The 57,197-nt window shown below is 47.9% G+C and carries 61 protein-coding genes and 1 pseudogene (2 of these 62 cut by a window edge); 48 read left to right on the top strand and 14 right to left on the bottom strand.

Annotated elements, in window-relative coordinates; all coding sequences use genetic code 11:
* Positions 1-1,393: the 5' portion of a MocR-like pyridoxine biosynthesis transcription factor PdxR gene (gene pdxR / locus ACZYR9_RS11150; protein WP_488978557.1), read on the bottom strand. It extends 50 nt beyond the left edge of the window; only the first 1,393 of its 1,443 coding nucleotides appear in the window; its start codon is at positions 1,391-1,393; its stop codon lies beyond the left edge, outside the window.
* 297 nt (positions 1,394-1,690) lie between these two features.
* On the opposite strand from pdxR, the gene ACZYR9_RS11145 reads away from it, so the two are divergent.
* The 11 genes from ACZYR9_RS11145 to ACZYR9_RS11095 are packed head-to-tail and all read left to right on the top strand — an operon-like array spanning position 1,691 to position 11,489.
* Positions 1,691-2,824 (top strand): MSMEG_0568 family radical SAM protein, encoded by a 1,134-nt coding sequence (locus ACZYR9_RS11145; protein ID WP_488978556.1) that lies wholly within the window; start codon positions 1,691-1,693, stop codon positions 2,822-2,824.
* 4 nt (positions 2,825-2,828) lie between these two features.
* Positions 2,829-3,320, top strand: coding sequence for an MSMEG_0567/Sll0786 family nitrogen starvation N-acetyltransferase (locus tag ACZYR9_RS11140; protein ID WP_488978555.1), 492 nt, complete (start codon positions 2,829-2,831; stop codon positions 3,318-3,320).
* A complete protein-coding gene (locus tag ACZYR9_RS11135; RefSeq protein ID WP_488978554.1) occupies positions 3,271-4,227 on the top strand; it encodes an amidohydrolase family protein in 957 nt (318 codons plus the stop codon). The genes ACZYR9_RS11140 and ACZYR9_RS11135 overlap by 50 nt, the downstream gene beginning before the upstream one ends.
* A 50-nt stretch (positions 4,228-4,277) precedes the next feature.
* The gene (locus ACZYR9_RS11130; RefSeq protein ID WP_488978553.1) at positions 4,278-4,793 is read left to right on the top strand and encodes an MSMEG_0572/Sll0783 family nitrogen starvation response protein; all 516 of its coding nucleotides are present in this window, start codon (positions 4,278-4,280) and stop codon (positions 4,791-4,793) included.
* A 33-nt stretch (positions 4,794-4,826) separates the two neighbouring features.
* Positions 4,827-5,750 carry a methylenetetrahydrofolate reductase gene (locus tag ACZYR9_RS11125; RefSeq protein ID WP_488978552.1) on the top strand — a complete coding sequence of 308 codons (924 nt, stop codon included), beginning with the start codon at positions 4,827-4,829 and terminating at the stop codon, positions 5,748-5,750.
* Positions 5,751-5,767: 17 nt separating this feature from the next.
* Positions 5,768-6,928: an MSMEG_0565 family glycosyltransferase gene (locus ACZYR9_RS11120; RefSeq protein WP_488978551.1), complete on the top strand. Its 1,161-nt coding sequence runs from the start codon at positions 5,768-5,770 to the stop codon at positions 6,926-6,928.
* Complete coding sequence (locus tag ACZYR9_RS11115; protein WP_488978550.1) at positions 6,921-7,880, top strand: sll0787 family AIR synthase-like protein; 960 nt, start codon at positions 6,921-6,923, stop codon at positions 7,878-7,880. Before ACZYR9_RS11120 ends, ACZYR9_RS11115 begins: the two co-directional genes overlap by 8 nt.
* The gene (locus ACZYR9_RS11110) at positions 7,873-9,552 is read left to right on the top strand and encodes a nitrilase-related carbon-nitrogen hydrolase (RefSeq protein WP_488978549.1); all 1,680 of its coding nucleotides are present in this window, start codon (positions 7,873-7,875) and stop codon (positions 9,550-9,552) included. The genes ACZYR9_RS11115 and ACZYR9_RS11110 overlap by 8 nt, the downstream gene beginning before the upstream one ends.
* Positions 9,482-10,036: an NADPH-dependent FMN reductase gene (locus ACZYR9_RS11105; RefSeq protein ID WP_488978548.1), complete on the top strand. Its 555-nt coding sequence runs from the start codon at positions 9,482-9,484 to the stop codon at positions 10,034-10,036. The genes ACZYR9_RS11110 and ACZYR9_RS11105 overlap by 71 nt, the downstream gene beginning before the upstream one ends.
* Positions 10,037-10,044: 8 nt before the next feature.
* Positions 10,045-11,019, top strand: a complete 975-nt coding sequence (locus ACZYR9_RS11100; RefSeq protein ID WP_488978547.1) for a beta-ketoacyl-ACP synthase III — start codon at positions 10,045-10,047, stop codon at positions 11,017-11,019.
* Between the two features lie 26 nt (positions 11,020-11,045).
* On the top strand, positions 11,046-11,489 hold the full coding sequence (locus ACZYR9_RS11095) for an OsmC family protein (RefSeq protein ID WP_488978546.1): 444 nt from the start codon (positions 11,046-11,048) through the stop codon (positions 11,487-11,489).
* A 45-nt stretch (positions 11,490-11,534) separates the two neighbouring features.
* Here the strand turns inward: ACZYR9_RS11095 and ACZYR9_RS11090 are convergent, their stop codons facing one another.
* A complete protein-coding gene (locus ACZYR9_RS11090) occupies positions 11,535-13,361 on the bottom strand; it encodes a tetratricopeptide repeat-containing diguanylate cyclase (RefSeq protein ID WP_488978545.1) in 1,827 nt (608 codons plus the stop codon).
* A gap of 394 nt (positions 13,362-13,755) precedes the next feature.
* Here ACZYR9_RS11090 and ACZYR9_RS11085 point away from each other — a divergent pair, with 394 nt between their 5' ends.
* The 8 genes from ACZYR9_RS11085 to ACZYR9_RS11050 all read left to right on the top strand — a co-directional run bounded on the left by ACZYR9_RS11085 (position 13,756) and on the right by ACZYR9_RS11050 (position 18,796).
* Entirely contained in the window at positions 13,756-14,151 is a 396-nt protein-coding gene (locus ACZYR9_RS11085; RefSeq protein WP_488978544.1) for a rhodanese-like domain-containing protein, read from the top strand.
* A gap of 86 nt (positions 14,152-14,237) precedes the next feature.
* Complete coding sequence (locus tag ACZYR9_RS11080; RefSeq protein WP_488978543.1) at positions 14,238-14,618, top strand: YidH family protein; 381 nt, start codon at positions 14,238-14,240, stop codon at positions 14,616-14,618.
* A gap of 520 nt (positions 14,619-15,138) precedes the next feature.
* Positions 15,139-15,927: a sulfite exporter TauE/SafE family protein gene (locus ACZYR9_RS11075; protein ID WP_488978542.1), complete on the top strand. Its 789-nt coding sequence runs from the start codon at positions 15,139-15,141 to the stop codon at positions 15,925-15,927.
* A 13-nt stretch (positions 15,928-15,940) separates the two neighbouring features.
* Positions 15,941-16,255, top strand: a complete 315-nt coding sequence (locus ACZYR9_RS11070; RefSeq protein ID WP_488978541.1) for a rhodanese-like domain-containing protein — start codon at positions 15,941-15,943, stop codon at positions 16,253-16,255.
* 121 nt (positions 16,256-16,376) lie between these two features.
* A complete protein-coding gene (locus ACZYR9_RS11065; protein WP_488978540.1) occupies positions 16,377-16,961 on the top strand; it encodes a sulfurtransferase TusA family protein in 585 nt (194 codons plus the stop codon).
* 26 nt (positions 16,962-16,987) lie between these two features.
* Positions 16,988-17,383 (top strand): DsrE/DsrF/DrsH-like family protein, encoded by a 396-nt coding sequence (locus ACZYR9_RS11060; RefSeq protein ID WP_488978539.1) that lies wholly within the window; start codon positions 16,988-16,990, stop codon positions 17,381-17,383.
* A gap of 19 nt (positions 17,384-17,402) precedes the next feature.
* Positions 17,403-18,554, top strand: a complete 1,152-nt coding sequence (locus ACZYR9_RS11055) for an MBL fold metallo-hydrolase (RefSeq protein ID WP_488978538.1) — start codon at positions 17,403-17,405, stop codon at positions 18,552-18,554.
* Positions 18,555-18,568: 14 nt separating this feature from the next.
* On the top strand, positions 18,569-18,796 hold the full coding sequence (locus ACZYR9_RS11050; protein WP_488978537.1) for a sulfurtransferase TusA family protein: 228 nt from the start codon (positions 18,569-18,571) through the stop codon (positions 18,794-18,796).
* A 45-nt stretch (positions 18,797-18,841) separates the two neighbouring features.
* On the opposite strand, the gene ACZYR9_RS11045 is transcribed toward ACZYR9_RS11050, so the two are convergent.
* Positions 18,842-19,012, bottom strand: a complete 171-nt coding sequence (locus ACZYR9_RS11045; protein WP_488978536.1) for a hypothetical protein — start codon at positions 19,010-19,012, stop codon at positions 18,842-18,844.
* Positions 19,013-19,209: 197 nt separating this feature from the next.
* Here ACZYR9_RS11045 and ACZYR9_RS11040 point away from each other — a divergent pair, with 197 nt between their 5' ends.
* The 8 genes from ACZYR9_RS11040 to ACZYR9_RS11005 all read left to right on the top strand — a co-directional run bounded on the left by ACZYR9_RS11040 (position 19,210) and on the right by ACZYR9_RS11005 (position 24,646).
* The gene (locus ACZYR9_RS11040; RefSeq protein ID WP_488978535.1) at positions 19,210-19,692 is read left to right on the top strand and encodes a DsrE/DsrF/DrsH-like family protein; all 483 of its coding nucleotides are present in this window, start codon (positions 19,210-19,212) and stop codon (positions 19,690-19,692) included.
* A gap of 104 nt (positions 19,693-19,796) precedes the next feature.
* Complete coding sequence (locus ACZYR9_RS11035) at positions 19,797-20,153, top strand: rhodanese-like domain-containing protein (RefSeq protein WP_488978534.1); 357 nt, start codon at positions 19,797-19,799, stop codon at positions 20,151-20,153.
* Between the two features lie 53 nt (positions 20,154-20,206).
* Entirely contained in the window at positions 20,207-20,470 is a 264-nt protein-coding gene (locus ACZYR9_RS11030; RefSeq protein WP_488978533.1) for a metal-sensitive transcriptional regulator, read from the top strand.
* A 20-nt stretch (positions 20,471-20,490) separates the two neighbouring features.
* A complete protein-coding gene (locus ACZYR9_RS11025) occupies positions 20,491-20,877 on the top strand; it encodes a rhodanese-like domain-containing protein (RefSeq protein WP_488978532.1) in 387 nt (128 codons plus the stop codon).
* A 52-nt stretch (positions 20,878-20,929) separates the two neighbouring features.
* A complete protein-coding gene (locus tag ACZYR9_RS11020; RefSeq protein WP_488978531.1) occupies positions 20,930-21,499 on the top strand; it encodes a class I SAM-dependent methyltransferase in 570 nt (189 codons plus the stop codon).
* A 173-nt stretch (positions 21,500-21,672) separates the two neighbouring features.
* Entirely contained in the window at positions 21,673-23,604 is a 1,932-nt protein-coding gene (locus tag ACZYR9_RS11015) for a PAS domain S-box protein (RefSeq protein WP_488978530.1), read from the top strand.
* Between the two features lie 19 nt (positions 23,605-23,623).
* Positions 23,624-24,205, top strand: coding sequence for a class I SAM-dependent methyltransferase (locus ACZYR9_RS11010; protein ID WP_488978529.1), 582 nt, complete (start codon positions 23,624-23,626; stop codon positions 24,203-24,205).
* Positions 24,206-24,226: 21 nt separating this feature from the next.
* Positions 24,227-24,646 carry a VanZ family protein gene (locus ACZYR9_RS11005; RefSeq protein WP_488978528.1) on the top strand — a complete coding sequence of 140 codons (420 nt, stop codon included), beginning with the start codon at positions 24,227-24,229 and terminating at the stop codon, positions 24,644-24,646.
* A gap of 73 nt (positions 24,647-24,719) precedes the next feature.
* Here ACZYR9_RS11005 and ACZYR9_RS11000 read toward each other — a convergent pair whose 3' ends face one another.
* Entirely contained in the window at positions 24,720-25,682 is a 963-nt protein-coding gene (locus ACZYR9_RS11000; protein ID WP_488978527.1) for a DMT family transporter, read from the bottom strand.
* 841 nt (positions 25,683-26,523) lie between these two features.
* On the bottom strand, positions 26,524-27,204 hold the full coding sequence (locus ACZYR9_RS10995; protein ID WP_488978526.1) for a hypothetical protein: 681 nt from the start codon (positions 27,202-27,204) through the stop codon (positions 26,524-26,526).
* Between the two features lie 270 nt (positions 27,205-27,474).
* On the opposite strand from ACZYR9_RS10995, the gene ACZYR9_RS10990 reads away from it, so the two are divergent.
* The 7 genes from ACZYR9_RS10990 (at position 27,475) to ACZYR9_RS10960 (ending at position 35,449) form a co-directional block, all read left to right on the top strand.
* The gene (locus tag ACZYR9_RS10990; protein WP_488978525.1) at positions 27,475-28,011 is read left to right on the top strand and encodes a glycerol-3-phosphate responsive antiterminator; all 537 of its coding nucleotides are present in this window, start codon (positions 27,475-27,477) and stop codon (positions 28,009-28,011) included.
* A gap of 235 nt (positions 28,012-28,246) precedes the next feature.
* A complete protein-coding gene (locus ACZYR9_RS10985; RefSeq protein WP_488978524.1) occupies positions 28,247-29,122 on the top strand; it encodes an HAD-IIA family hydrolase in 876 nt (291 codons plus the stop codon).
* 87 nt (positions 29,123-29,209) lie between these two features.
* Positions 29,210-30,541, top strand: coding sequence for an ABC transporter substrate-binding protein (locus ACZYR9_RS10980; RefSeq protein WP_488978523.1), 1,332 nt, complete (start codon positions 29,210-29,212; stop codon positions 30,539-30,541).
* 70 nt (positions 30,542-30,611) lie between these two features.
* Positions 30,612-31,475, top strand: coding sequence for a carbohydrate ABC transporter permease (locus ACZYR9_RS10975; RefSeq protein ID WP_488978575.1), 864 nt, complete (start codon positions 30,612-30,614; stop codon positions 31,473-31,475).
* A 23-nt stretch (positions 31,476-31,498) separates the two neighbouring features.
* Complete coding sequence (locus ACZYR9_RS10970; protein WP_488978522.1) at positions 31,499-32,311, top strand: carbohydrate ABC transporter permease; 813 nt, start codon at positions 31,499-31,501, stop codon at positions 32,309-32,311.
* Positions 32,312-32,347: 36 nt separating this feature from the next.
* The gene (locus ACZYR9_RS10965; protein ID WP_488978521.1) at positions 32,348-33,094 is read left to right on the top strand and encodes a glycerophosphodiester phosphodiesterase; all 747 of its coding nucleotides are present in this window, start codon (positions 32,348-32,350) and stop codon (positions 33,092-33,094) included.
* A gap of 138 nt (positions 33,095-33,232) precedes the next feature.
* A complete protein-coding gene (locus ACZYR9_RS10960) occupies positions 33,233-35,449 on the top strand; it encodes an ATP-dependent helicase (protein ID WP_488978520.1) in 2,217 nt (738 codons plus the stop codon).
* A 63-nt stretch (positions 35,450-35,512) separates the two neighbouring features.
* Here the strand turns inward: ACZYR9_RS10960 and ACZYR9_RS10955 are convergent.
* The 3 genes and pseudogenes from ACZYR9_RS10955 to ACZYR9_RS10945 all read right to left on the bottom strand — a co-directional run.
* A pseudogene (locus tag ACZYR9_RS10955) lies at positions 35,513-36,415 on the bottom strand (IS3 family transposase); the annotation flags it as partial.
* Positions 36,349-36,690: a transposase gene (locus ACZYR9_RS10950; RefSeq protein ID WP_488978519.1), complete on the bottom strand. Its 342-nt coding sequence runs from the start codon at positions 36,688-36,690 to the stop codon at positions 36,349-36,351. The pseudogene ACZYR9_RS10955 and the gene ACZYR9_RS10950, both read right to left, overlap by 67 nt.
* Positions 36,691-36,806: 116 nt before the next feature.
* Positions 36,807-37,745 carry a LysR family transcriptional regulator gene (locus ACZYR9_RS10945; protein WP_488978518.1) on the bottom strand — a complete coding sequence of 313 codons (939 nt, stop codon included), beginning with the start codon at positions 37,743-37,745 and terminating at the stop codon, positions 36,807-36,809.
* Positions 37,746-37,895: 150 nt separating this feature from the next.
* Here ACZYR9_RS10945 and ACZYR9_RS10940 point away from each other — a divergent pair, with 150 nt between their 5' ends.
* The 12 genes from ACZYR9_RS10940 to ACZYR9_RS10885 all read left to right on the top strand — a co-directional run bounded on the left by ACZYR9_RS10940 (position 37,896) and on the right by ACZYR9_RS10885 (position 49,920).
* Complete coding sequence (locus ACZYR9_RS10940) at positions 37,896-38,876, top strand: NAD(P)H-quinone oxidoreductase (protein ID WP_488978517.1); 981 nt, start codon at positions 37,896-37,898, stop codon at positions 38,874-38,876.
* A gap of 117 nt (positions 38,877-38,993) precedes the next feature.
* Positions 38,994-40,085 carry an amidohydrolase family protein gene (locus ACZYR9_RS10935; RefSeq protein WP_488978516.1) on the top strand — a complete coding sequence of 364 codons (1,092 nt, stop codon included), beginning with the start codon at positions 38,994-38,996 and terminating at the stop codon, positions 40,083-40,085.
* 44 nt (positions 40,086-40,129) lie between these two features.
* The gene (locus tag ACZYR9_RS10930) at positions 40,130-40,483 is read left to right on the top strand and encodes a Rieske (2Fe-2S) protein (RefSeq protein ID WP_488978515.1); all 354 of its coding nucleotides are present in this window, start codon (positions 40,130-40,132) and stop codon (positions 40,481-40,483) included.
* Between the two features lie 82 nt (positions 40,484-40,565).
* Positions 40,566-41,330 (top strand): fumarylacetoacetate hydrolase family protein, encoded by a 765-nt coding sequence (locus ACZYR9_RS10925; protein WP_488978514.1) that lies wholly within the window; start codon positions 40,566-40,568, stop codon positions 41,328-41,330.
* Positions 41,331-41,347: 17 nt separating this feature from the next.
* Complete coding sequence (locus tag ACZYR9_RS10920) at positions 41,348-42,370, top strand: tripartite tricarboxylate transporter substrate binding protein (protein WP_488978513.1); 1,023 nt, start codon at positions 41,348-41,350, stop codon at positions 42,368-42,370.
* A 70-nt stretch (positions 42,371-42,440) separates the two neighbouring features.
* Positions 42,441-42,887 carry a tripartite tricarboxylate transporter TctB family protein gene (locus ACZYR9_RS10915; protein ID WP_488978512.1) on the top strand — a complete coding sequence of 149 codons (447 nt, stop codon included), beginning with the start codon at positions 42,441-42,443 and terminating at the stop codon, positions 42,885-42,887.
* A gap of 12 nt (positions 42,888-42,899) precedes the next feature.
* Positions 42,900-44,405 (top strand): tripartite tricarboxylate transporter permease, encoded by a 1,506-nt coding sequence (locus tag ACZYR9_RS10910; protein WP_488978511.1) that lies wholly within the window; start codon positions 42,900-42,902, stop codon positions 44,403-44,405.
* A gap of 22 nt (positions 44,406-44,427) precedes the next feature.
* Entirely contained in the window at positions 44,428-45,468 is a 1,041-nt protein-coding gene (locus ACZYR9_RS10905) for an Ldh family oxidoreductase (RefSeq protein ID WP_488978510.1), read from the top strand.
* Between the two features lie 16 nt (positions 45,469-45,484).
* Complete coding sequence (locus ACZYR9_RS10900) at positions 45,485-46,444, top strand: phosphoglycerate dehydrogenase (RefSeq protein ID WP_488978509.1); 960 nt, start codon at positions 45,485-45,487, stop codon at positions 46,442-46,444.
* A gap of 9 nt (positions 46,445-46,453) precedes the next feature.
* Complete coding sequence (locus ACZYR9_RS10895; protein WP_488978508.1) at positions 46,454-47,590, top strand: M20 family metallopeptidase; 1,137 nt, start codon at positions 46,454-46,456, stop codon at positions 47,588-47,590.
* 181 nt (positions 47,591-47,771) lie between these two features.
* Positions 47,772-48,344: a hypothetical protein gene (locus ACZYR9_RS10890; RefSeq protein ID WP_488978507.1), complete on the top strand. Its 573-nt coding sequence runs from the start codon at positions 47,772-47,774 to the stop codon at positions 48,342-48,344.
* Complete coding sequence (locus ACZYR9_RS10885) at positions 48,235-49,920, top strand: alkaline phosphatase PhoX (RefSeq protein WP_488978574.1); 1,686 nt, start codon at positions 48,235-48,237, stop codon at positions 49,918-49,920. The genes ACZYR9_RS10890 and ACZYR9_RS10885 overlap by 110 nt, the downstream gene beginning before the upstream one ends.
* Positions 49,921-49,981: 61 nt before the next feature.
* Here the strand turns inward: ACZYR9_RS10885 and ACZYR9_RS10880 are convergent, their stop codons facing one another.
* From ACZYR9_RS10880 to ACZYR9_RS10855, 6 genes are all read right to left on the bottom strand, one after another.
* The gene (locus ACZYR9_RS10880) at positions 49,982-50,680 is read right to left on the bottom strand and encodes a response regulator transcription factor (protein ID WP_488978506.1); all 699 of its coding nucleotides are present in this window, start codon (positions 50,678-50,680) and stop codon (positions 49,982-49,984) included.
* 5 nt (positions 50,681-50,685) lie between these two features.
* On the bottom strand, positions 50,686-52,146 hold the full coding sequence (locus tag ACZYR9_RS10875; RefSeq protein ID WP_488978505.1) for a sensor histidine kinase: 1,461 nt from the start codon (positions 52,144-52,146) through the stop codon (positions 50,686-50,688).
* 19 nt (positions 52,147-52,165) lie between these two features.
* Positions 52,166-52,909 carry a DUF2705 family protein gene (locus tag ACZYR9_RS10870; RefSeq protein ID WP_488978504.1) on the bottom strand — a complete coding sequence of 248 codons (744 nt, stop codon included), beginning with the start codon at positions 52,907-52,909 and terminating at the stop codon, positions 52,166-52,168.
* Positions 52,902-53,639 (bottom strand): ABC transporter ATP-binding protein, encoded by a 738-nt coding sequence (locus ACZYR9_RS10865; protein WP_488978503.1) that lies wholly within the window; start codon positions 53,637-53,639, stop codon positions 52,902-52,904. Before ACZYR9_RS10865 ends, ACZYR9_RS10870 begins: the two co-directional genes overlap by 8 nt.
* A 77-nt stretch (positions 53,640-53,716) precedes the next feature.
* Positions 53,717-54,631 carry a hypothetical protein gene (locus tag ACZYR9_RS10860; protein WP_488978502.1) on the bottom strand — a complete coding sequence of 305 codons (915 nt, stop codon included), beginning with the start codon at positions 54,629-54,631 and terminating at the stop codon, positions 53,717-53,719.
* A gap of 254 nt (positions 54,632-54,885) precedes the next feature.
* Complete coding sequence (locus tag ACZYR9_RS10855) at positions 54,886-55,056, bottom strand: hypothetical protein (RefSeq protein WP_488978501.1); 171 nt, start codon at positions 55,054-55,056, stop codon at positions 54,886-54,888.
* Between the two features lie 371 nt (positions 55,057-55,427).
* Here ACZYR9_RS10855 and ACZYR9_RS10850 point away from each other — a divergent pair, with 371 nt between their 5' ends.
* Positions 55,428-56,591, top strand: coding sequence for an MFS transporter (locus ACZYR9_RS10850; RefSeq protein ID WP_488978500.1), 1,164 nt, complete (start codon positions 55,428-55,430; stop codon positions 56,589-56,591).
* Positions 56,592-56,673: 82 nt separating this feature from the next.
* Positions 56,674-57,197, top strand: the 5' portion of a protein-coding gene (locus ACZYR9_RS10845; RefSeq protein WP_488978499.1) for an isocitrate/isopropylmalate dehydrogenase family protein. The gene runs 550 nt beyond the window's last position; 524 of the gene's 1,074 nt are visible here — the first part of the coding sequence; it begins with the start codon at positions 56,674-56,676; the stop codon falls past the right edge of the window.

Raw genomic sequence — 57,197 nt, 5'->3', positions numbered from 1 at the left:
GGATATCACCGGTCTCGGTACGGCTGTAAGTAAACCGCATGAAACCTTTATTGGAACCGAGCGTCGTTCCCGGCGCAAAAATAACGCCATTTTGAATCGATTCCCTAAATAGCGCGTTTTCATCGCATTCTCCTTTCAATCTGCACCATAAATGAATGCCGCCTTGAGGCTCGATAAATTCAACGTATGGCCCTACCTCGTTTCGTAAAGCCTCTACAACCCGATCCCGTTTCTCCTTTAAGCCTGCCCGAAGCTGACGGATATGCGCATCAAAATATTCGGATGCAAGGAGCCGTTCTGAAATCCATTGCGGGTAATTCGGATGACCGAAGTCGATTTGCTGTTTGGCATCGGCCAACCGGTCAATGACAGGCTGGGGTCCCACGATCCACCCGATTCTAAGTCCGGAGGCGGCAATTTTGGACAGCGAGCTGATATACAGAATAGCGCCGTCGCGATCCAGCGATTTCAGCGGCGCAATGGGCTGCTCTTGAAATCCGGTCACGCTGTAAGGGTCATCCTCGACGATGGGGATTCCGTATTGCGTAGAGATTTCAATGACTTTCTTTCTTCTATCTTCGGACATGGTCACCCCGGAAGGATTCTGATAGGTAGGATTCAAAAAGACCATCTTGACCCGGGTTCTTTTATATAACGAGATGATTTCATCGGGATCAATGCCTTCTTGGCCTGGGGACAATAAGTAGGTTTTTAAACCGGCTGAATGAAAGATAGGCAGGGAATAGGCATAAGAAGGGTCTTCGATGGCTACGGAATCCCCGGGCTTTAACAGGCATTGGATAATCAGATGCAGCGCTTGCTGGGCACCGGAGGTAATGATGACCGAAGAAGGGGTCGTTTCAATGCTTCTATATTTCCGCAGGTGCGCGGCTATCGTTTCCCGCAGCTTGATATTCCCCTGCATGTGCTCATAACCTAAATAGTCGTTGATCTCCATGGAACGATGGATACTTTGCATAAGCTGAATAGGCTGGAGATCGGGCGCTAATTCACCGACTGCGAAATTGATGACGTTATCTCTAGACTGAATAATCTGATAAATTTGCTGATGGATCGGGTTATTGATTTGGAAAAAGCCGCTTTTTACATACTGTCCCCAGTCCGGAATTCTCTTCGGGGAACCTTCTCCCCATGACGATTGATCCACTACCGTACCGATCCCCTTCACCTTCTTGACGAGCCCGCTCGCAAGCAGCTCGTCATATGCTGCGATGACGGTTCCGCGGTTCACGCTTAGCTCTGCTGCGAGAAAACGCTCTGAAGGAAGACAGCTTCCGCTAGGATATTCCCCGTTCATGATCCGGGTTTCCATATAATCGGCAATTTGCTTATAAATCGGCACGCCCTCTACTTTGTTTGGTTTCCATTCCATAGCATCCTCCATACGGTTGAGCATGCAGTCCTAACCATCGGATTGTTGCTCGAATCAAAATCAATGCACATAATTATTATACATCAATGTAATATAATCTTCCATATATTTGAGTTATTTATTTTATTTTCAATATTTATGTGAGGTTTTTTTCTATTATTGGAGTGGATTAGTAAAAAAATGGTGTACTGGATGAGGTAAACCTCCCCGTTACCCCTTATTATATGTCATATAAGTTAACAAACATGATTCAGACGTCAGGTTAAGGACCAGAAAGCTAAAGAAGGGATGGGTAACATGATTCCGGATCATCACGTGGAAGAGAGTGAAGAACTATTGAGCCAGTCCCGCTCCAGCTGGTTGGTGGATATTCAGAACAAGGGCTTGCGCACGAACGGACTCATTGAGGGCGGCAGACGCGGGGGCGCAGGTCCGTCCGACGACCGGGCGTTTATGCTGGAAGACCAACCGGTGATGCTTCCAACCTTAAACGGACCGGCTGCATCCTCGCCCTACTCCCTTGTAAGTACGGAAAAGGGGCTGGCGCTGCAGTATAACGGCAAGAAGCTGATGTATGTAGATCCGATTGCGCGTCCCAAATTTTATGACCGGACAACCAAGGACGGCATCCCGTACAACCAGATTGCGGTGCTTCACAGCTCCGATGTACTGGCAAGCACAGTCATTCAAAGCTGTATCCGGTGGGCCCCGAGTCAGAGATGTAAATTTTGCGCTATCGGCCACTCTCTGGAAGCGGGAACGACCGTCGCTATGAAAACACCCGAGCAGCTGGCGGAGGTTGTCCAGGCGGCTGAGGAATTGGATGGCATCAAACAGATTACGCTGACAACCGGGACTCCGAACGAGACCGACCGGGGAGCGTTATATATGGCTGAATGCGTCAAAGCCATCCGTAAGGTCAGCAGGCTTCCGATTCAGGTTCAATGCGAGCCTCCCGATGACGAGGCGCTGTATCAGGTGCTGAAGGATGCAGGAGCTACAACGATAGGGCTTCACGTCGAGTCCTTCGATGAAGAGGTTCGCCGCAGGATGATGCCGTCCAAGTCAACGATTACGCTGGAAACCTACTTTAAAGCTTTCGAAAAAGCCGTATCCGTATTCGGCAGAAATCAGGTCAGCACTTATGTCATCCTCGGCATGGGAGAGCGGATCGACAAAATCGTGGAAGGATGCCGGCGTGCGGCGCAGCTGGGGGTTTATCCGTTCATTGTCCCTTTAAGGCCGCTTACGGGAACGTTATTGGAAGATGTCATGCCGCCATCGAGCGAATACATGGAGGAGGCCTACCGCAGCGTGGCTGCCATTTTGGCGGAGGAGGGTCTGTCCTCTGAGGCCAATCAAGCGGGCTGCGCCAAATGCGGAGCGTGCTCGGCCCTTTCCTCCTTCGAAAAAACGGGACGAACGGGGTGAGTCGATGAAGAGCTGTCAGGTGCGCATAGCAAAGACAGAGCATGAGCTTGAAGCGGCAATGTCCCTTCGCCGGCAAGTCTTTGTGGAAGAGCAGCATTTGTTTGACGGATCGGACGCCGATGAGCACGATCCCGCATCGATCTACATTAACGCCTGGAAGAGTGGCGAAACGTTAATGGGAACGGTTCGCTGCTACCCGGACGTCGAGGATCCTTCCGTATGGTGGGGAGGACGGCTTGCCGTCAAAACGGAATTCCGGTTAAGGGGTATCGGTGTGTATTTAATCGAGGCGGCTGTTGAAGAAATGAGGCATCGGGGCGTGCGGCGGTTTTTGGCCAAAGTACAGCAGCAAAATGTGCAGTTATTTGAAAAATTAGGTTGGAAAACCGTGGGTGAGCTGGTTTGGATACACGATCACCCGCATCACACGATGGAGGCGAATTTGCATGTGCATGATGCATCAGGCAGGAAGCGGCGTCAGCTTGTCCAAGGTTGAATCGATCGTCCGTGTACCGGAGAAATGTGCGCACGAAGTTCCGCTGACCATGGGGTTTGGCCGAAAGGTATTTAGTGTGCACAATCACGTCGGCCATCTGGATCCTTGGCCGTTCTATGAATCGGAGGTGCCGATTTCACCCGCCGATCCCGGACCTGCTACGGCAGAAGAGCTGGAGCATTTCATGAAGTGCCGGGGCATGGAGAAAACCCTGATCATTCCGAACTACGGTATTCCCGTTCAGGCGCAGCCTTTTTCCCACAATGAATTGGTCGTGCGTTTATGCCGGCAGGGAGGAGGCAATGTCGCCGGGGCATTATGGGTTTCGGGACTGCCGCAAAATCGCGAGCTGACGGAAAACGCGCTGAAGCTCCTGGAAGAGCCGGGGATTGCCGCTTTAAAAATGAGCTATCTGCTTGGAGGGACGGCGGATCCCCGAAAGTGGGATGAGGAGACGACGAGGCTTCACGAGACGATCTTTCAGTCGGCGATAGAAAAGGATATTCCGATTCATTTCCATACCAGCCCGGGCGGGGGCTCCGACCTCCTGGGATTTTTTGAAATCATCAAGCGGTGGGGCAAGGATTTGAAAATACATCTTGTTCATATGGGCGGCGGCGTCAGCGGGCATATCCGGCTGCTCTCCCACTGGACGGAGCTTATGGAAGGCGGCTACCGGGTTTACATTGATACAAGCTGGGCCATCGGCTTTGCTGTCCGCAAGCTGCTTCAGGAGGTCGATCGGACAGGGATCGGCGCCGACCGGATTATGTTCGGCTGCGACGAGCCTTGGAGCGATTATGAAAGCGAGTTTTGGAAAATCCAAGGAGCGCGTGTCTCTGAAGAAATCAAGGAAAGGATTTTCTGGGGTAACGCACAAGAGCATTATTTCAGCAAGCTGGCTTAGGGCCCGAGCCCTTATCCATAAATAAAAAATAGTGAGAGGAAGATGAAACCATGACAACCCCATTTACTGAGAACGAACTGAAATCGATGAACGAAATTCCACACCCGTCCTTGCCGGTTGGAACAAAGCTGTACGGCGGGACCAAGGTATTCCCGGATTATAAGGCTAACCCCGGGGAGAAGTTTCTTGCGCTTGTGCACGGGATCGCCCATGAATCTTCCCTGTCTTATGTAGCCGTCCTGCAAGCCATCCGCGCCCAACGCAAAGGGTACGAAACCGCCATTTACTTTTATGGAACCGGCGCGATTAATGCATTGGCTACCCGGGGCTTCCCTACGGTCGGCAGCGCCGCTTTCGCAGGTCAGCTGAATTACAATGAATCGTTAGAGACATTCATCAAAGAAGGCGGAAAAGTGTACGTATGCCGGTTCGGGCTCGGCCTGCACGGCTTGCGTGAAGAAGACCTCGTCGAAGGAACGATTCCGGTTCATCCGCTTGATCTTCAGGATTGTCTTATCGAATATTCACGGGCCGGAGCGTTTATTCTGAGCACGTTCCAAATCTAACATCCATTCCGTCAGAAAGGCAGGTGTGCAGCGATGACGATACTTTTAGAAAAAGGGCGTATAAACCCCGATCATTTCGCGGTTACCGCCGAGCTTGTTCCGCCGAGGGATTGGAACCCCCGTCCCCTCGTTGAACAGGCGGTACGTTACCGCGGGTACGTAGATGCGGTTGATTTAAGCGACAATTTGCTTGCGATCGCCCGGCTTTCACCGGTAGTCGGCGCCTTTTTCGTCCGTCAGGTTGGGGTCGAGCCGATTGTACAAATCAATCTGCGCGATCGGAACCGAATGGGAATTCAGAGCGATCTTATGGGGCTTGCCGCCATGGGAGTGAAAAATATTACGATACTGGGCGGCTATCCGGCCAAGGTCGGTACGGAGCCAAACGCAAAAGAAGTTTATGATCTGGAGACGATGGAGCTCGTACGCTATGCCCGAATATTTTCCGATGAGGGGAAGCTTTTTGACGGAACGCCGATGCAGGAGCCTCCCAAATTTTCGATCGGAACGGTCGAGAATATCGCAGGCAAACCGATTAAGGAGCTCATTGACCGCTTAGAGGCAAAGGTGGACAATGGAACGAGCTTTGTTCGGACACAGCTGGTTTTCGACATGGACTTGATCGGAGAATGGATGGAAGAGGCAAGGCGTCGCGGATTGCATGAACGGGTCACCATCATGGCAAGCATTCTGCCTTTGCGTGACGCCGATCATGTGGACAGGGCGCTTCGGATTCCAGGCGTCGTGATTCCCGATTTCTTCCGTGCTAGGCTGGCCGCTTCGGAATCGAGCGAAGAGGGCCTGCATATCGCTGCGGAGCTGATTAAGCAGCTTCGGCAAATCAAAGGGATCCGGGGCATTCATATCCGCCCGATCGGCGGAGCCGAGGACAGCGTGAACAAGGTCGTTCAATACGCAGGGCTGCTGCAAAGCTCCTCCGTGGCTGCAAGCGCATAGGTGATATTAACGAAAGGATGTGGCGTAAGCTGAAAGTCGCTCTATATACCTACAACACGAAGCCCAGAGGCGGGGTTGTACACACTTTGGCCTTGGCGGAGGCGCTGAAGGAACAGGGATGTTTTGTTGAGGTCTTTGCTTTGGACTTAAGCGGTACAAAGCAATTTTACCGTCCGGTGGGGGCAAAAACATCCGTGTTTCCGTTTGAAGCCAGGGAAAATGAGGGATTTGAAGGCCGCATCCTTCGTTACATCGAAACGTATACCGAAGCGTTAGAGAAGGAGCGGTTGGAGCAATTCGATATTCATCATGTGCAGGATTGCATCAGCGCCAATGCATTGACCAGACTTAGAAAGAAGGGTCTCATCCCCTTCTTTCTTCGTACGGTGCATCATTTGGACGATTTCGTTACCCCGGCCTTAGTGGAATGCCAGCATCAATCGGTGCTTCAGCCCAAGTCCATCATCACGGTCAGCCAAAGCTGGAAGGAGAAGCTGGAAAGTCTATATTCCCGTTCATCGACGGTGATCCACAACGGTGTGGATGAACGGTTCTTCTCTTTCGATGAAAGCTCACTCTATACGGAGACATGGGATAGCTTAAAGGGGAAAATGGTATACTTGACCATCGGAGGCATCGAGCCCCGGAAAAATACAATCGAAACGCTTCGGGCTTTTGTTGAGGTGAAACGACGCATCCCTCAAGCCGTGCTTATCATTGCAGGAGGAGCGACTTTGTTCGATTACCGTCCGTATCGCGCTGAGTTTCATCGTTTACTGGACAGCCTGCCTGTTGAGATCAGGTCGGACGTGCGCATCATTCCCTCTCCGGATGATCGGACCGTCCAGCTTTTATACCGGTTGGCGCATGTGTATCTTCAGCCTTCCGTCAAGGAAGGATGGGGGCTGTCCATCCTTGAAGCGATGGCCAGCGGAACTCCCGTTGTGGCCTCCGATATTGAAGTATTTCAAGAATTTATGACGCATGAACATAATGCGCTGCTTTCCGATCCCTTGGATCCGGAGGCCATCGCTGCAAATATGCTTCGGTTAACCGAGGATCCCGGTTTGGCCCGCCATTTACGCAAGAATGCCGGCATAACGGCCCGTCGCTATTCCTGGCGGCAAGCGGCCGGAGATCACATTCACTTTTATCGGAGGGTGCTGTCGAATGAATGAGCTAAGTCTGCTTGTGCGCCGCCTGGCGGAATTCTCCGGATTTCGCAGAAAACAGGATATTCAGATCCCTTTGCAAGCGTTCCGGTGGGATCCGAACGCTATGCTGGACCCGATCGGGGATGATGCCGCCGTTCTTCCCAACGGCGACGGCTACTTGTTGATGTCGTGTGACGGAATCATTCCCAAACTGGCGAAGGACGACCCGTTCTGGGCGGGTTACTGCGCCGTGCTCGTAAGCGTGAGCGATATTTACGCCATGGGCGGCCGGCCGCTGGCAGTGGTGAATATGCTAAGCGCGCCGGATGATGAGACAGCTGCTGTGATTGCCCAAGGAATGGCCGAAGGATGCCGCAAGCTGGACGTGCCTATGGTCGGAGGGCATTATTTGCCGGATGAAGCCGAAGGAGTGGCTACGGCCATCATAGGAAGAGCCACACATCTTCTCCGGGCTTCAAGCGGCAGAGCCGGGCAATCGTTGATTGCTGCGGTGGATTTGGCCGGTGCCCCCTATAAGCATTACCTGCAGTGGGACTGTACCAGTTCAAAAGAACCCCGCGAATTGATGGGTAAACTGGAGCTGCTGCCTCTTATTGCAGAGAAGGGCTTGGCGGTGGCAGCCAGAGATATCAGCAATGCGGGATTATTGGGTACGCTCGCGATGCTGGCGGAAAATGCCGGCTGCGGCGCTTATGTCCATATCGACCATGTGCCGAAGCCGGAGGGCGTGGAGCTCGAGCGCTGGCTGCAGATGTTTCCCGGCTACGGCTTCATTCTGGCGGCGGATTCGGAGCATACGGATGAAATCATTTCCATCTTTGCCGAAGAGGGAATAACCGCGGCCGTGGTAGGCGAATTGACCCCGGATACCCGGGTGGTCGTCGGAAATGGTAAGGAGGAAGCGGTGCTTATCGATTGGGCGAATGACTCCTTGGTGGTGACTACGCATGGATAAAGAAGGCAACATTCCTTCTGGCTTCAAAGCGGCGGCGATTCAATTCAATCCTTTGCTCGGGGATACGTCCTCTAACAGGGAGCGCATGGCTTCTCTTCTCCGGGAAGCAGCCGCAAACGGCGCCCGGCTCGCCGTATTTCCGGAAATGGCCTCCAGCGGGTATGTGTGGAGGGATCGGGACGAAATTGCCCCCTTCGTCGAAACGATTCCGGGTCCTACGACGGAAGCCCTTTGCTCTGTAACCCGGGAGTATGACTGCTATGCCGTCGTCGGCTTGCCTGAAGTCGACCCCGTCACAGGAGCGTACTATAACTCCGCAGTTCTGATAGGGCCTGAGGGTGTCGCAGGGAGCTATCGCAAAACGCACCTCTTTGCGGCTGACCCGCGATGGGCCAGGGAAGGCCATGAAGGGATCCCCGTCTTTCACACCCCCATAGGCAGCATCGCTGTGCTCATCTGCATGGACGCCATGTACTTTGAGCCTGCCCGGATCGCGGCATTAGAAGAAGCGGACATGATTGCTTTCCCGACAAACTGGGTAGGTACCGGCAACGGCGGACCGAGTAAAACCTGGTGCTTGAGGGCGAAGGAGAACGGTTTGTACTGGATTGCCGCGAACCGCTCGGATACGGAACGGGGCGCCCAATTCACGGGAGGAAGCGCCATTATCGATCCGGATGGGACTGTTCAGGAGTCGCTGATATCGGGTGAAGGGATTGTCTATGGAACGGTTCGAATCCATACGGATAGGAGAAAGGGAATTCTGAGAGACCGGAGGCCTGAGGCTTATCAGGAGATTTTGCTTCATCCGTATCTTTGGAAGGAAGGGGAAACGCGTCAAATCGGAGAACGGTCTCCATTTGAAGTTGTTGTACTTCCCTTAGACATGAAGGAAGGCGAATCGCAAAGTATCCTTCGTTTAAGCCGCTTGTTGGATGGGGTTCAAGCGCGTTTAACGACCTCCAACTGTTTATATGTCCTTCCTGAGATCCGTACAGTAACACACGGAACGGATCCGGCAGAAAAGCTTTTACACGAGCTTCAACGGTTAGCCGGGTTATCCCAAGGCTATATCGCCTTGAGCGTCCTGGCAAGTGATTCGGGAGAATGTTCCATGCACCTGGTCGGTTCTGAAGGAGTGGTCGGGACCTATAAGCAAGTGCATCATAACCGGAATCAAGGGTGGACCGGATTTCGCACCTTCGAGCTTCCTTTTGGGAGAGTGGGCCTATTAACCGGTAGGGATGCCGATTACCCGGAAGCTTATCGCGTATTGGCTAAACAAGGGGCGGATATCATTGCCATCAGCGGTTCAGGCCGGCATGACAGCGAAACCTGGATGAAGCGCATTTGGGCATTCGAGAACGATGCGGTTCTGGCATGTGCCGTGCCTGCGGGTTTTTCCGGAAGCATGCTGTTCCTGCACCGGCAGGCCGCTTTGGAGGCAACGGTGTCCCCGGAGGAGCCTTATATGCTGCAGGCCTTTCAGCCTGAAATGACGGCCGCAGCAAGAAGCAGGCCGTTTATGCGGCGAATGAAAACGCATTTGTATGACCGGCTGGTCAAGGCTGAACCAAAAAGCGGAAAGGATGAGAGCCAGGATGAAGCTGCTCGGGATTTCGGGGACCATTATTGGAGAGAAAACAAGCTCTGTGGTGAGAGAGGTCGTTAAACACGCTGCGTTGTTGGAGCAGGGGTTGGAAACGGAAATGTTGGATTTAAGAGACTATGAGGTGCAGTTTTGCGACGGCCGTCATCCGACTGCATATAACCCGGATACGCAAAAGGCTATAGCAGCCGTTTTATCGGCAGACTGCTTTGTGATCGGGACACCTGTCTTTCAGGCGTCGATGGCCGCTCCGCTTAAAAATTTGTTTGACTTGCTGCCTCCGGACGCTTTTAGAAATAAGGTCATCGGTTTTGCCGCCACCGGCGGGACCTATCAGCACTTCCTGGTGATTGAGAACCAGCTGAAGCCGATTGCGGGGTACTTCAGGGCTTATGTGGCCCCGGAATATGTGTATGCGCATCGGGAGCATTTTAACGAACGGCATGAAGTCATTGATCCTTCCGTGCGGCAAAGAATCGAAGGCTTAGCTTATCAAATCGTTCAAATGTCCGGCGCGTTGAAAGGAATCCAAACAGCTGCGGGGTGAATGCCGTGATGTACAAAGCCGTGATCAGAGGGATCGGCGCTTATTTGCCGCCGGGACGTTTAACCAACGAAGATTTAAACAAGCGTATTTCTTTAGAAGCGGAGTGGATCGTCAGCCGAACCGGAATCCGGGAGAGAAGGGTCACCGGTGTGACGGAAGCCACGTCGGATCTAGCTTATCTGGCTGCGTTGGATGCTCTTAATGACGCTGGCATGATCGGCTCTGACATGGACATGATTCTTGTTGCTACAGAAACGCCCGATCATATTCTTCCGCCAGTGGCCTGCCAAATCCAGCATAAACTCGGTTGCCGCCATATCGGCGCAATGGATGTTCATTCCACCTGCGTCGGCTTTCTGTCCGCGCTGCAAATTGCCGAGCAATATATTAAAACGGGGATGCATCGGAATATTCTTGTCATTGGTGCGGATACATTAACCCGTTTAACCGATTATTCCGACCCCTATACGAGCATCCTTTTCGGTGACGGCGCAGGAGCGGTTATCGTATCCCGAAGCATGGAGCACGACGGGGGCGGCATCCTTTCGACATCGCTTCATGCCGACGGGGAAGCTTTCGAGCATTTATATGTCCCGGGCGGGGGCAGCAGGCATCCGGTTTCGGAGGATTATAAATCCAAAATGGTCATGGATGGCGGGAAAATATTCAAGGCGGCTGTAAAGGCCATGACAACGGGGGCGAAAGAAATATTGGAGAGAAGCGGGTACGGCATCGATCAAGTCGATTGGTTTATTCCGCACCAAGCGAATGAACGCATCATCGATGCCGTTGCGCGTCATCTTCATTTTCCTGAAGAGAGAGTGGTCAAGACCATTGGCAATTATGGAAACAGCTGTTCTGCAACCATACCGGTTTCCTTTCACGAAGCGGTAAAGGATGGGAAAATTCGCCGGGGGGATACGATTTTGATGACGGCATTCGGAGCAGGCTTAGTATGGGGAACCGCCTTGATCAAATACTAGAATGGCCGGAGGGAGACTATGAGACTATGGCAATTCGGACATGTAAAGCGGAGGCTCAGCTGCAGCAAGGAATGAGAGTGAAGGCTGCCTCAAGAACGTTTGAAATCACCATCGATGAGCCCGTGTCGCTTGGCGGGACGAATATGGGAATGACCCCGGCGGAGCTGGTATTGTGCGCTTTGGGAGCCTGCCAATCCATTGTGGCCCAAGCCTATGCGAAGAAATTCGGTATCCCTTTGGACGATTATCGCGTTGAACTGGAAGGGGATATCGACAGCGACGGCTATAAAGGCTTGTCTGAGGTGCGCAGCGGATATTTGGAAATCCGCTACGACGTTTATGTTCGAGCTGATGCATCGAGGGAACGGCTGGAGGAGTTCGTGCGCTTTATCGAAGGGGTCTGTCCTGTAGGGGATTCTCTCGCTAATCCCGTTCTCTTGGTAAGAAGAAAAGTGATAATAGATGGTTAACGACATGATCATGATTTCATTTAGCCTTGGCTTTATTAAAGGTGCTCAATTACGCGTACCAACAAATTCGCTGGCTTGAATTTCACCTTGATACGATACGGTATTTCTTCCATTCGCTTTAGCGTTATATAGCTCAATGTCGGCCAGTCTTAGCAGCTGTTCTGTGGAAGGAACGAAGGAGTTATCCGTAAAAGTAATGCCTGCGCTGGTTGAAATGATTCCATAAGGGGACTTTTGATGTTCAATGTTTAAATCTAATATACGCTTCCTTAATTGCTGCATAAGTGAAAGAGCCTCTTCCTTGCCGCCGTGTATTAAGATCGAAAACTCTTCCCCTCCATAGCGTGCAGCGATATGGGGAGCTATAAACACTTCATTTAAAACACGTCCGATGTTTATTAGACATTCGTCTCCGGATAAATGACCGTAATAATCATTAAATTGTTTGAAGTAATCGACATCTAGCATAGCGACGGATATGGGCCTATTTGTATTCAAAATTTGTTCGCAGGTTTCTTCGAAAACCCTTCGGTTCGGCAATCCGGTAAGTGGATCAGTACGGGCCTGGATGGTGAGTTTTTGATTTGCTTCCTCAAGTAAACGAGTGACTTCCTTAATTTCAGCTTCCTTCTTTTTTCTCAGTTGTACTTGACGGTAGAGGAGGAGCGTGAAGGTTAGGCCTAACAGTAATCCAATTCCTAAAATCCATAAGAGCCATATGGTTCGTCTGATCTCTTCTTGTTTCAATAATGCCTCGCTTTTGAGGAGTTCTATCTCTTTTTGTTTATTGGTGAAATCATATCGATTGTGAAGAGCCAATGTGGTTTGGGACATTTGCTGGTCAAAGCCTTTTTTATATGTCTCTATCGCTTGATTCATATAGGCCATAGCCGATGGAGAATCCCCCATTTTATCGGTTGCCTTTGCTAATGTTATGTAAATTTGGCTGGACTCTGTCCATTTATTGGACGATTGGGCTAGCTGGAGAGCTTCTAAAGATACTCTTTGGGCTCCCGTATAGTTGCCCATTCTCAGGTATACCTCGCCTTGTGACATCAGAGGGAAAATCGTTCCATTTAAATCGCCGAGTTTTTTAAGTAAATCATATGACATGATGAAATATTCATTGGCATGGTTTAAGTTCCCCCGCTTGAGCTGGGTATTGCCCAAAGATAAATAGTTGTGGGCTACGCCGGGTAAAAAGTTAATTTTCTCAGCCAGCGCTAAACCTTCCTCTGCTTTCTTTGCGGCTCCCTCCAGATCCCCTTTTTCACGAAGAGCGTTGCTATAATGATAAAGCGTCAATACAAGCCCTGTCGGATCATCGTTTCCTTTTAATTGAATGGCTTTATCATAATACTCAATGGCCATATCATAATATCCTAAATTATATTGTACTCTACCAATGTTTGAATTTACACGAGACATATTGAATGGGTCGTTTACGGCTGTAAATAGCTCTGATGCATTAAGCATGGATTCCATGGCTAGATCGTACATGTTTTGGTATAAATACGAAGTCCCTAATATGTCATAAATAACTCCCTTTAAAGACTTAGAATCCAGCGTTTCGGCGGCCTCCAAAGCCTTCCCCAGATTTTCTCTTGCTTGTTCGTGCTCTGTTAATTGAATTTGGGCTCTTGCGATCTTTAAATAGGCTTTTATTATCCCTTCCAGGTTATTCGTTTCTTGGGCAAGTTTAAGCTCTTGTTCTCCTTGGAGCACCCGGTTGGAGGTTGTATCGTTTTGGATGTTTCCGTTGCCGTTCTTTTGATTCGCAGGCTCAGCAAAGGAGGGTACGACCAGGAATGAGGTACATAAGACATAAATAATGATGGAAAATAGGAGCATACGCCATTTCCATAAAATCATTTTCGATCATACCTTTCTATGGGAATAAGTTTTTTTCAAAAGATCATTGCCTAAGTAGGGTTTCTAAAAAAAGCGGCCATGTTCGTAAGGAACAGCCGCTTATTACGATAGCTAGGAACTAAGCAATCTTAGATCTTTATTCGAATCTTAGACCCATAGATTTTATTATAGTAGGGGAAATCACAATGTTCAACGAAATAAAATCGATTGGAATCGGCCGTTTTTTCTTGAGATCATAGCGGTTTGAAACCACAGCCGCTATGGGTACTAAGTATTACTTTTTCATTTAACCTTGGCCTCATTCAGGAATGATGTGGTATTATTATACATATAGTGGTATGTGTATGTTGTATTTTACAGTGAAGTATAGAATAGCCAAGGGGGTAAAACAAATATGCTAAGGAAGAGTTGGGGATTTCTCCTTATTGCGGTTATTGCCCTGGGGGTTCTAGGGTATAATCTGCTGCCGGCACCGGAAATCCGGCAGATCACCAATGTTGAATTGGAAGAACGAATGGCGAAGGCTAGCTCGGAGGAGGTCATTTTTATTGATGTTCGCGAGGAGCAGGAATTTAAAGCAGGTCACATTGCCGGAATGAATAATATGCCGCTCAGCACATTAAATGAAACCTACAGTGCACTGCCAAAAGATAAAGAGATCGTTGTCATATGCCGCAGCGGCAGTAGAAGCATGCAAGCTGCCGAGCTGTTAAAAGAACAGGGCTATGAAAAGCTGGTAAATGTAAAAGGGGGTATGAATAACTGGCATGGCTCCGTTGTCCTGCCTTGATCATGGCCGATGATGGGCTTTGCAAAATAAATGTCGGGATGATGGATATAATAGGTGCATCCCTAAGCTTTGAAGGAAAGCAAGGTGTGACGCCCATCGAGCGCAATAAGACAACAACGGATTCACAGTTTATTCAGCAGCATCTGGCCAATGAGCGTACCTTCCTTGCGTGGGTGCGAACAGCCATTGCGGTGGTAGGCTTGGGATTTTTAGCTGCCGGAGTTGTATTTCGGACAAGCGAGTTTGCTTACGTGGGGCATGAGATCGCGGCCGGAATTGGAGTGGGCTCTGTTATCATTGGAGGGCTGATTCTAACCTGTGCAACCCGAGATTATTTCATCAAACGAACCACCATTAATAACGGCAGCTTTCATTCCCCTGGATTAACCATATGGGTGATGTACTTAAGTTTGGGACTTGTAGATGTATTTATGGTTGTTCTAGTCCTGATTTTGTTAGGGTTTTAGTTTTATGCTTCCCCAACATACATTAATCCATCAGAATTTCCGGAGCAGCAGGCTGACGATTGACCGGCAGTCTGCTTTTTTATAGTGATATGAATATTTTTCGCATATTTACCTGGTTTTTGGGGAGGTTAAAACTAAATCAAACATATGGAGTGAACCAAATGGAAACCAAAGATGGAAACTCAGGGATTTGGATTGCTGTTGTGAGTTGGGCTGTGCTTATAGCTTTCATCATAGGAATCATTTTGTTATTTATCCGTACGTGAATGTGGGTGCAGGATTTCAACGATCGTAAGCTTCCTGGTCTGTTGCCGGGAAGCTTTTTGTATCTGAGGAGAAGATGGTTGACAGAAAGACATTTACAGCATATCATATATACCTATAGGGGTATATGTACAAACTACTTAAAGGAGATGGTTAAAGCTTCGGATATGACACTATGCTTTGTTAAAAATGAGTGAGTCCCAGTCATGTTAGAAGGTCACATTTTTTGCATAGTATTCAGGGAAAGGTGTGAGTTATGGAGCTTGATTTCGGCTTGATCATTACTCTTTTTGTGATTGGCTTCTTAGGTTCTTTTATTTCCGGAATGGTCGGTATTGGCGGGTCGATCATCAAATATCCGATGCTGCTGTACATTCCGCCGGCTTTCGGCTTTATGGCATATACTGCTCAAGAAGTATCTGCGATTAGTGCAGTACAGGTCTTTTTCGCTACATTAGCCGGAATTTTTGCTTACCGGAAAGGGAATCTCATTAATAAAAAATTAGTCCTTTATATGGGTGCTCCCATTGCTGTTGGAAGCTTCATCGGGGGATATGGATCCAAGTTTCTTCCCGATTCCGCGATCAACCTGACCTACGCCATTATGGCCTTGGCCGCGGCGATCATGATGTTTCTTCCGAAAAAAGGAAGCGATAGCGAAGATTACTCTCGTATCCGATTGAATGTTCCCGTGGCTTCTATATCGGCTGCGATCGTAGGTACACTTTCAGGCATTGTTGGCGCGGCCGGGGCTTTTATTACCGTCCCCATCATGCTTGTCGTATTGAAAATTCCTACACGAGTGGCCATCGCTTCTTCTCTGGCGATTACATTCATTTCGTCGATAGGCTCAACGGTGGGAAAAGTCATGGGCGGACATATGCTTCTTATTCCGTCCATTGTGATGGTGATTGCCAGTATCCTGGCTTCTCCGATTGGAGCTAAAGCCGGACAAAAAATGAACGTAAAGGTGCTTCAATGGATTTTGGCCGGCTTAATTACAGCTACCGTAGTTAAGATCTGGATCGATATTTTGATTAAATAAGGAGTGATTCACATTGGCGGGTAAATATTCAAAAGCGATGCTGCCTCAAGAAGTAAAACAAAGACTGGCCCAAGGAGAATCCTTGAATATCCTTGATGTTCGGGAAGATAGCGAATGGGAATCCGGGCATATCCGCGGCGCTAAGCATATACCATTGGGGTTGCTTGGCCAACGGCACACGGAGCTGGATCCTCAAAAAGAATTCATCGTTGTATGCCGCAGCGGCAATCGGAGCGGATTGGCCTGCGAAATGCTGGAGTCTTTAGGTTACAAGGTGACTAACATGCCAGGCGGCATGATGGAGTGGACTGGAGAAGTGGATTACTAAGCCTTAAAAATCAGTAGATGTTTACAAGTCAAAAAAATTTAGCTATTATAATACCTATAGGGGTATAAGTATTACAGATTCTATTACTACGAAATATAAATCCAAAATGGAGGTTTTAAGCATGTCGACACCGTCAGCGATTCAAGCCGATCTAACATTGGATTGCAAAGGACTGGCTTGTCCGATGCCCATTGTCAAAACGAAAAAAGCCATGGATCAATTGAATTCCGGTCAAGTCATTGAAGTGCAGGCTACCGATAAAGGTTCATTGGCAGATATTCAGGGATGGGCGAAGAATACAGGGCATCAATATTTGGGAACCATTCATGAAGGAGAGGTATTGAAGCATTACCTGCGTAAAGCCAACCCGAATGAAGTCAAGGAAGAAACGAAATTTCCGCATGCATTGACCAATGAGGAGCTTCAGAAAAAGCTGGAATCCAATGAGAACCCGTTGGTGTTGGATGTGCGCGAGCCTGCGGAATATGCTTTTCATCGGATTCCCGGAGCAATATCCATTCCATTGGGCGAGTTGGAAAACCGCCTGAGCGAGCTGAACCCGGAGCAGGAAATACATGTGGTTTGCCGCACGGGAGCCCGAAGCGATATGGCCTGCCAGCTGCTTGCCGATAAAGGCTTTAAAAACGTAAGAAATGTGACGCCCGGTATGTCCGGCTGGACCGGTCCGACCGAGAAAAATCAATAAAACATAACACGGAGGGGAATTAACCTATGTCAACGAAAGTCGCAATGATTGCCAGCAGCGGCGGATTGTTCGACGCCTATAAGGTATTCAACATTGCAACGGCATCGGCCGCTACCGATTCCGAAGTTGCTATATTCTTCACCTTTGAAGGGCTTAATCTCATTCATAAACAGGGATACCGGCAGCTGCCGCTGCCCGCGGGGAAAGAGCATTTTGTAGAAGGATTTAAAAACGCTAACGTACCATCTATTCCAGAGCTGGTTCACATGGCCCAAGATATGGGGGTTAGAATTATCGCCTGCCAAATGACCATGGATGTGATGAATCTGAAAAAAGAAGATTTCATTGATGGCATCGAGGTCGGCGGGGCCGTAACCTTCCTGGATTTCGCAAAGGATGCCAACGTAACTTTAACGTTCTAATTAAAGGGGGATTGGGAGCATGACTACGACAACCTATATATTGGGAATGACGGCGAAAGAAGCGGCACGATACGTCCTCGATAAGAAAGAACTGTTTATTCTGGATGTCCGCAACGAAAGCGATTTTAACGATTGGAAAATGGAAGGGGAAAGCATCGAAATCATCAATATTCCATATTTTGAATTGCTGGAGGGAGTAGACGACTCCGTTCTGGGGCGGATTCCGGAAGGCAAACCGGTTCTTGTTGTCTGTGCCAAAGAAGGCTCATCCAAATTTGTTGCCGAACAGCTGGCAGAAGCGGGCCGGAGTCCTATTTATTACCTTGAAGGCGGGATGAAGTCCTGGAGCGAGTATTTGGAGCCGGTCAAGATCGGCGATTTGAAGGATGGCGGTTCGATTTACCAGTTCGTCCGTATCGGCAAAGGCTGCCTATCCTATATGGTCGTTTCCAATGGCGATGCAGCCGTAGTCGACACGCTTAGAATGACCGACGTGTTTGAAAGCTTCGCGAAAGAAAACGGGCTGACGATAAAACACACGATCGACACCCACCTGCACGCAGATCATATTTCCGGAGGAAGAGTTCTGGCGGAAAAAACAGGAGCAACCTACTGGCTGCCTCCGAAAGACGCGGCCGAAGTCGTATTCGATTACGAAAAGCTTGAGGACGGCAAAGAGATTACGGTTGGCAACACACAAATTAAAATTCAACCTGTATACTCGCCGGGCCATACGATTGGGAGTACGTCGCTTATCGTAGACGATCAGTATTTGCTGACCGGAGACATTTTATTTATCGAATCGATTGGCCGTCCGGACCTGGCGGGGAAAGCCGAGGATTGGGTCGGGGATTTGCGTCATACCCTATACAGCCGCTACAAAGCATTGTCCGACGATTTAATCGTGCTTCCTGCCCACTTTGGAAAAATATCCGAGCTGGGTGAAGGCGGAAAAGTAGCCGCCCGTTTGGGAGACCTGTACCAAAATAACCCGGGGTTAAACATTCCGGATGAAGCGGAATTCAGACGCGCGGTTACCGGCAACCTGCCGCAGCATCCAAATTCCTATCAGGAAATCCGTCAAACCAATATGGGCAAAATTCAACCGACGGACGAAGAACAGCGTGAAATGGAAATTGGCCCTAACCGCTGCGCGATTCACGATAAATAAGGAGGAATAAAACTATGCAAACGAATATTGTTGTTGATACCAAAGGAATGGCGTGTCCGATGCCTATAGTCAAGGCGAAAAAAGCGTTGGACGGCTTGGAGGCCGGACAAATTATGGAGGTGCTTTCTACGGACAAAGGCTCGGTGAATGATTTCCAGGCTTGGGTCAAGCAAACCAAACATGAGCTGATTAAACACGAGGAAGAAAACGGCGTCTATACATTTTATGTGAGAAAAGTGTAAAGGCGGGACACCAAAAAATAAGCGAGCACATCCCGGTGTGTTCGCTTATTTCAAATCCGAATAAGTGATTTTAACTTCAAGTGCGCTGTACGTTTCTTCTTTATAATGGCCCTGCGGACATACTTTGACATAGCCTAGAGCATGGCTCTCAGCCGATAAAGCTTCATGACATTCGGGACATGTGTTGGCAAACAGCTTTTTAAGGAAAGAAACCATATAAACCACCTATTTCATATGAATTTACTTGGAAATATTTTATCATCTTGTTTAGGTTTCGTACAGTAGTTTATGAGAAAAGCAAATGAGTAAGATATGGCAATCGATACCTGGCTTCTTATGATTGCAAATCTTTGACGCACGTTTTATATTACCTATAGGGGTATTAGTACTTTGTCGGTTAAGGGGAGATGAGAATGATCGAAACGAAAGAAAAAACAACGATCGTATTATTCAGCGGTGATTTGGACAAGGCGATCGCGGCTTTCATTATTGCTAACGGAGCCGCGGCTTACGATCACGATGTGACGATATTTTTTACCTTCTGGGGATTAAATACACTTCGTAAAGATGAGGTCGTGAAAACAAACAAGGGTATTCTTGAGAAAGCGTTCGGATGGATGATGCCGCGGGGAGCCAATAAATTAGGGCTGTCCAAAATGAATTTCGCAGGAGCGGGTCCTCAAATGATCAAGCATGTGATGAAAAAGCACAATGCTTTAACGCTCCCGCAGCTGATTGAGCTGGCTCAAGAGCAAGGGGTTAAATTAGTAGCCTGCACGATGACGATGGATTTGCTTGGTTTACAGCAAGAAGAGTTAATCGATGGCTTGGAGTATGCAGGGGTCGCTGCTTATTTGGGAGATGCCGCCAACGCTAAAGTCAACCTGTTTATTTAATCGTAATGGCAGGATAATACGAGTTCAGTTGGATGCAAGCCGCCGCCGCGAATGGATCTTGAGATCTGAAGCGGCGGCGGAAGCTTTGGCAAGGAGGAAGGAAAGTGTCTATTTTATTGGTGCTGTTGGCCCTAGGATTGCTATGGATCATAAGAAGTGTCTGGCCTGTAAACGGGCTATCCTTCGTAGATTCAAGGATGCTGGAGGCGGCACGAAAAGAAATGACGACGTTGAAAATTATCGATGTGAGGGATGCGGCAGACTATCGGAAAAACCACTACCCGGGTTCGATTAATATATCGTTAGGCCGGTTGCCGTTTGTCTGGAGAAAGGAGCTTTCACCGGAGGAGCCCATCCTGATCCTGGCGGATAGCCGCCGCAAAAGTATAAAAGCCGCCCGTGTACTCAAAACGAATGGCTTCTCTCAGTTGTATGCACTGGGAAGGAAGTATTGCTCTTAATGTCACATTGAGACATCAAATACCAGGACAGGAGAGGAATGGAGGGAAATGGAATGGTGAAATATGATGAAAGCGTGCTTCGTCGGGTCAAACGCATGGAAGGACAAGTTCGCGGTATTTTGAAAATGATGGAGGAAGGCAAGGATTGCAAGGAGGTCGTGGCACAGCTTTCCGCTGTACGCAGCGCCGCGGATAAAGCGATGGCTTACATCGTCGCCGTCAATCTGGAGCAATGCATTATTGAGGAGAAGGAAAAAGGAAAAGACACGGGCATGATGGTGAAGGAAGCTGTTGAATTGTTAGTAAAAAGCCGATAAAGAAAGTGGGATGATCACCATTGGACAGCAGTACTTTGATTAATATCCTCTTTGTTGTTTTACTTCTTTGGTTTGCTTATACGAGGTTTGGTCCGGCCAAGGGTCTTAAAACCTTAAAGGATGATGAATTTCACAAAGAAATAGAAGGCTCTCCCAACCGGATGCTGATTGATGTTCGTGAGCCGGATGAGTTCAAAAGCGGATTCATCCCTGGCGCCCAAAATATTCCCTTATCGCAGTTCAACCGGCGCTTGGCTGAAATTCCAAAGGACCGGGATCTCTTTCTTTACTGCAGAAGCGGGATGAGAAGTAAACACGCGGCACGTATATTGGGGAAGAACGGCTATACCCGGCTGGCTCATTTGCAAGGAGGCGTCAGCGCCTGGAGCGGAAAGCTTTCGAAATAACGTAAAGTAAGGTAAAGTAAAGTCAAATACGCAAGTAAAGGAGAGAGATCGCATGTCCGAACGTCGGTTTAATCCGGCCAAGATGGCAAAGCTGGACAATCCGGAACGCAGAAAGGCGTTTCCCCCTGAGAAAATCCTGTCTTTGCTCGAAATCAAGGATACGGACCATGTGTTGGACTTGGGGGCGGGAATCGGATACTTTACGTTACCTGCAGCCGCTCTAACCTCCGGCAAGGTGTATGCTCTGGATGTAGAAGAGCAGATGCTTGAAGTCCTGAAGCAGCGCAGCCATGAGCAGCGCTTAAGCAACCTGGAGTTCATAGAGGGCGTCATTGAGAATATTCCAATGGAGGATGACCAGGTGGACAAAGTGATTGCCTCTCTGGTGCTGCATGAGGTGGATCCTCTCTCTAAGGGAATGCAGGAAATTCATCGGGTATTGAAACCGGATGGGCTCGTCTTATGCTTGGAATGGGAAAAGAAACCGATGGAGCAGGGACCTCCGTCTCATCACCGTATTCAATCAGACGATATGAAAAAAATGTTTGAAGAGCATGGATTCAAAATCGTAAGTTTGACTTTTCCTACAGATCAGCATTATCTTATCGTCGCACAAAAATAATGCGAGGCAGATTGCTTAAAGGGCAATCTGCTTTTTTTATATTAGATTGCCCGGAGAGTTTAAGGGCCTGCTCCGTGGTTGAATAAAAAAGAGAGAATGGTTTTTGTAATGTATGTGTTACGCTTAATGGCAAAAATGTTATGATAGAGTAAGTATGCAAATGGAGGGTTACTATGTTCAACAGGCAGGTTGACGATCGTTCATTCTTCGATCATCTCTACACTTATTCGCCTTTTGGTATTGCGCTGCTGTCAATGGAAGGGTTATGGATGAAAGTTAACCCTGCATTATGTCATATTGTGGGATATACCGAAGAGGAGCTTTTGAAGCTGACATTTCGTGATGTTACTCATCCGGAAGATGTCACTAAAATTACAGATCATCTGCAGCTTTTGTTGAACGGTGATTCGACATCGGTTGCATTGGAGAAGCGTTGTATTCAAAAAGACGGTCATGTGGTTTGGACTTCACTGCATATTACCCTTGTCCGTGATGAATTTGCCGGTACACCGCTATACTGTATAGTCCATCTCATTGATATTACGAAAAATAAAGTGGCGGAACAGAAACTGCATGAGGCGATTGAAAGATATACTTCATTAAAAAGATATAATCACGATGCCATCATTTCTCTGGATATGGAAGGAAATATCGTGCACGGCAATGCCATGGCGGAAACCCTGATCGGCTTCCGGATCCAAGAAGTGGCCGGGTTGAATTTTTCTCGATTTATTAATGTGGATGAGACCGTCATAAAAAAAATCCTTTCAGACTCACGGCACGATGCTTCCATTGAAAAGAATATAAACAGAATTATACATAGAGACGGTCATGGGGTTGAAGTTTTAACCACGATAGCTCCAATCATTATTCATAACGAAAATGTCGGTTTTTATATTATTGCCAAAGACATTACGGAAATGAAGAAATTGCTGATTGAAAAGGAAGCGGCCGAAAATACCAATAAAGCAAAAAGCGAATTTCTTGCGATCATGAGCCACGAAATCCGTACCCCAATGAATGGGGTTATTGGTATGGCCGATTTATTGGAAACGACCGATTTGGATACGGAGCAAAGAGAATATGTTGAAATCATCCGCAAAAGCGGAGACACACTGCTGGGCATCATTAACGACATTTTGGATTATTCAAAAATCGAGGCGGGCAAGACGGAATTACTCGAAGTGTTTTTTGATGTGAGGACTTGCATTGCAGACGCGGTGGATGTCTTGGCGTCTAAAGCGAATGAAAAGAATTTGCAAATAACGATTTCTGTGGACCAAAATGTTCCGGAGAGCCTGATCGGCGATTTCGGACGATTGAAACAGGTATTGCTCAACCTGATCGGCAATGCCATTAAGTTCACGTTGAACGGCGGTCTCTCGATATCGGTCAAAACGCTGCTGCAAGAAAACGAGAAGGTGAATCTTCAATTTATTGTAGACGACAGCGGAATTGGAATACCGGCGGATAAAATAAAATATTTGTTCGACCCTTTTTATCAGGTCGATCATTTTATGAATCGCCAATTTGAAGGAACAGGGTTAGGCCTGCCCATTAGTAAAAAGATTGTAGAGCTGATGGGAGGGCAGATTTGGGTCGAACCTAAGCATACGCCAGGCACAACCTTCGTTTTCACTGTCTGTCTTAAAGCAGATCAACATTTTCAAAATACAGTACGGTCTGAATTGTTGGAGAATAAGTCGCCGACGGGGCTAAAGATTCTTATTGGTGAAGATAACTATATCAATCAGCTCGTATTAAGAAAAATACTTGAAAAGCAAGGACATTCCGTGACCGTTGCTGAAAATGGACAAGAAACGTTCAAAGCTGCCGTCAATGCGCCGTACGATATCATTTTTTTGGATCTCCATATGCCTGTGATGAACGGTCTGGAAGCTGCAACAGCGATAAGAGCGGCATTGCCACCGAAGAACTCCCCTGTGATTATTGCTGTGACGGCAAATGCTTTAAAGGGAGATCGGGAAAAATGCTTGGCCGCAGGCATGAATGATTATATCAGCAAACCCGTTCAAACCCCGGTTTTGCTGCAAATTCTGGATAGATACATGACGGGGAAACCTATACAAAAGGGGTTCCTATAGGAAGCTGGAGATAGATGGAATGAGCGAATTTCTTTATCCGATCTTCTCCGTCCTGCTGGTAACGGTTGTATTTCTCGTAGTGGTGTCCATCGTATATGTCAGCTGGAGAAACGGGATATCCCCGATGCCTTCATCGGGTCCGGTTCGCCGTACGGTAGCGGATGAGATTTGCCGGCTCAGTCGCAGAGATACGATTGTGGAAGCGGGCTCGGGATGGGGGACACTAGCGCTGCATATCCTACGGCGTTGTCCTGTACAACGATTCATCGGGATTGAAAATTCACCCATACCTCTGTGGGTGTCTCGTGCCATCGCCCGATTCGCCTTTTGTTTTGCTCCGGGATACACAGCGGCTTCCCGGGAACGCATGACGTTGATTCAAGGCGATATTTACACCTACCCGTACGAGAGGGCGGATGTGGTCGTCTGCTACTTGTATCCCGGCGCGATGAAGCGGCTAAGCTTGATCTTGGGCAACCGATTGACATCGGGTGCACGAATCATCAGTGTTTGTTTTGCATTGCCCGGATGGCGGCCTGAACGGGTGGTCACGTGCAAGGATTTATATCGGACGAAGGTTTATGTATATTGCGTAGAATGATTGTAAAGTGAGGTGCAAAGGTTGCAAAAACGTGGGTTTTGGTGTGCCGCTGCGATCCTTTGGTGCTCTATGATTTACCTTTTTACGGCTTCCCCATGGTCTACCGGCCAAAATACTCAGGACATCATAGAGAAAACAACGAGTGCCTCGGAACAAAGCTTGGAAATCCTCAATTTGGCTGTAAGAAAATCGACTCACTTGTTAGCCTTCGGAGCTTTGGCGATATTTGTTCTATTGGCCCTTCAGCCTTCCAGGAAAGCCCCTATCATGGCTTGGCTATTGGCTTCCGGATACGGAGCCATTGATGAATTCCATCAAAGCTTTATTCCTGAGCGCAGAGCATCATGGGGCGATGTTGGGATCGACTCCATTGGAGCACTCTTGGCCGTTATACTGGTCCGCATCATCCTTAAGTACAGAAAAAAGACAAAAACAAGCTAAGCCTTAAGAGCCGCAGCCGCGGTCCTTAAGGCTTAGCTTGTTATTATGCGGTTTGACTTAGGATACGATTTGATCATAACGCGGTCGATTGATGGTCGGCAGAGGACTCCTTGCGGGCCGAACGCAGTGCTAAAACCAGGACGGATATGATGATGCACAGGCTGCCGAAGAGCTGAATCACATCCATGGGCGTATGTAAAAATACGGTGGTGATCAGGACGGCGGTTAACGGCTCGGCGCTGCCGAGGATGCTGGCCTGGGCCGGCGTAACAAACCGTAGGCTGTCCAGAAACAAATAGAATGGGGTAATGGTTCCCACAATGACAATAAACGCAAGCAAAGAATACAAAAGCAGGGATCCTTGGCTCCAATCGAACAGCCATGGCGGATGAAAAACACTTAGTCCGATGCCCCCGATGATCATACTCCAGCCGACGACGGAAACCGGTCCCCAGACTTTCAGCAGCTTTGCAGGGTATAAGGTATAAAAAGCAGCGGCTATGGCGGAGACGATTCCCCATATAAGCGCTTCCATTGTAATCGTTAACGAATCGACAGAGCCGCCTGTCGTCATGAAAAAAATACCGGCCAGTGCTAAGAGGAAAGCAATAAGCTCCCTGCTGCCGGGCATCCGTCTGAACTGCAGGGAAACATAAAGGATGATGAAGATCGGTCCCAAATACTGCAGCAGGGTGGCTGTAGCCGCATTTCCGTGGTGAATCGCGGCAAAAAACGTGTACTGCACACCTAACATCCCTATTAAACCAAATATCAGCAAGGTAATCCGATCCCTTGGATGCGACCACACGGAAAAAGCGTTTTTAGGTCCTTGGAACAGTCCTTGCATTAGGATCATGAGGATACCGGCCGACAGCAAACGAATCGAAACGAGTATGCCGGGTGTCGCTTCAAAATGCTGAAAAAACAGCTGGGCCGCGATTCCGGATAACGCCCAGCAGACCGCAGCGCACAGAACCATGATGATGCCTTTGATCTTGATGTCATTCTCCTCCTCATTGCCTAAACGATAATACAAGATTTATCTATTACACTACCACTATCACCTCCTTCTAGTAAACCCAAAATTTCTAAATGATTCCATCCATGCAAAAAGACCCTATTCTATCCGGTTTCGGAGAGAACAGGGCCTTATCCCATGCTTCAGCTTCATCTAATCACCCTTTAAAACTCTTTAATTGTCGTGATTGTCCTGCCGATGATAAAATCTTTAGAGCTCTTACTCGTACATCCGGCTGCGGTACTTATTGTAAATGGAATTGGTTTTGTCTTCTTTGACTTCCAGAGCCTCGATCACCTTATTAAAAGCACTCACTAATTTTTTTAACATTTGAATAACCTCCTCTTGATTTATAGCTTTATTATCATCCCTTCGGAAACATTTGACAAAGTCGATATTCCTCTATGAAAACGGCAATCATTTCCATTGGAAACCGATGAAAGCGAATGTCATGGCACTTGATCTTACTATTTCAACGATTTCCTCTGTTTATCTTCGTTTTTCATGAAAATAAAAATGATGTGTGAAAAGACCTTAAGCCATCACCGTGGCGGACAGCGTAAAAAATCTATGAGCCGGAAGTCTGAGACGTGTCCGATGTAGATTTGTTCTACTGAAGGGACTACTGAAGGGGCTGCCCCCCACGATGCAATGAATTCATATGAAATGAATTAACTAAAGGGAATTCCTCCAGTAAGTTAGACTACGTCATCGTGAGAAATGAACTTGACTGGAAAACATCCATCTATAATGTCTTTTGTTTTAAACAATAACAAAAATGGATTGAACTAAAAGGTGGTTTTCCTGTTATGTAATTGCAGATAGCAGGAAAAGCAGTAATTAGATGGACGTTTTCCCGTTAATTAAAATAATTCAGTACCCCGCGAGCCAATTCGTACCGGACGATCCTTTTGCCTTCGCCACGGTAAGACGGCAGCAGCCAGCCTTTGGCACACAGTTTTTGCAGCATCAATACCGCTGTTTTGTGGTCGATGTCAAAATGCCGCTCCACATCTTTCGGCCGAATCGGTTGGGCCTGCTGAATGGCGAGGCGGATGATCTCTTTCTCGGCAAGCAGCGCGCGGGAGACCGGCGCAGGTCCGGGCTGATATCTGCTCATGACCATGCGCAGCATGGTGATGCACAGTTCGGGATGCTGTTCCACGTCGTCGTAAGCAAAGGAAATGACGTGGTATCCCATCGCGTGCAGAAAGGTTTCCCGGTTCAACTCATTGCAGTACTTTTGCCTGTCCATGTTCCGTACGTGTGAGGAGAAGCCTTTGATTTCAAATAAAATCTTTACATATCCCGGCAGCCAGGCCAAATCGGCAAAGTACGATCTACCCCGCCAATCGAGTACTTCGTATTCTGGATGAAGGTCTTGGAAGCTTCCTAGATTCGGCCACCAAACGTTCCTTAGAAACAGAGATTCGGCGTGATGATGACCCCTCTCTAAACGGCCTCGACGTTCCCCTGTCCTGCTTGCCAGATGCCGCTGGATAAATAAGGCGTGTGCTTCTTCAAAAGTCGTGGCGCTCATCCTTTCAGAAAAATAGAAAACGCCCCGTTCCACTCGCAGGAGTGAAAACGGGACGTTCTTCGTCTCTTACTTCACATTATAGGTTAAATGGTTGAGCATGACCAGCCACGAAATAGGGCCGGCTTTTACACCCTCATGCCTAAATGCATGAACACGGCTGGTACTGCTGGATCTCACTCCTGAGGGAGTCTGCTTCGTTGAGGAGGCTTAACACTCAGCAAACAATTCAGGGGTATAGTGGTAACAAGCAAATGTGGGAGGTGGACTTTTATGAATGAATATCCGATCATCGCTTCGGTTACAAAAGAGGAGCAAATTCCCGCCGTATTAAACAGCAGCGTCAAGCGTGTGAATCTGATGGCAGGACATATCGGTAATTTGGAAGCGATCATTCAGCAAATTCATGATAGGGGTAAGCAGGTCTATGTCCATTTGGAAATGGTTTCGGGCTTAGGCAGGGATTCGCACACGGTGGAATACTTGGCCAAGCAATTTCAGGTGGACGGTATCGTAACCACGAAATCCAATGCGGTGGCTGCAGCCAGACAGGCCGGTATCCAAAGCATTCAGCGCATCTTTGCCATTGATACCGCGGCCGTTCATACGGCTATTCGAATGATAAACAGCACGCGACCCAATGAGGTCGAGTTGATGCCCGGGTTGATGCCGAGGGTCATTCGAGAGCTGAAAAGCACAATCGGGCAGCCGCTGATTGTAGGGGGCCTGATCCGCCATGAGGAAGAGGTTATCGAAGCCCTGGAAAGTGGTGCAGACTATATTTCCAGTGGCGATCCGTCCATGTGGTAGATGCCAATAACCGTGGAAAGGATTTACAAAATCTATACATTGCGTTTATGGTCTCTTAACAAAAGGGCCTTATGATATACCTTATAGAACATTTTTACTGGTTGCTATGGGTTGAGATGAGGAGAAAACCCTTGTTCAGTAAAATGCAAAAAGCCGGGCATCCATGGGATAGTTCGATGACGCTTTTTTTGCATTTTCGAACAAGGGTTATTTTTTATGGGAAAGAGGTAGGGCGGTGACGGGACCAGGGACACATTACCAAGGTAAGCACGAATCCTGCATAGGGGAAGACGCAAAGGACAAAGGGCAGTATAAAAAACGTCCCATGGGTTTGAGTCAATTCCAGGGCTATTTGTTTGATCTGGACGGCACCGTGTATTCCGGTAATACAATACTCCCGGGTGTGCTGTCCACGCTGAATAGGCTCCGCGAACAAAACAAATCACTGCTGTTCGTAACGAATACGACCATACGCACGGTAGAAGAGGTGCGGAAGCGTCTGGAGCAGCTTGGCGTCGCTTGCAGCGAGGATGAGATTATGACAGCGTCGTGTGCCGCCGCCATGTATTTTCAGGAGTACGAACCCGGTGCCAGGGTGCTGATGATCGGCGAACAGGCTATGAAGCTGGAGCTGGAGCGTTGTAGTGTGAAGACGACCGAGGAAGCGTTGAGTGCTACGCATGTACTGGTCGGATTGGATAGGCAGTTTACATATGACCGGCTAACCCAAGGCATGAAGGCTCTGCGCAACGGGGCACTGCTTATTGCGGCCAATCCGGACCCCTTCTGTCCGATGGACGATGGGGCGATACCCGACACCTGGTCGTTGGTGAAGGCGCTGGAGACGGCAAGCCTGCAGCAGACGTTGAAAGTGATCGGGAAGCCTTCAGCTTATTATGCGGAAAAAGCGTTTCAGAAGCTCGATATCGCCCCTGAGCAATGCCTGATGGTAGGCGACCGGATGGAAACCGACATCCGCTTTGGCAATGCCCACGGCATGCACACGGCGCTTGTTCTGACAGGAGCGGATTCCCGCAAAGATATTTTGTTAACGGGGATTGAGCCGGATTACGTTCTCGCCTCGCTTAGCGAAATCTTCAGTAAGAATTAGGATCTCTTACAAAGCACGACGGTCACGGCAGTAACCTTCGACCATGGAAGGATTAAGATAGAAAAGACATTAGGGAGGAATATATGAATGAAAAAGATGCTATTGCCAGTGTTGGCGACGACGTTAGTCTTATCGGCGTGTGGTCAGGGACAAGAGGTAAAACCTGCCGCACAAGGCCAGAACCCGGGCTCAAGTACAGCCCAGGCAGACGCTAATAAACCGGTAGAATTGCAGTTTTATTTTCCGGTAGCCGTCGGCGGTCCGATTACGAAGCTGATCGATAACTTAGCCGCAGATTTTCACAAGGAAAACCCGAATATCACCGTGAAGCCGGTATACGGCGGAAGCTATCAGGATACGATGACCAAAGTCGCAACTGCCGTACAGGGCGGCAATTCACCCGATATCGCCGTACTTTTGTCAACGGACTTGTACAGCCTGCTTTCAATGAACGCTATAGAAGACTTAACCCCGCGTTTTTCCAAGGAATATTTTAACGGCTTCTATGAAGCGTTTATGGGCAATACCAAATCGGGAGATACCGTATGGAGCGTTCCCTTCCAGCGCAGCACCATTGTAATGTACTACAACAAGGATCTGTTTCAGCAAGCGGGGCTCGATCCGGAAAAGCCGCCTGCCAACTGGAACGAGCTGAGAGAGGCCGCCGCCAAGCTGACCAAAAAAGATGCATCCGGCAATGTAACGCAGTGGGGCATTGAAATTCCGAGCACCGGCTATCAGTACTGGATGCTGCAGGCCATGTCGCTGCAATCCGGAACGAATATCATGTCTAACGACGGCAAAGCCGTTTATTTCAACAAACCGGAGGTGCAGGAAGCTCTGCAGTTCTACACTGACCTGGGACGCAAGGACAAAGTCATGCCTGAAGGCATTCTGGAATGGGCGACGGTACCGTCTGATTTCATCAGCGGCAAAACCGCCATGATGTACCATACGACAGGGAACCTGACCAAGGTAAAGACCGATGCCAAATTCAAATTTGGCGTAGCTTTCCTGCCGGCCAACAAAAATTATGGGTCTCCAACGGGAGGAGGTAACCTGTACGTATTCAAAAACATTCCTGAAGAACGCAAGAAAGCGGCGGTGAAATTCATTGAGTTCTTGACGCAGCCGGAGCGGGTGGCCCAATGGTCGGTCGATACGGGATATGTCGGAACGACCAAAGCGTCCTACGAAACCGATTTGCTGAAAAATTATATTAAAGATTTCCCTCAGGCGGCTGTGGCCCGGGATCAGCTGCAGTATGCGGACAGTGAGCTGTCGACGTTTCAAAACGGACAAGTGACCAAGCTGTTTAACGACAATATTCAAGCCGTACTGCTCAACAAAATGACACCAAAAGAAGCGCTGGATAAGTCTCAGCAGCAGGCGGATGCCATCTTGAAAAGCTTCAAGTAGACACAGCTTATCGTCCGCATAGAAAAGGGGGATTCAAGTGGGCCAACGTGGGCTGAAGGCACTACGAAACATGAATTGGAGAGAGAACGGCTTCGCCTATGTGCTGCTGCTCCCCTCCCTTGTATTTCTTGGACTGTTTACATTCTATCCCATGATCAAATCGGTTTATTTGAGCTTTTACAGCTCGAATCTGTCCGAAAAAAGGTTTGTAGGCTTTGAACAATATGCGCAGGTATTGCAGGATGAGGTCTTTATCAAGTCGATCACAAACAATGTGCTGCTCGCGGTCGGCACCGTGCCGGTAAGTATTCTGCTTGCTCTTTATTTGGCGGTATGGGTCAACAATAAGCTGAAGGGAACAAGCCTGCTGCGCGCCGCCTTTTTTTATCCGACCTTCATTCCGATGATTGCGATCGCCAACATCTGGCTGTTTATTTATACGCCGGAATACGGTCTGCTGGATAAGTTTTTGGGCATATTCGGACTGCAGGGCCAAAATTGGCTGGGTGATCCGGATTGGGTCATGACATCGATGATCCTAATGCTGATCTGGAAGGAAGCCGGGTTTTTCATGATCTTTTATTTGGCCGGCTTGCAGAACCTGCCGAAGGAGGTATATGAAGCTGCGGAAATGGAAGGGGCGAGCCCCTTCCAAACGTTTCGCCAAATTACTTACCCGCTCTTGATGCCGACCACGCTGTTCGTCATGGTCATTGCCACAGCAAATTCTTTTAAACTGGTGGACCATTTGTACATCATGACCAAGGGAGGTCCCAATAACGCGAGCAATCTTCTGCTGTACCATATTTACGAAACAGCGTTCAGCTATTGGGATATGGGCAAGGCTTCTGTTCTTACGGTCATACTGCTTCTTATTCTTCTTGCCGTTTCCATATTCAACTACGCTTATCTGGACAAGCGGATTCATTACTAGAACAAGAAAGGAGCCGGGTCATTATGGTACGGGCCATCAACCGATCCATCATCGTTTTGTTAGGAGCGGCCTTTCTTGTTCCGCTGGTATGGACCGTGGTTACCTCATTTACACCTTCAAGCGAAGTCATTACGAGAAGCAATCCGTTTGCCGTCGGACAAGCGACATGGGCCAATTATGCTTCGGCGTGGACGACCATTCCGTTCCTTCAATACTACTGGAACACGATTCAGATCGTGATCGGCATTTTGGCGGTGCAGCTGATGACAGCCACGCTGGCGGCTTACGCCTTTGCAAGATTGAATTTTATAGGCCGGGGCTTCGTATTTATCCTGTTTTTGACGCAGATTATGATTCCGCCGGACATTCTGATCTTCCCGAATTATTCGACCATGAAGGACCTCGGGTTGATCGACAACAAGCTGGCCATCATGCTGCCCTACTGGGCTTCCTCGTTCGGAGTGTTTTTGCTGCGGCAGACCTTCAAGCAAATTCCTCTCGATTTGGACGATGCGTCAAGGGTGGACGGAGCCAAGTGGTGGCAAACGCTGTGGCATGTCTATTTGCCAGCGGCCAAGCCGACGTATGTCGCATTCGGACTCATCTCCATCAGTACGCACTGGAGTAATTTCATGTGGCCGCTGATCGTAACCGATTCGGTGGAAACCCGGCCGCTGACCGTAGGCATGGCCATATTCGCGCAATCGTTCGAGACGGGAGCGCAGTGGGGGACAGTAACGGCAGCGACGCTGCTCGTCATCCTGCCATTGCTGCTTGCCTTTTTCGTCTTCCAGCGTCAGTTTGTCGAAAGCTTTATGCATTCCGGATTGAAGTAACCGCAGGATGGGACTATATACGAAAGGATGATTCGCATGAATTGGAATCTCAACATTCCGTGGGTCATAGCGCACCGGGGAGCCATGGGTGAAGCGCCGGAGAATACGTTGGCTTCATTCCGAAAGGCCATAGATCAGAAATGCCATCTCATCGAGCTGGATATTCATTTGACGTACGATGGTCATGTCGTCGTCTGTCACGATGGGACACTCAACCGTACGACGAACCGCAGCGGAGCCATCGGGGAGCTGACGCTGGAGGAAATCCGGCAGGCGGATGCCGGCTGCATGTTTGACCCGGCTTATGCAGGCGAACGAATCCCGCTGCTGCAGGAGGTGCTGGAGCTTGTACCGGCTGAGATCGGCTTAAACATCGAGCTCAAGATGAGCTATGGCGGAAGGATAGAAGATGCGGTGCTGCGGCTGCTTCGCGAGAACGGACGGCTGGATTCCGTGCTGTTCTCCTCCTATGATCACAAGCTGCTGTACCGGATCAAGCAGAAAGCGCCGGAGGTCCGTATCAGTCTCGTTTATGACTTCAAGCCGCTGCACCCGGTGCGTCTCATCCATGACTTCGGATTGGATGTGTACTCGGTGTCGCTGTATCACGGTATGGTGGACAAGGACGATGTCAAAGCGATTTGCGGGGATGGCAAGCGTGTGCTGGTGTGGACGGTCAACCAGGAGCCTGCGATGCGCGGGATGCTGGATTGCGGGGTATCGGGTATCATTACCGATTATCCAGCCGTATTAAAGCGCATGATCGATGGAGAGCGTTGCTGATATAAAATTTCAGCCGGGATTGGAAACGGGTCGATGGATTCATGACCGGTTTCCAATCCTTTTTTCCGTTAAAAGGGAGAACCGGAATTGACGGAGGTGCTATAATAGCATAGAAGATCATTGGAGAGGGAATTCGGTATGGAAGCAAGTACAGAGTTTTTCAGTCGAAAGCACAAAGAAAACGGCGTTTCTTTAAATCATGTACAGAAGCAGGCGGTTCTTCAAACCGAAGGGGCCTTGCTGCTTTTGGCATCTCCGGGCTCGGGGAAGACCACCACGATCATTATGAGAATCGGGTATCTCATTGAGGAGAAGGGAGTTGCTCCTTCGCGGATCAAGGCGGTTACCTTCAGCCGCGCTTCGGCAGCGGATATGAAAGAGCGGTTCGCACGGTTTTTTCCTGACCTTCCCCCTGTCGATTTCTCTACGATTCACAGTCTGGCCTTCGAGGTCGTTCGGGAGCATTTTCGCAAGACGGGAACCGTTTATCAAATCATTGAAGGCGATCTCGATTTAGGGGAGGAGGTCGACTTTGATTCGGAGAACCCGCCTTTACATAAGAAGCTTATTATCAGACATTTGTTCAAAACCATCGTTGGTGAAAACATCACGGATGACCAAATGGACGAACTGACTACGTACATAAGCTACATCAAAAACAAAATGATCCCCATGGAAGAATGGCCGCTCGTGAAGTGTGATGTAAAGGAAGCGGATCGGATTTTGCGGGAATATGAGACTTTTAAACAGTTGGGTTCGAACAAGCTGTTGGTCGATTACGATGATATGTTAACCATGGGAAATGAGATTTTGGAGCGGGACAAGGTACTGTTACGCAAATACCAGCAGCGGTATGATTATGTGCTAACGGATGAAAGTCAGGACACATCTCTGGTGCAGCACGCCATCATAGAAAAGCTGGTCCGTGAGCATGGAAATCTTTGTGTCGTAGCCGACGACGATCAATCCATCTACAGCTGGAGAGGTGCGGAGCCTTCGTATTTGCTGAATTTCAAGCAAGCATATCCGAAAGCCGTTACTTTGTTCATGGAGCAGAACTACAGGTCGTCCAAAGACATTGTAAGTGCGGCCAATCAATTTATTAAACGGAACAAAAGCCGGTACGACAAAAACATGTTTACCCGGAATCCGTCACAACAGCCGATTAAAATAAAGAGCTTGGCCGATTACCAATACCAAGCTAAGCACTTGGTTCAGGATATTCAAAAGGTGGAGAGCCTTCGAGATGTGGCGGTGCTGTACCGGAACAATTCTTCTTCCATTACTTTGATGAACGAATTTGACCGGGCGGGCATTCCTTTTTACATGAAGGACGCCGATATTCGATTTTTTTCCCATTGGGTAGTAAAGGACATTTTGAACTTCATGCGGATGACCTTTACGGACAAGCGTGCGGACATTTTGGAAGAGATTCACACTAAGATCAACGGATATATTACCAGACAGCAAATGGCCGCTCTAAAGCAAATCATCAATAACGAATCCGTCTTTGATAATTTGCTGAATTATGTCGAGCTTAAGGAGTATCAGCGTAAACAGCTGCAGGAGTGCAAAAAGACCCTTCAGCAAATGAAGGGAATTCCGCCGCTGGATGCGATACGAACGATTCGAGGGAAATTGGGCTACGAGAAGGCCATTGACAAGCTGAGCGAGCGTCTGGGGTTCAGGAAGGAATACTTGATCGGGATTCTGAACACGCTTGAAGAGATCGCGGACAGCCTGGAAACGATGGAGGATTTTGCGAAGCGTCTAAAGTATTTGGAATCGGTAATGAAAACGTCAAAGTTCAATAAAGACCACAATGCGGTAACCTTTTCAACTCTTCACAGCGCTAAGGGCTTGGAGTTTAAGCGGGTGTATATGATTGACCTCATCGACGGCATTATTCCCTCTACTGAAGATGTGGAAAAACATCGTTCCGGCCAGCCGGAGCTTATGGAGGAGGCCGTCCGGCTGTTTTATGTAGGAATGACACGGGCGAAAATGGACCTGGAGCTGATCACGTACAAAGAACGGGATGGCGAAAAGGTAAAAGAGTCCCCATTTGTTTCGAATGTTCGCAGCATAGTAGAGCCTCCCAAGCCAGGGCAGCCGCAACTGTCTAAAGAAGCATCCTCCAAGCCTCTCCATCCGAAGGCCATCCGGAATATGGAGGAGCTAAAGTTGGGCGGCATTGTCGGGCATCGTGTTTTTGGTCAGGGAGAAATCATTAAAATGGGCGATGAACGCATACATGTCCGTTTTGACACCGGAGTCAAAGTTTTGTCCGTTCAAGTATGCTTGGAAACGGGCGTACTGGAACCGGCGGAGCGGGTTAAAACTGTCGTCAGTTAGATGCGAAACATAAAAAAACCAAAACCTTGATCATACCCCTGTCAAGTAGACATAAGAAAAAAGCTATGCCGCCAGCGCGTGCCGATACTCAATCGGCACGCGCTGTTTAAGTTTTGCTTGAAATCGCTGATAGTTATAGAAGTAAATATAATCTTCAATGGCTTGATGTATTTCTGCTTCTGACTTAAACTGGTGGAGATACAACTTCTCTGTTTTGAGATGCGAGAAGAAGGATTCGATGCATGCGTTATCCAGGCAGGTTGCTTTGCGAGAGTGGCTGCCTTTGACGCTGAGTGCTTCTAATCGTTTGTTGTACGCTTGAGACGTGTACTGGAAGCCCTGGTCCGAATGGAGCACGGCCCCACCAACGTCTCTTTTTCTTGTCCACTTCTCGATCGTATCCAGCACGAGTTGCACATCGTTGCGCTCAGATAATTCCCAGGCTACAATCTCATTGTTAAACAAGTCCTGAATGGCGGACAGGTAATAGAAACGCGTACCATCTGAGATATAGGTGATGTCGGTGACTAACTTCTGCTGAGGACCTATCGCATGGAACTGACGCTGCAGTCGGTTCGGATAGATGACGGAAGGCTTGTAGCTGAAGCGTTGTCGTTTCTTCCGAATTACGGACTGTATGGATAGTTCCCTCATCAGTCGCCATACTTTCTTGTGGTTAACACAGTATCCAGCCTCCCATAAGGCGTTCATCATGCGAGGGTATCCGAAATAGGGATGGCTCGCGTGAATGACCATCATATGCTCCTTTAGCTCCTGATCCTGATCTTGTTTTTCTAAGCATAAGGCACGGGTTGTACGCCATTTGTAATGGCTGGCTCTAGGTATATTCGCGATATGCAAGAGACGGGTAACACCATGTACACTACGTAATTCTTCGATTAGCTGGTAGTGATCTTGCTGCTCGAGTTGGCCTCCTTTACCAGATTTGGATACCGCTTTTTTAAGTAGTCTACCTGCGCTTTGAGGTAATCTCGCTCTTGTTCTATGCTGGCGAAGCTTGTCCGAGGACGTCCTTTTAGTGGGTTGGTCACACCCTTACGCTCATCAAACTTAACTCCGTTTTTCCACTTCTTTACCCACACCTTTAACTGGGAACAATTACGTATCTTCATTTGCTCTGCGATCATCTTGTAACTAGAAGATCCCTCTAAATAAGCTTTAACCGCCGCCACCTTAAATTCTTCTGTATAGGTCTGAAATATCTGTCCCTTTTTAGCCATAAAGAAATCCCCCCAAGTATTCACTCGTTCCTCATGATAACATGACGGTTTTTTTCGAGTGTCTACTTAAAGGGGATAATACTACCTTGGTATGATAGGTTTTGGTTTTTTTATGTTTAGCGAAGGTGATGGATGGCAGTTTCCTCTTCTTGATTAGAAAGGCTGTCAATTTGGTGTTTGATATGTTTTAACAATGGTTTGGAAGCTGCGGAGAACTTGTTCTTTTTTAATTTCACCCATGCGATCTGCATTTTTATTTGCATGCCTTGCAGCAATAATGGAATGGCAACAATATCACCGGACGTTAAGAACTCATGATTTTGGATCGTGAGCTCAGATAAAAAGCTGATGGCGGAGCCTTTGGCGATGCTTCCTTTGATCGTTTCAATATTATTGGTAATAATCGAGTACTTGAACGAATCGTTATTTTTAAAGTAATAACTGAACCATTCTTTGATGCTTCCGTTGTAAATCACTATTCTTTCGTCGACCACTTCCTCGGGAGTCAAAAAAGCTTTTCCGGCTAACGGGGAATTTTTGTTGACGCATACATACGTTTTGGCTTCCATTAATACTTTATAATCCAATTCTTTATCATTCTTAAGTTCATTATTGAGAACCATAAAGCCGAAATCAATCAAATGTTGTCTAACATCATGAATGATTTCTTTGGAACTTTTTTCAGTGATATCAATTTGAGCATGTTGGTTATCATTCATCAATAATTCCAGAGATTGGGACAAAATAACCAGAAACATAGGTACCGTGGCCAATTTGATGGTTTGATCGGCATTTGTACTGTGGTCCACAACGATATCTCTAAATTCTTGAAGCTTATCCAATATTTCTTCAGCTTTGCTGACCAATTGCTTCCCTACAGACGTAGGAATGGCCCCCGTTCGCGAGCGAGTAAACAAGTTTACTCCTAAATCTTGCTCTAAGCGAAGAATCGATTTGCTGATGGCAGATTGAGATACGTGAAGATTTTGCGCAGAGGTTGAGATGGAACCGGTTCTTGCTACTTCGACCAAATATTCCAGTTGTTCAAGATTCACACAGTACCCTCCAATATGACAATAATTCATAGGGGTATGACTAACGAATATTTTATCAGCAACTATTCATGAAATACAATATAAATAATCCATTTGCACCATATTTTGTGGAATGTACTGACACTAAAGAGGTAGAAAGGGCGTGATGGGTTGAAAGCCGTATTGGTAGAAGAGCTGACACACCGATTATACATTGGACAAGCAGAGGAGCCTGTGAACGGCGATGACGATCTCCTCGTTGCCGTCAAAGCGACGGCGTTAAACCGCGCTGACCTGCTTCAAAGAAGAGGGAAATATCCACCGCCTGACGGGGCCTCCACCATACTTGGATTAGAAATGGCAGGGGTTGTGGAGAAGGTAGGCCGGAATGTTCAGGGTTGGAATGAGGGGGACAGGGTTTGCGCTCTGCTGCCTGGCGGCGGTTATGCAGAAAAAGTCGTCATCCCGGCGGGCATGGCAATTCCGGTTCCCGATTCCTTTTCCTATGAAGAGGCAGCCGCCATCCCGGAGGCTTATTTAACGGCATTTCTGAATTTGTCGGTACTGGGAAAGGTATGTGCTGGGGATTATGTTCTAATCCATGCTGCGGCAAGCGGTGTTGGAACATCTGCGATTCAACTGGTCAGGGAAATGGGCGGCAGATCGATAGCGACAGCCGGAACGATGGGAAAATTGGAGGTCTGCGAAAGACTGGGCGCCCAGCATCTCATCAATTACAAGAAAGAAGATTTTTTGAAAAAAGTAACGGAAGTGACCCAGGGTAATGGAGTACAGGTCATTCTGGACCCGGTAGGTGCCTCCTATTGGGAGCAAAATCTTCAATCCATCAGCGTAGACGGCCGATGGCTGCTTATTGGCGGCATGGGGGGATATCAGATTGAAAAGCTCAACCTTCAGGTGCTATTAAGAAAGAGAATCCAGCTTATCGGTTCTACTTTGCGTACGAGGTCAGTGAAGGATAAGATCGATTTGACGCAGCAATTCATCCGTTTCTCCCAGGTGAAATTCAACAGTGGAAAGCTGGTTCCGGTCATTGATCAGATATTCAGCTGGAGTGATGTCATGCAGGCGCATGAATATATGGAGCAGAACAAAAATATCGGAAAAATTGTACTGCGTATAGATGAATAAACCATGTGGAGTGTATGACAATTATTCATATACCTATGACCAATGTGTATTTTATCTAAACAAACAAATGAAATACAATATGAACAATAAATGAACAGGCGGTAAGGAGGAAATGAAGTGACTATTCAACAAGATATTGAAAACGGTAACAGCCGAAAGGCAGGTCAACAAAAAGGGATCATCGATACGGATGTGCATCATGAAATAAGGTCGACTCGAGATCTGTTGCCTTATTTGCCTGATCAATGGAAAAGATATATCGCAGAGTATGGTTGGGTTCCCGAAAGATCGATTCCTTTTAATCAAATCAGAAAAGCGACCAAATACCGTATGGACGCTCTTCCGGCAGACGGCTCCACACCGGGATCGAGTTTTCCTTTGCTAAAGGAACAGCTGTTGAATAAGCACAACATGACATATGCTGTGTTAACCGGATGGTTCTATGAAGCGAGCGTTGCCAAGGGCTGGTATGAATTTGCCACGGCGCGGGCATCGGCCTATAACGATTATACAGTTGAGCATTGGCTCGAGAAGGATAAAAGGCTGCTCGGTTCCATTACCATTTCGAGAGATGTGCAAGCGGCAGTCAGGGAAATCGAACGTATGGCAGCTCATCCTCAAATGGTTCAGGTAATGCTGCCGATAGGAGACTTTGCATGGGGAGAGCCGCAGTATCATCCGATTTTTGATGCGGCTAACAAGCATGGTTTGGCCATCGCTATGCATCTATCGGCGACCATTACCGCACAAGGGGGAGACTTTCTCCGATACTACGTAGCCTGGCGATCTGTTCATCCCCAAGCTTATATGACGCAAACGATCAGTTTGATTACCAATGGAGTATTCGATAAATATCCGGAATTGAAGGTGGCTTTGGTTGAGGGCGGCTTTGAATGGGTTCCTTTTATGATGCACCGGATGGATTCCGCTTACAAGGCGCTTAGGCAAGAAACGCCTTGGGTGAAACGGATGCCGAGTGACTATTTCCGGGACAATATGCGGTTTACCACTCAGCCTTGGGATGATCTTACCCCCCAACAATTTTTAAATATTGTGGATATGATGGGCTCCGAGGATATGATCATGTACGCTTCCGATTATCCGCATTGGGATTTTGATCCGCCGGAACGTACGATCCCTCAACAAATACCGGATCGTCTGAGACAAAAGATTTTATTTGAAAACGCGCGTGACTTTTATCAGCTGTAATTAGCAGCGGTTAAGACCTTCGTTCAAAAAGGAGTTCTAATGATATGAAGCATCTGGTATGTAAATATGATGACCTGAAAGCAGAAGGGAAAAAAGCGGTGTTTATCGATCGAAAAGGGATTGTGGTGGTCCGCTCCAACAGCGGAGATGTGTATGCCTTACGCGATGTATGTCCTCATAAAGGCCCTTGTCTATCGACCGGGATGCTAGATGTAAGTTGTACCGGAGATCAGGTCGGGGAATATATTTTTGAAAAAGATAAAGAAGTGTTGAGATGCCCGTGGCATAGCTGGGAATTTGATATCAGGACGGGTCGTTCCTTATTTGATCCTGACAAGGTTAAGGTAAAAACGTACGAAGTAACGATAGAGAATGACATGGTTTATGTTGAAGTATGAGTTGACTAGAAGCAAATAAAAGATGATAATTAAACCTTGTTTTGCCATGTTTGTTAATTTTTAATAGGAAGAGGGGAATGGAATGAAGTTTGCAAGATATTTAGAAAACGGTTTCACATCTTATGGTCTCATTGAAGGTAACGAAATAGTCAAGATTGAGGGTTCGATTTTTGGCGCCTATCAGACGACAGATCAACGGATCCCGTTAAGCAAAATAAGGCTGCTGTCTCCGATCGCACCAGGAAAAATTGTCGCCATCGGTTTGAATTATAAAAAGCATGCCGAAGAAGTAAACAAGCCGCTCCCGGATGAACCGATGATGTTCTTGGTTTCACCAACGGCCGTCATCGGACCGGGTGATGCGATTCAATTGGCCAATTCTGAGCATAGAACAGACCATGAAGGAGAGCTTGGGATCGTCATTGGCAGACGGGCGACGGAAGTATCGGTCACCGATGCACTGGATTATGTATTCGGTTACACCTGTTGTAACGACGTTTCCGACCGTCATTTACAAAAGAAGGACGGACAATTTACAAGAGCTAAATCTTTTACAACCTATAAACCGCTGGGGCCTTTCATTGTCACGGATATCAATCCCGATGACGCGCCGATCCGGGTACGGGTCAATGGTGAAATCAGGCAGGAATCGAATACGAGCGATATGATTTTTTCCACTGCTGAAATTGTATCTTTTGTATCTCAGGTCATGACACTGGAGCCGGGGGATATCATTATCACGGGAACTCCATCCGGCGTATCCCCGCTAAAAGACGGGGATGTCGTCGAAGTTGAAATCGATGGGATAGGCAGTTTAATCAATACAGTTACCATAAAAAACGCATAATGAAGGGGGAAACGAGAATGAAAAAAATGAAAGCATTGACGACATTCACAGTTTTTTGTTCACTTGGTCTTACTCTGATTGGTTGCGGTACAAATCAGGCGACAAGTTCCACTACAGCCAATAGCGCTCAACCGGTTCAAGAAAAGAAAGCGGATTATCCGACGAAGCCTATTCAGATGATCGTGCCCTTCTCTCCGGGCGGGACCACGGATATTGCCGCAAGAGCGCTGGCCGGAGTGATTAGCAAGTATATGCCAAACGAGCAAACCGTAGCGATCGTCAATAAAGACGGAGGAGGCGGAACCATTGGAATGACGGAAGTATTTCAGTCTAAAGCCGATGGCTATACGATAGGGATGGCTACTTCCGGACCGATTACGATTAAGCCTCACGGTGTAGGTGTTGCCTACACTGCGGATGATTTTAGACCGGTCATGCAAGTGGTTGCCGTACCCAACGTACTTGTAGTGAAAGCGGATTCTCCTTGGAAAACCTTCGATGAATGGTTTGAATATGTGAAAGCCAATTCCGATACCTTTACTTATGCGACAACCGGTGCAGGACTTACACAGCACATTGCCATGGAGAATTTCACGGTGAAAACGGGCAACAAGCTGAAGCATGTTCCATTCAAAGGAGGTGCCCCAGCCCTTACGGCATTGCTTGGAGGCAATGTCAATGGGGCATTGGTTCAAACGACAGAAGCGTTACCTTACATTCAGGATGGGTCGCTGCGCCCTATTTTTATAGCGGGAACGGCTAAGCCTGATGAACTGAAGAATGTTCCATTGCTCACTGAGAAAAACATCGATGTTAAAGGAGATGTATGGACCGGTATTGTTGTACCGAGGAATGTTCCGGATGACGTGGTGCAAATTCTTCACGATGCGTTCAAAAAGGCATTGGAAGATCCGGCGGTGGTAGATCAATTTAAGAAGATCGGGGCTGCACCGGTATACAAGAGCTCCACTGATTTCAAGGCAATCATTGAGCAGGATTTCAAAACGAATGGCGAAGTCTTGAAAGCGATTGGACTGTAAACACGGGGGTACCGGGGAAGGTTTGTACATGAAGTCAAGCCTTTCCCGTTCTGTGGAAAGGAGTACTGTCATGCGGAATGCCGGAGTTTGGGCTGCTTTGTTCATGCTGCTATTTTCTGGAATGATATTTTGGCAATCGAATCAATTGGCTTATGAGGGTTCGTTAGGTTTTGGGCCTGGATTTTTTCCCTTTTGGCTTAGCCTGTTCATGATGGCTTTATCGATCATTTACTTAATCTCGGTGCTTAAGGAATCGATTAAGATCAGCGATATTTTCCCAAAGAACAAAGAACTAAGGGAGTTTTTGTTGATCGTCGGTTCGATGGTATTATTTGTCCTTATGGTGGAATGGACCGGCTTTGTCATTGCAGGGACATTATCCTTGTTACTCCTATTTTACCGGACTTTTAAATGGTATTGGTCTTTGTCATTATCGATCGGGATTACGGTTGCGGTATTTATGATTTTCGCCAAAGCGCTGATGATACCGTTGCCGGTCAACGGACTTGGATGGTAGGGAGGTGAGGACATGGAAGCTTTTGATTTATTGATGAATGGTTTTGCTCAAGCGTTGACTTGGAAGAACTTGCTTTTTTGTCTAATTGGCGTATCCATAGGAATGTTTGTTGGGGTCATGCCTGGACTGGGTCCGGTAGCGGGGACGGCCATTCTCATTCCTCTCACCTACGGGATGGATCCGACTTCGGCGATCATTATGCTGTCGGGTATTTATTACGGAGCCATGTATGGCGGCACCATTACATCGGTACTCATCAATATACCGGGGGAAGCGGCTTCAGTCATCACGTGTTTGGACGGCCATCAGTTGGCCAAACAAGGCCGGGCCGGCGTGGCATTGGGGGTCTCAGCCATCGGCTCGTTTGTAGGCGGCATTACTGCGCTGCTTGGTCTGACGTTTATTGCACCGCCCCTTTCCCAGTTTGCATTGAGGTTTGGACCTCCGGAGTTTTTTGCCTTAATGCTGCTGGGCTTGATGATGCTGATCGGACTTATGGGGAAATCGTTGGTGAAAGGGTTTATCGCAGCGGCATTCGGCCTCATCCTTTCTTTGGTCGGTATTGATCCGATCTCCGGTGCGATCCGGTTTACCTCCGGTGTCCCTGAATTTTTGGGCGGTATCGATTTTGTTATCGTAGCGATGGGGCTATTTGGAATCTCCGAAATCCTAATGAATGCGGAGAATCGCCATCATATGCAAAAGCCTGAAAAGGTAAGAGGGTTGTTTCCTAGAAAAGGTGAATGGTCTCCTACTATGAAATCGATTGGAAGAGGAACCGGATTGGGATTTTTTATAGGTCTCATTCCTGGCGCTAATGCGGTGCTTGCCTCGTTGGCTTCCTACTCTATGGAGAAAAAAGTAGCCCAAAACCCCGAAAGGTTTGGAAAGGGCGCCATTGAAGGAGTTGCGGGTCCGGAAACGGCCAATAATGCCTGTTCCGGCAGCGCCTTGATTCCATTATTTACGTTAGGTCTTCCCAGCTCACCAACGGTTGCAGTGATCATGGGGGCTTTAATTATGCATGGTTTGCAGCCTGGCCCGAAGCTTTTTAGTGAGAATGCTGATTTTGCGTGGGCTGTCATTGCAAGCATGTTTATCGGAAATATTATCCTTTTGATTATGAATCTTCCTTTAGCCAATATGTGGGCCAAAGTAGCCCAGGTTCCGTATAACATCCTACTCCCGTTGATCATTATGTTTACTTTGGTTGGAGCTTATACGGTTCGTAACAACGTTTTTGATGTGGGCGTGATGATTGTTTTCGGGATTATCGGTTATTTGATGAAGAAGCTGGATATTCCCATCGCGGCTACGGTATTAACCCTTGTATTGGGTGCGGAAATCGAAGCTTCACTTCTGCAATCGTTAGCTATTTCCAGTGGAAGCTTTTCTATTTTTTTCTCCCGACCGATTGCAGCGGTACTGCTGGCCATCACCTCGCTTATTCTTATCTTTAGCTTATGGGCTGGAGTGAAGAAAAGGAAAGACGTGCTGTCCACCGATTTGGAAATCTAATGCTAAGGAAGAAGGAAATCTAATGGATATTCAAACGACAAAGCTTATTGAATTCTCGAACCGCTGTCTAGTGAAGGTCGGAGTGCCGGAATTGGAGGCGGAGATTATAACGAACACGATGATTGAGGCGGATGCCAGAGGCATCCACAGTCATGGTCTCATGAGGCTGCCGATCTATGTGCAGCGAATCCAAAAGGGATTGATCGAAAGCGTTGCAAATGTTGTCGTAGAGCAAGACGGCAGGGCGACAGCGGTGCTGGACGGGAAATTCTCGGCAGGACAAATCGTTGCGACCAAAGCCATGGAAATGGCGATGGATAAAGCGGCAGAATATGGCGTCGGGATTGTCACGGCCAAAAACAGCAACCACTTTGGAATCGCGGGACATTACGCCTTGATGGCCAGCCGGAAGGACATGATCGGCATTGTCATGAGCAACACGGCGCCATTAATGCCTCCGGTTGGAGGGGCTGAGAAAGTACTGGGCAACAATCCGTTGGCGATCGCTGCACCTACCCTCAATCAATATCCGTTACTATTGGACATGGCTTTAAGTAATGTGGCCTTAGGTAAAATTCTTTATGCTAAGACGAAAGGGATCTCCATACCGGAGGGGTGGGGGGTAGATAAGCAGGGGAACGCTACAACAGACCCATCCGCTGTTTTAAATGGCGGTTTTATATTGCCTATGGGTGGTCCAAAGGGATTTGGGCTCGCATTGATGATTGAAATGTTGACCGGCGTATTGTCTGGCGGCGAATTCTCTAGAATGATTCCTTCTATGTATGATCTGACTCAAAAGCAATCGATTGCCCATTTTATGCTGGCCATTAATGTATCTTCCTTTATAGAAACGGAACGGTTTAAAGCGATGACTTCTATGCTTTCCTCTTATGTGAAGGATGCGGTCAAGGCTAGCGGTGTTGATGAGCTCTATTTGCCTGGGGAAATCGAATTTTCATTAGAAGAAAAGCGAATGAGGTCAGGAGTACCGGTCAGCGATAATGTTATGGACGAACTGCGGCAGTTGGCTGAAGCGCTGCAAGTACCCATTCTGAACTAAAGGAAGAGGGATTGAGATGCTACATATTTTGTCTACGTCCCCTTCTTTTGGCTTCCACTCCCGCAAACCTGTAGATCTTTTGCAAAGTGAAGGCTGCAAATTGGAGTTTTTGCCTCAAGGGGAGAAAGCTTCTGAAGAAATCATTGCAAAATATATTGCGGAAAAGGATGCCCTGATCGTAGGGGTAGAGCCGATTACCGCACAGGTGCTAGAGAAGGCAACCCGGCTCAAGATTATTGCCAAGCACGGTGTTGGAGTCGATAACATCGACTTGGAATATGCACGTAAAAAGGGGATTTATGTCACCAACGCTCCGGGTACGAACAGTCATGCGGTAGCGGATTTAACGTTTGCTTTTTTCTTGGGATTGGCAAGACAAATCCCAATTACGGACCGCCGCGTGAGAGTTGGGGAATGGCCTCGTGTTATCGGTACGGAACTGTGGGGGAAGACCATGGGTATTGTCGGATTAGGTCAAATCGGTAAGCTGGTTGCCAGACGGGCCCAAGGCTTCAATATGCGTATTCTTGCTTATGACGTTTATTGCGATCGTGAATATGCCGGCCAACATGGGATTACGTTCGTTTCCTTAGATACCTTGTTGGAGCAATCGGACTTTGTTTCGATTCATATTCCCCTTACAGAGCAAACGCAGAACCTGATCGGGACGCCGGAATTCAAACGCATGAAAAAAAGCGCACTCCTCTGTAACTTATCTCGTGGAGGAATCATCAACGAGAAGGAATTATACGATGCTTTGGTACGGGAAGATATTGCAGGGGCCGGCTTGGACGTATTTGATCAAGAGCCTCCGGAAAAAGAGCACCCGCTGTTACAATTGCTTAATGTTATTACCACGCCTCATATAGGAGCTTATACCAAAGAATCTTTGGAACGTACGGGAATGATCACTGCCCATAACATTATCAAAACCATGCGGTCTCAAACGCCTGATCATATCATGAATGGATTGTAGGGGTCAATGATGAGCTATGATTTGGGATTAGCAATGAAACAGGAAGAGATGCTGCGGCTCTTAAAAGCGTTAGTGGAATTGGAATCGCCTAGCGACGATCCTTCCGCGGTACATAAACTGTTGCTGTTTTTGAAGGATCTTTGCTGCGAATGGGGAGGACATGCCGAGTGGTTAGGCGATCAAGAAAGCCATGCTCAATTAAAAGTGACATGGGGTACAGGGGATTGTAAAATTTTGCTGTTGGCGCATGTAGATACTGTTTGGCCATTGGGGGAAATTATCGAACGTCCTTTTCGTATAGATCACGGAAAAGCATATGGGCCCGGCATTCTGGATATGAAAGCGGGTATTGTGCAGGCGTTATTTGCTGTGAAAGGATATGCCGACAGACTTCGGGGAAAAAACCGAAAAATCGTCTTTTTATTTACGGTCGATGAGGAAATTGGAAGTCCCTCCTCCAGAGCATGGATTGAGCAGGAAGCTCAGAACAGCGTTGCGGTTCTTGTCGTCGAACCCGCAGGACCTGCGGGGAAATTAAAAGTGGCGCGAAAGGGCTGGGGACTTTACGAGCTGAAAGTTCAAGGCAAAGCGGCTCACGCCGGTATGGATCCAGAGAATGGAGCCAGTGCGGTTGTGGAATTAGCCCGTCAAATCCTTAGAATTCAATCGCTTACGGATATATCATCCGGTATCAATGTGAACATTGGCGTTATTGAGGGTGGGAGCAGACCGAATATGGTTCCGGCGGATGCCAGAGCGATGATCGATATCCGTGTGTCGGATCGGAATGACATCGAAGTGGTAGAGAGCTTTATGAACCAAATCTCACCGTCTACCCCCGGAACAACCGTCCAATTGATCGGCGGGATGAATCGGCCGCCGCTCGAGCAGAATGAACAAAACCTTGCATTGTTTAGGTTAGCCAGGGAAGCGGGGATGGCGACCGGGATCGAAATCGAAGGAGTTCATGTAGGCGGCGTAAGCGACGGCAATTTCACTTCCTTTCTGGGTATCCCTACATTGGACGGATTGGGCGCGGTTGGAGCTGGTCCTCATGCGCTGCATGAACATATCCTTATTGACGAGATGATACCGAGGTCGAACCTTCTCACGGAATTGTTTGAAGGCATATTTCAAAGCCGATAACCCATGGGAAACATTTCGGCTGTATGTTAGTCCCGAGGGCTTCTTCGGGATTACCTTTTGTAATATAAATTTTACATATGACTGAAAATTAAACATAGTCTGTGACTTCATTTGAAATTCATTTAACAATTCAGTTCTATAGTTAGGAGGTAGAATAAAATGAAAGAAAGGTAGAGGGGATATGAATAGGAAAAAGGCAACGAAATTTTTAGCTCCGGTATTGGGCTTAGCATTACTGGTGCCTTCCATCTTTCCGGGAGCTGCACACGCAGATGCCGCAAAAAAAATTAAATCCGTTGAGTTCGAAGGCATGGCTGCACCGAGCAGCGCGGAGGATATGGCTAAAGTCTATTCGACGGCTTCCCTGAAAGTAACGTTCGAGGACGGATCCGTTCAATCTTACCCGTTGACTTATAAAACCTTATTGAAATCGACAGATGTCATTAACGGAACACCTGCCGGCTTGGCTGTAGACGTCCACGGAAAACCGATTATGGACAACAGCGTGCCGGATCAGCCGGTGCCTTTCGTATCCGACGGCCCGGATTCCAATAGTTTAATGAGCGTAAAGGGCGCCAAACCGACCGCCTTGGGAGGCCATCCTCTTTCGCTGTTGACTCACTATGAGTACATCACAAGCAACAATGCGGGGAAATCCGCCTACGGTATTTATTCCTGCTTCCATCAGTCTAAGCACCATCGACCAGAACAAAAAAAACGGCGAGCTGCAAGTAACGGATTTGAAGAAGGTTGATTTTTCAGCAGTGGGCGGGCTGTGGATTCCCTGCAACGGCTCGTTAACCCCGTGGAACACGCATCTGAGCAGTGAAGAGTATGACGCGGACGCCAGAGCCTATGAGAAGGATCCTACCCAAACCTTTGTAGGTTCTTTTACCAAAAACTATAATCAGGATGACAAAAAAGCGGGAAATCCATATGCTTACGGTTATATTCCTGAAGTAACGGTTCATGCCGACAACACTACAACGGTTGTGAAGCATTACAGTATGGGAAGATTTTCTCATGAATTGGGCAAGGTGGCACCGGATCGCAAAACGGTCTTTTTCGGAGACGACGGCGGAAATACCATGATGTTCTTGTATGTGGCCGATAAAGCCGAAGATCTTTCCGCAGGGACGCTTTATGCAGCCAAGTGGAACCAAACAAGCGATACGAACGGCGGCTCTGCGAACCTGCAATGGATCCAGCTCGGACATGCCACGGACAGCGAAATTAAAGCTTACATCGATCAAGGCTTAACATTCAGCGACCTGTTTGAAACGGCGGATAAAGACACGGCCGGGTTTACGAAAATCAAAACCTACCCAAGCGGCAAAGCCGAGTGGCTAAAAGTGAAGCCTGGAATGGAAAAGGCAGCAGCATTCCTGGAATCCCGTCGCTATGGGGCGATGCTCGGCGCTACCTCCGAATTCAACAAAATGGAGGGCGTAACCGTAAACGAAAAGGACAAGAAAATCTACATCGCCATGTCATACGTGGAGAAAAGCATGGAGAAGGATAGCAAAGGCGAGGATCCGGCCGATGATATTCAAGTGAAGAAAATCAAAGCCGGCGTTACGTATGAGTTGGATCTTAAGGGCAGACAAGTGGACTTCAAGCAAAATGCCATTCACAGTGAATACGTGCCGGCAACGATGCAAGGGCTGGGTGTCGGTGAAGATCTGGCGAAGGCCGATGATAAAGGAAATACGGCTGCCGTGGATAAGGTAGCTAATCCGGACAATTTGTCTTATTCGGAAAGCTTGAGAACCCTGTTTATCGGTGAAGACAGCGGAATGCACGCCAACAACTTCCTGTGGGCTTACAATGTGGACACACACAAATTATCGCGTATTCTGTCGGTTCCGGCGGGTGCCGAAGCAACCGGGCTGCAAGTTGTGGATGATTTGAACGGGTTCAGCTACATTATGAGCAACCTTCAGCATCCGGGCGACGAAATGATTGTTCCCGAGCCTTTGAAATCAGAAGTAGAAGGATATATTAATCAATTTTGGGAAAACAAGCGTGCGGGTTCCGTAGGCTATATCAGCGGCCTTCCTTCCATGGAGAGCTTGAAAAAGTCCAAAGAAGGCAAGAAGGAGAAGCGCATTTTACGGGATGCTGCCGAAGCGGCCGGGGCCAAAGTGGAGTGGAACGATAAGGAACGCAGCATCACCGTTCACTTCAACGGCAAAACGCTTTACGTCAAAATCGGTGATTCCTCAGCCCTCCTCAACGGAGAGAAGACGAAATTGCCAAGCAAAGTGGAAATTGAGAATGAAAGAGCCATATTCCCGGGTGACTTGCTGGATAAATTTTTGAATAAGTAAGCAGGCAATAGCACGAAAGCCGGTACCTTGTGAGGTCACCGGCTTCTCTTTTATTACGGGCCTACATCCGAAACCGGTATCCGGCACCCCAAACCGTCTCAATGTATTGAGGATTATTCGTATCCGATTCAATTTTCTCCCTGAGCTTGCGGATGTGTACGGTTACCGTCTGCGTATCTCCAAGCGCATCCAGCCCCCAGCATTTCTCGAAAAGCTGGACCTTGCTAAACACCCGGTTCGGGTTCATGGCCAGATAATACAGCAAGTCAAACTCTTTGGTTGTTAAAAAAACTTCCTGCTCATTTAAAAATACTCTGCGGGAGTCGTGATCAATCACCAGGCCTCTGATCATAATCGGTTTCTTATTGGACTCTTTACTGCCGATCAAACGCTCGTACCGCGCCAGATGCGCTTTTACTCTCGCCACCAGTTCCAAAGGCTTGAACGGCTTGGTGATATAATCATCCGCACCAAGGCCGAGTCCGCGTATGATGTCAATATCCTCTTTTTTGGCCGTCACCATCAAGATCGGGATGTCCCGGTTGTCCCGAATTTGTTTGCAGACATCAAAACCGCTGATCCGCGGCAGCATGACGTCCAAGATGATCAGATCATAATCACCTTGCAGTCCCAAGGTCAGTCCTTGCTCACCATCTGCAGCGATATCGACCTGATATCCGTTCGTCTCCAAGTAATCTCTTTGCAATTCAGCGATCGTTTGCTCATCTTCAATGATTAGGATGCTGTTCATGGGTCTCACCGTCTCTATATGTTCTTGATAGGCAAAGAGATCGTGATGCTTGTCCCTTCACCTTTGGCGCTTTGTACCTGGATCGTGCCGCCGTGGCCATCTACAATTTGCTTGGCAATGGCGAGGCCAAGACCGCTGCCTCCCGTAATGGTATTCCTTGATTGCTCCGCACGATAAAACCGTTCGAAGATGTGGGGAAGAGCATCGGGATCGATCCCTTGGCCATTATCGGATAGTTCAACCATAACTAATTTCGAGACTTCATAAACCTTAAGACCAATGACTTTTTCTTCTTTATCCGTGTATTTTACACAGTTGTCTATGATATTGGATAAAACCCGTTTGAGCTTATCCCGATCCATGGACACTTGTGTGGCTGGCTTAAGATCGATATCCAAATCGAATCTGAACCCCTTTTTCTCCAATTCAAATTGCAGCTCCTCCGCCCAGTCCTGTAGAAAAGCGCGGATAGGAACAAGCTCGAAGTGAAAAGGAAGACGCTTCAAATCCAGCTTGGAGTAAAGAAATAATTCTTCAATCAGACGATCCATTTCCTCCGCTTTGGATGAAATGATCCGAATGTATTTGTCCATTTTTTCGGGAGTGTCCGCAACGCCGTCTTGAATTCCGTCGACATAACCCTTAATCGCCGTGAGAGGCGTCCTCAGGTCATGAGAAATGCTCGAAATGAGCTCTTTGCGATTTTCTTCATATTGCAGCTGGGTTTGAATGGATTCCTGCAGCTGATGGCGCATCTCTTCAAAAGCTAAGCCAAGCTGCCCGATCTCGTCCTTTCCAGAAACTTGAACACGAAAATCCAAATCTCCCGCTTTAATCCGTTTCACAGCCTTCTTCAACAGGCCAAGGGGCCGGATAATGCTTTTGGAAACGAGATAGGTAAGCAGTGTATGCGTAAGTATGAGAATAATCAGCATGGAGATAAATAAAACAGGAAAAAATTTGCGCGCGAAGTTCACTATGGGATTCACTTTATTTACAACCAGCACGCTTCCCGGATGATTGTCCGCAAACATAAAATCATACTGGGACACCATAAACAGTTCATTTCCGACCGTGATGGCCGGTTCTTGTTCCTTATCTTCTGCATGCTCGACGGAAGGAAGCTGTTGGATCAGTTCAGGCTGGTTCAAGGATTCAGAGATATAGATGATACGATCGTCTTTGCTTACAGCAAGGCCCGATTCGCTGCTCGCCAGCTCTTGACTAATATCATTCAGATATTGAGAATCGCTAAATGACGACGGATTCCGCTCTGCGGTCCGCTTGATTTCTTTCATCAGCCTCTCTATTTTATGGTCGCCAAACCGGGTTCCCTTGCTCCCGTAGGCGTCCCGGATTTTCTGCACATCACCGTGATACACGACGACTAAAAGCACCGAGATGAGCAGGATCAAAACCATCGGAATGACCAGCATAGCTGCATAAGACAGCAGTAATTTGAGACGTATGGACATCGTATATCACTCCGAGCGATCAAACTTCTTTTCGATTAAAGATAAAATATCCCAGCGTAAAAAACAATATGCAGCTGGAACTGAGAAATAAAGATGTCGATATTAATCTGCCGGAGGATACGACAGGGTTTAACCATAGTAGATGCCAATCCGTATAGGCGGCCGGCGTGAAGGTGGAAACCGTCGGAGCAAAGAACGGTGCCAGCTTCGCCGCTGCATACAAAACAATAGAGAATGCAAATGAGCCGCTCGCGCTGTTGAAAAACTGGGAGACAAAAACGAACATCGCAGACAGTGCGGTCATGGAAAGGAATGCAGCAAAATACGTTTTAAAGACTTCCGTCCATTGAAAGCTTCCTGCATCGCCTGCAAACAAACTGCTAGCCACCGTAACCAGTCCGAGAATGATCAATAAAGCAGCGATCCCGATAACCAGCGCAGCCATTTTCGCCAGAAATACTTGAAACCGTGTATTCGGGCGCAGCAAAGCCAGCTTTAGCGTCCTGGAGGAGACCTCGTTGGGAAATTGATCCGCCGCGGTCAACAGGATGAAGAGCGGAATCCAGAGCAGTGTATATAAACCCAGCATGTCAATCGGAAACGACCGGCTGACAGCAGCCAGACCCAAGAATGGCTGCAGCGAATGAAGCGAAACGGCAAGCAGAATCGGAAGGATAGCGGAAGCCATGAAAAAGAAAATGGTTTTTCTTCGGTACAGCAGCAAATATAGCTCATTGATCATTCCGGCTTTTAAGCTATGCAATGGAAGTCACCCCCCGCGCTTTTTGCAGCTCGCTGATATAAAACTGTTCAAGGGACTGATTATGAACCAGAAGATCCGAAACCCGGCCTTCCGTTTGCAGCTTTCCTCCGAATATAATCCCTACTCGGTTGCATAGCTGCTCGAGCTCGTGAATCATATGGCTGGAAATCAAAAATGTTGTTCCCCGGTGATCGGAGCAGTGTTTGACCAATTGGCGGAACATCACCGTTCCTTCAATATCCAAGCCATTGGTCGGTTCATCCAAAATCACGAAATCGGGTTCGGGCAGGATGGCCGCGGCCAAAGCCAGTTTTTGCTTCATGCCGGTAGAATAATGCTTGATTTTATCCTTACGGACGTGAAGCAGCCCCACCATATCCAACGCCTCGTCCATTTGTTTTTCCGTAACCTCTGGATAAAACCGGGCTACCATGCGCAAATATTGGGAAGCATTCAGGAAGTCGTGAAAATCGGCGGATTCAATCATACAGCCTACACGCCGCATCCCTTGGTCAACGTGTTCCGTAATTTCTGAACCCAATAAAGTCACTGAGCCTTGATCCGCTCGAATCAGACCTGAAATGAGCTTTAATATGGTCGTTTTACCTGCACCATTGGGTCCGAGCAGTCCATAGATGTCTCCCGAGTCTATTTCGAGACTTATATCACGAATCCCCCTTTGATTTCCGTACAGCTTAGTTAATTGATGAATGGACAATATATTGCTCACCCCTCAGCACCCCCAGTTAATAAGATTGCAGCAGATAAAGCTGCGATGGAAGCAATTATCCGCTGCAAAACATTTATTTAGTCGTTTTGTTTTTCCTGATGCCCGGGTTTGATTTGCTGAATTTGTTTCCCTGTTAGATCTACTGTATCCGGAGTTGTGCTGTTGTAACCGGACAGATTCGCGTTCAGATGCAGGGTCATTTCGTGCGCAGTGCCGTTAGCGTCTTTCCCGGATACGGTAATATCCGCTTGCTGCTGCTCGATATAATTGGATGCGTTGATATCGGCTTTCACGGCGATCTTCTCGATCTTGATGTCTTGGCTTAATTGCGGTACTCCCGTCAATAATGCTTCTTCATCGAAAAGGCTGTCTTTCGGATCGTTTTTGCTTTCGTTCCCATGCTTATGTCCCTTCGTCGCGTTCTTAATCGCGATCGGCGCAATCGCATTGACCACCGCAGGAATTTGCGCGTTCGTCAGCTCGATCGAAATTTCCTTTGAACCGTCCGCTTGGCTGTCCACGGTAACATAGTCCTTCAGATTGCCGACAAGCGCATCAATCACCGTTTCCATCTGCTGCGGCATGTCTTGATTGTCTTGCTGCCGGTTCTTAAATGATTCCCTTTTATCCATACGATCCTGCTTCACATAGTAAATGTCACTGCTGCCCGGTTTTAAAATCGTACCGTCCTTTTGCTTGAAAAAGCTGACCGTCTGCTCGGAGCCGTTGCCGGTCACGGTCACCGTTCCGCTGCCCGTACGATCAGCGGAGCTAAGCTTAAAGCTTCCGGTGGCGTTCGTTAGCGCGTTCCCATTGTCTTGTAATGCGGCTTGCGCCTGAACCGTGACGTTTTGTACGGTTTTGGTATTTTTGAGTGCGGACTTGTAGGCGTCATATCCGGACGTGCCGGCCATGGCCGAGAATCCGGTGGTAACCATCACCACACTGCTGATTCCGACGACGCTTCCAAGCATTAACCATTTTTTCTTCATCGTTTTGCCTCCTAGGAATGAGTTAAAAGACTTGCAATATGTATGTTACACCTCAAAAATAAATCGCCTGTGAACCTACTATTAAAAATTTCTTAAATGATGAGCAAGAGAGGGTTAAGAGCCTTGGCAACCGGGGTGCAAAAATAAAAATAAGCTAAGTCCAAGCAGCCGCGGCTCCTAAGACTCAGCTTATTCTTATTCATTTTACTATGCGGTTCGATGCAAATCATATGATTAGCTTCGTTGATGCTCATTTATTTATTTCCGTACGGATTGGCCGGCACCCGGCCGTTTAACCACTCGATTTCATATTCCAACGGATCCATCGGCTTCGAGTGCACAATAACGAAGCTGCTCTTTAGTTCATGGATTCCCAAGATCGATAATGTGGTCAAAGCAACTGTAAGAACGAGTTTGTTTCTCATGTTCACAACCTCCACTGCTTTGAGATATGTTCATTGTAATGAGCAAATGTAATTGAAGTATTATCCGTATGTAAAAAAAATATGAATTAAAATCGCAGAGTTACTCATTGAACGGTTAACGAGGAAAAAGAAGAATGTATCGTGAGCCGGAGCTGTTTCCACAGCATTTTTGTTATGCCCGGTCATTCAATTTTGTTATGGTAAACAATCAGGAATATGAATTTTAACCATTTACTCGTTCGTGATACGCTAGATTCAAGCCGGATGCAACCACGTTAAAAAAATCGATGAGGCTTATGCAGCAGGAAGATCTTTAGCTATCGCTGCGGTGGAGGAGGGGTTACCGATGAACAAATTGGACCAGATATGCCATGGTTCTTAAGATTGTACTGGTCATCATGCTGGGATTTCAGCTGATGATGAATATGTCCAGACCCGTGATCACTTTATTCGCTTCCAATCTTGGGGCAAGCACGCTGGAGATAGGCATTCTTACCGCCTCCTATGCTTTCTTACCCCTGCTGCTTGCCATTCACGCAGGAAAATTCGCCGACCGTTTCGGGGATCGTCTGCCGGTGCTGGCAGGGGGTGTCGGATTTGCGCTGGGGATGGCGCTGCCTTTTGCTTTTCCGTCCATGTGGGCGCTTTATGTGTCTCAGGTTCTGGTAGGTATAGCGCATGTTTTTATTGCGCTTTGCTTGCAAAATGTGCTGGGTAACGCCGCGGCGACCAAAGAGCAACGGGATCATTACTTTGGTATGTTCAGCATGGTGGTGGCCGTAGCGCTTTTTGTCGGGCCATTGATCGGAGGATACACAGCGGAGCATTATTCTTACCGGACGGTTTTTCTAGTAGCCCTGCTGATCAGCATTGTTCCCATCCTGGTCTCATTTTTTATTCCTGTGATCAGGGGGAAGAAGCAAGAAACGGCCGCAGCCCCGGAATCGACGACGTCATTCAGTCTATTGAAGATTCCCGTCCTGCGAAATGCGTTGGCGACGAGCGCTTTGGTATTGTATTCGAGAGATATCTTTGTCGCTTATTTTCCGCTGTACGGCGAACGGTTGGGTATGTCGGATTCAAGCATAGGCTGGATTATCGCGATTCAAGGTCTGTCTATGGTGCCCGTCCGATTCTTTTTATCCAGACTGACCACGACGTTTGGCCGTGAGCGAGTGCTTCTCCTCTCCATACAAATCGCCGGCGTTGCCTTTGTTCTTATTCCTTATGCGGAGCATCTGTCTTTGTTCCTCCTGCTAAGTATATTGATGGGGATCGGTCTGGGATGCGGGCAGCCGCTGTCCATGTCGACGACATATAACGCGTCTCCCAAAAATAAAACGGGCGAAGTGCTGGGATTGCGGCTTGCCACCAACCGCTTGTCACAGCTCATTGCTCCCCTTTTCTTCGGACTGGTAGGCAGCTGGATCGGGATCGTTTCCGTATTTTACGTGAGCGGGGCGTTTCTTATAGGAGGCGCTCTTCTCACGAAAACAAAGGCCGGCCAGCAGGATCAGGAAGGAGTAGGAATGTAACCCGGCGCCTAAAATGAAGCAACTTCAAGTCACAAGCGATCCGGTTAAGTGACGAGGCTTAGCAGAGGAAAGGGTGTTTTTCATGGCGACTTATAAACTCGGAGTATTATACGGAGACGGTATCGGTCCGGAGATTGTGAAATCTACAGTGGACATCTTTACGGCGGCAGCCGATCGGCTGAACGGCGCGAATTTTGATTTTGTGCAGCTGCCCATGGGCTGGGAGGGCATTGAAAAACACAATGATGCGGTACCGGACAGTACAAAAAAGGCTTTGGAGGGTTGTCACGGGTGGATCATGGGGCCTCATGATTCGGCGGCGTATCCGCCCGAGCATAGAGCGAAGCGAAATCCAAGCGGAGAGCTTCGCCGCCATTTCGACTTGTATGCCAACATCCGTCCCAGCAAGTCGATTCCCGGTACGAAAAGCCTGGTGGGCGATGCCGATGTGGTGATCCTCCGGGAGAACACGGAAGGCTTTTATCCGGACCGCAATATGTATGCGGGCTCGGGGGAGTTTATGGTCAGCCCGGATGTGGCCATCGTCGCAGGATTATTTACAAGGAAGGCGGCGGAGAGAATCGCGCATGAAGCGTTCCGATGGGC

It is taken from the genome of Paenibacillus sp. F024, from assembly GCF_057814255.1.
The sequence above is the reverse complement of the archived record's forward strand: the minus strand, read 5'-3'. Positions and strand labels throughout refer to the sequence as shown.

Coding starts and splice junctions, on each gene's coding strand:
- ACZYR9_RS11145 (WP_488978556.1), top strand. CDS start 1,691: ATGATTCCGGATCATCACGTGGAAGAGAGTGAAGAACTATTGAGCCAG.
- ACZYR9_RS11140 (WP_488978555.1), top strand. CDS start 2,829: ATGAAGAGCTGTCAGGTGCGCATAGCAAAGACAGAGCATGAGCTTGAA.
- ACZYR9_RS11135 (WP_488978554.1), top strand. CDS start 3,271: ATGTGCATGATGCATCAGGCAGGAAGCGGCGTCAGCTTGTCCAAGGTT.
- ACZYR9_RS11130 (WP_488978553.1), top strand. CDS start 4,278: ATGACAACCCCATTTACTGAGAACGAACTGAAATCGATGAACGAAATT.
- ACZYR9_RS11125 (WP_488978552.1), top strand. CDS start 4,827: ATGACGATACTTTTAGAAAAAGGGCGTATAAACCCCGATCATTTCGCG.
- ACZYR9_RS11120 (WP_488978551.1), top strand. CDS start 5,768: ATGTGGCGTAAGCTGAAAGTCGCTCTATATACCTACAACACGAAGCCC.
- ACZYR9_RS11115 (WP_488978550.1), top strand. CDS start 6,921: ATGAATGAGCTAAGTCTGCTTGTGCGCCGCCTGGCGGAATTCTCCGGA.
- ACZYR9_RS11110 (WP_488978549.1), top strand. CDS start 7,873: ATGGATAAAGAAGGCAACATTCCTTCTGGCTTCAAAGCGGCGGCGATT.
- ACZYR9_RS11105 (WP_488978548.1), top strand. CDS start 9,482: ATGAAGCTGCTCGGGATTTCGGGGACCATTATTGGAGAGAAAACAAGC.
- ACZYR9_RS11100 (WP_488978547.1), top strand. CDS start 10,045: ATGTACAAAGCCGTGATCAGAGGGATCGGCGCTTATTTGCCGCCGGGA.
- ACZYR9_RS11095 (WP_488978546.1), top strand. CDS start 11,046: ATGGCAATTCGGACATGTAAAGCGGAGGCTCAGCTGCAGCAAGGAATG.
- ACZYR9_RS11090 (WP_488978545.1), bottom strand. CDS start 13,361: ATGATTTTATGGAAATGGCGTATGCTCCTATTTTCCATCATTATTTAT.
- ACZYR9_RS11085 (WP_488978544.1), top strand. CDS start 13,756: ATGCTAAGGAAGAGTTGGGGATTTCTCCTTATTGCGGTTATTGCCCTG.
- ACZYR9_RS11075 (WP_488978542.1), top strand. CDS start 15,139: ATGGAGCTTGATTTCGGCTTGATCATTACTCTTTTTGTGATTGGCTTC.
- ACZYR9_RS11065 (WP_488978540.1), top strand. CDS start 16,377: ATGTCGACACCGTCAGCGATTCAAGCCGATCTAACATTGGATTGCAAA.
- ACZYR9_RS11060 (WP_488978539.1), top strand. CDS start 16,988: ATGTCAACGAAAGTCGCAATGATTGCCAGCAGCGGCGGATTGTTCGAC.
- ACZYR9_RS11055 (WP_488978538.1), top strand. CDS start 17,403: ATGACTACGACAACCTATATATTGGGAATGACGGCGAAAGAAGCGGCA.
- ACZYR9_RS11050 (WP_488978537.1), top strand. CDS start 18,569: ATGCAAACGAATATTGTTGTTGATACCAAAGGAATGGCGTGTCCGATG.
- ACZYR9_RS11045 (WP_488978536.1), bottom strand. CDS start 19,012: ATGGTTTCTTTCCTTAAAAAGCTGTTTGCCAACACATGTCCCGAATGT.
- ACZYR9_RS11040 (WP_488978535.1), top strand. CDS start 19,210: ATGATCGAAACGAAAGAAAAAACAACGATCGTATTATTCAGCGGTGAT.
- ACZYR9_RS11030 (WP_488978533.1), top strand. CDS start 20,207: ATGGTGAAATATGATGAAAGCGTGCTTCGTCGGGTCAAACGCATGGAA.
- ACZYR9_RS11020 (WP_488978531.1), top strand. CDS start 20,930: ATGTCCGAACGTCGGTTTAATCCGGCCAAGATGGCAAAGCTGGACAAT.
- ACZYR9_RS11015 (WP_488978530.1), top strand. CDS start 21,673: ATGTTCAACAGGCAGGTTGACGATCGTTCATTCTTCGATCATCTCTAC.
- ACZYR9_RS11010 (WP_488978529.1), top strand. CDS start 23,624: ATGAGCGAATTTCTTTATCCGATCTTCTCCGTCCTGCTGGTAACGGTT.
- ACZYR9_RS10995 (WP_488978526.1), bottom strand. CDS start 27,204: ATGAGCGCCACGACTTTTGAAGAAGCACACGCCTTATTTATCCAGCGG.
- ACZYR9_RS10990 (WP_488978525.1), top strand. CDS start 27,475: ATGAATGAATATCCGATCATCGCTTCGGTTACAAAAGAGGAGCAAATT.
- ACZYR9_RS10980 (WP_488978523.1), top strand. CDS start 29,210: ATGAAAAAGATGCTATTGCCAGTGTTGGCGACGACGTTAGTCTTATCG.
- ACZYR9_RS10975 (WP_488978575.1), top strand. CDS start 30,612: ATGAATTGGAGAGAGAACGGCTTCGCCTATGTGCTGCTGCTCCCCTCC.
- ACZYR9_RS10970 (WP_488978522.1), top strand. CDS start 31,499: ATGGTACGGGCCATCAACCGATCCATCATCGTTTTGTTAGGAGCGGCC.
- ACZYR9_RS10965 (WP_488978521.1), top strand. CDS start 32,348: ATGAATTGGAATCTCAACATTCCGTGGGTCATAGCGCACCGGGGAGCC.
- ACZYR9_RS10960 (WP_488978520.1), top strand. CDS start 33,233: ATGGAAGCAAGTACAGAGTTTTTCAGTCGAAAGCACAAAGAAAACGGC.
- ACZYR9_RS10950 (WP_488978519.1), bottom strand. CDS start 36,690: ATGGCTAAAAAGGGACAGATATTTCAGACCTATACAGAAGAATTTAAG.
- ACZYR9_RS10930 (WP_488978515.1), top strand. CDS start 40,130: ATGAAGCATCTGGTATGTAAATATGATGACCTGAAAGCAGAAGGGAAA.
- ACZYR9_RS10925 (WP_488978514.1), top strand. CDS start 40,566: ATGAAGTTTGCAAGATATTTAGAAAACGGTTTCACATCTTATGGTCTC.
- ACZYR9_RS10920 (WP_488978513.1), top strand. CDS start 41,348: ATGAAAAAAATGAAAGCATTGACGACATTCACAGTTTTTTGTTCACTT.
- ACZYR9_RS10915 (WP_488978512.1), top strand. CDS start 42,441: ATGCGGAATGCCGGAGTTTGGGCTGCTTTGTTCATGCTGCTATTTTCT.
- ACZYR9_RS10910 (WP_488978511.1), top strand. CDS start 42,900: ATGGAAGCTTTTGATTTATTGATGAATGGTTTTGCTCAAGCGTTGACT.
- ACZYR9_RS10905 (WP_488978510.1), top strand. CDS start 44,428: ATGGATATTCAAACGACAAAGCTTATTGAATTCTCGAACCGCTGTCTA.
- ACZYR9_RS10900 (WP_488978509.1), top strand. CDS start 45,485: ATGCTACATATTTTGTCTACGTCCCCTTCTTTTGGCTTCCACTCCCGC.
- ACZYR9_RS10895 (WP_488978508.1), top strand. CDS start 46,454: ATGAGCTATGATTTGGGATTAGCAATGAAACAGGAAGAGATGCTGCGG.
- ACZYR9_RS10890 (WP_488978507.1), top strand. CDS start 47,772: ATGAATAGGAAAAAGGCAACGAAATTTTTAGCTCCGGTATTGGGCTTA.
- ACZYR9_RS10885 (WP_488978574.1), top strand. CDS start 48,235: ATGCGGGGAAATCCGCCTACGGTATTTATTCCTGCTTCCATCAGTCTA.
- ACZYR9_RS10875 (WP_488978505.1), bottom strand. CDS start 52,146: ATGTCCATACGTCTCAAATTACTGCTGTCTTATGCAGCTATGCTGGTC.
- ACZYR9_RS10860 (WP_488978502.1), bottom strand. CDS start 54,631: ATGAAGAAAAAATGGTTAATGCTTGGAAGCGTCGTCGGAATCAGCAGT.
- ACZYR9_RS10855 (WP_488978501.1), bottom strand. CDS start 55,056: ATGAGAAACAAACTCGTTCTTACAGTTGCTTTGACCACATTATCGATC.
- ACZYR9_RS10850 (WP_488978500.1), top strand. CDS start 55,428: ATGGTTCTTAAGATTGTACTGGTCATCATGCTGGGATTTCAGCTGATG.